This window comes from Kitasatospora sp. NPDC041988, from assembly GCF_055588525.1.
In genome coordinates this window covers 67,421-124,234 of sequence record NZ_JBVJCO010000004.1, presented here as the reverse complement: position 1 = coordinate 124,234, position 56,814 = coordinate 67,421, and the positions used below count along the sequence as shown (strand labels likewise).

Annotated in this window: 58 protein-coding genes and 2 pseudogenes (1 of these 60 running past the window's edge); 35 read left to right on the top strand and 25 right to left on the bottom strand. The window is 68.7% G+C overall.

What is annotated here, in order from left to right; genetic code table 11:
- Positions 1–902, bottom strand: partial view of a hypothetical protein gene (locus ACZ6NC_RS06550; protein ID WP_465729584.1) — the 5' portion only. Its footprint begins 805 nt before the window's first position; 902 of the gene's 1,707 nt are visible here — the first part of the coding sequence; the start codon lies at positions 900–902; its stop codon lies off the left edge, out of view.
- Positions 903–1,547: 645 nt separating this feature from the next.
- Here ACZ6NC_RS06550 and ACZ6NC_RS06545 point away from each other — a divergent pair.
- The 22 genes and pseudogenes from ACZ6NC_RS06545 to ACZ6NC_RS06440 all read left to right on the top strand — a co-directional run bounded on the left by ACZ6NC_RS06545 (position 1,548) and on the right by ACZ6NC_RS06440 (position 20,434).
- A complete protein-coding gene (locus tag ACZ6NC_RS06545) occupies positions 1,548–2,825 on the top strand; it encodes a hypothetical protein (RefSeq protein ID WP_465729582.1) in 1,278 nt (425 codons plus the stop codon).
- A gap of 384 nt (positions 2,826–3,209) precedes the next feature.
- Entirely contained in the window at positions 3,210–4,202 is a 993-nt protein-coding gene (locus ACZ6NC_RS06540; RefSeq protein WP_465729580.1) for a hypothetical protein, read from the top strand.
- 27 nt (positions 4,203–4,229) lie between these two features.
- Positions 4,230–4,670 (top strand): hypothetical protein, encoded by a 441-nt coding sequence (locus tag ACZ6NC_RS06535; protein ID WP_465729578.1) that lies wholly within the window; start codon positions 4,230–4,232, stop codon positions 4,668–4,670.
- Positions 4,671–4,772: 102 nt separating this feature from the next.
- Complete coding sequence (locus tag ACZ6NC_RS06530; protein ID WP_465729576.1) at positions 4,773–6,560, top strand: type IV secretory system conjugative DNA transfer family protein; 1,788 nt, start codon at positions 4,773–4,775, stop codon at positions 6,558–6,560.
- On the top strand, positions 6,557–7,480 hold the full coding sequence (locus ACZ6NC_RS06525; protein WP_465729574.1) for an adenine nucleotide alpha hydrolase family protein: 924 nt from the start codon (positions 6,557–6,559) through the stop codon (positions 7,478–7,480). Before ACZ6NC_RS06530 ends, ACZ6NC_RS06525 begins: the two co-directional genes overlap by 4 nt.
- Positions 7,481–7,516: 36 nt before the next feature.
- Positions 7,517–7,735, top strand: coding sequence for a hypothetical protein (locus tag ACZ6NC_RS06520; protein WP_465729572.1), 219 nt, complete (start codon positions 7,517–7,519; stop codon positions 7,733–7,735).
- Positions 7,732–8,883: a DnaB-like helicase N-terminal domain-containing protein gene (locus ACZ6NC_RS06515; protein ID WP_465729570.1), complete on the top strand. Its 1,152-nt coding sequence runs from the start codon at positions 7,732–7,734 to the stop codon at positions 8,881–8,883. Before ACZ6NC_RS06520 ends, ACZ6NC_RS06515 begins: the two co-directional genes overlap by 4 nt.
- A 62-nt stretch (positions 8,884–8,945) precedes the next feature.
- Positions 8,946–9,488, top strand: a complete 543-nt coding sequence (locus ACZ6NC_RS06510; RefSeq protein ID WP_465729568.1) for a hypothetical protein — start codon at positions 8,946–8,948, stop codon at positions 9,486–9,488.
- 1 nt (position 9,489) lies between these two features.
- Positions 9,490–9,672, top strand: a pseudogene (locus tag ACZ6NC_RS06505) (hypothetical protein); the annotation flags it as partial.
- Positions 9,673–9,787: 115 nt separating this feature from the next.
- Positions 9,788–10,741, top strand: a complete 954-nt coding sequence (locus ACZ6NC_RS06500; RefSeq protein ID WP_465729820.1) for a DNA cytosine methyltransferase — start codon at positions 9,788–9,790, stop codon at positions 10,739–10,741.
- 87 nt (positions 10,742–10,828) lie between these two features.
- Positions 10,829–12,034 (top strand): MFS transporter, encoded by a 1,206-nt coding sequence (locus ACZ6NC_RS06495; RefSeq protein ID WP_465729566.1) that lies wholly within the window; start codon positions 10,829–10,831, stop codon positions 12,032–12,034.
- A 30-nt stretch (positions 12,035–12,064) separates the two neighbouring features.
- Positions 12,065–12,763, top strand: coding sequence for an HAD family hydrolase (locus ACZ6NC_RS06490; RefSeq protein WP_465729564.1), 699 nt, complete (start codon positions 12,065–12,067; stop codon positions 12,761–12,763).
- Between the two features lie 133 nt (positions 12,764–12,896).
- On the top strand, positions 12,897–13,484 hold the full coding sequence (locus ACZ6NC_RS06485; RefSeq protein ID WP_465729562.1) for a DUF4913 domain-containing protein: 588 nt from the start codon (positions 12,897–12,899) through the stop codon (positions 13,482–13,484).
- Complete coding sequence (locus ACZ6NC_RS06480) at positions 13,481–14,233, top strand: glycosyl hydrolase (protein ID WP_465729560.1); 753 nt, start codon at positions 13,481–13,483, stop codon at positions 14,231–14,233. The genes ACZ6NC_RS06485 and ACZ6NC_RS06480 overlap by 4 nt, the downstream gene beginning before the upstream one ends.
- Complete coding sequence (locus ACZ6NC_RS06475) at positions 14,230–14,697, top strand: hypothetical protein (protein WP_465729558.1); 468 nt, start codon at positions 14,230–14,232, stop codon at positions 14,695–14,697. Before ACZ6NC_RS06480 ends, ACZ6NC_RS06475 begins: the two co-directional genes overlap by 4 nt.
- Entirely contained in the window at positions 14,694–15,344 is a 651-nt protein-coding gene (locus tag ACZ6NC_RS06470; protein ID WP_465729556.1) for a hypothetical protein, read from the top strand. Before ACZ6NC_RS06475 ends, ACZ6NC_RS06470 begins: the two co-directional genes overlap by 4 nt.
- Positions 15,341–16,162, top strand: coding sequence for a hypothetical protein (locus ACZ6NC_RS06465; RefSeq protein ID WP_465729554.1), 822 nt, complete (start codon positions 15,341–15,343; stop codon positions 16,160–16,162). The genes ACZ6NC_RS06470 and ACZ6NC_RS06465 overlap by 4 nt, the downstream gene beginning before the upstream one ends.
- 21 nt (positions 16,163–16,183) lie before the next feature.
- Positions 16,184–16,741, top strand: a complete 558-nt coding sequence (locus tag ACZ6NC_RS06460; RefSeq protein WP_465729552.1) for a hypothetical protein — start codon at positions 16,184–16,186, stop codon at positions 16,739–16,741.
- A gap of 37 nt (positions 16,742–16,778) precedes the next feature.
- Positions 16,779–18,479, top strand: a complete 1,701-nt coding sequence (locus ACZ6NC_RS06455) for a DUF317 domain-containing protein (RefSeq protein ID WP_465729550.1) — start codon at positions 16,779–16,781, stop codon at positions 18,477–18,479.
- A 23-nt stretch (positions 18,480–18,502) separates the two neighbouring features.
- A complete protein-coding gene (locus ACZ6NC_RS06450) occupies positions 18,503–19,363 on the top strand; it encodes an SPDY domain-containing protein (RefSeq protein WP_465729548.1) in 861 nt (286 codons plus the stop codon).
- 24 nt (positions 19,364–19,387) lie between these two features.
- Positions 19,388–19,915, top strand: coding sequence for a hypothetical protein (locus tag ACZ6NC_RS06445; protein WP_465625723.1), 528 nt, complete (start codon positions 19,388–19,390; stop codon positions 19,913–19,915).
- A 24-nt stretch (positions 19,916–19,939) separates the two neighbouring features.
- On the top strand, positions 19,940–20,434 hold the full coding sequence (locus ACZ6NC_RS06440; protein WP_465625725.1) for a hypothetical protein: 495 nt from the start codon (positions 19,940–19,942) through the stop codon (positions 20,432–20,434).
- A 4-nt stretch (positions 20,435–20,438) separates the two neighbouring features.
- Here the strand turns inward: ACZ6NC_RS06440 and ACZ6NC_RS06435 are convergent, their stop codons facing one another.
- Positions 20,439–20,705: a hypothetical protein gene (locus tag ACZ6NC_RS06435; protein WP_465625727.1), complete on the bottom strand. Its 267-nt coding sequence runs from the start codon at positions 20,703–20,705 to the stop codon at positions 20,439–20,441.
- A 219-nt stretch (positions 20,706–20,924) separates the two neighbouring features.
- On the opposite strand from ACZ6NC_RS06435, the gene ACZ6NC_RS06430 reads away from it, so the two are divergent.
- The 7 genes and pseudogenes from ACZ6NC_RS06430 to ACZ6NC_RS06400 all read left to right on the top strand — a co-directional run.
- The gene (locus ACZ6NC_RS06430; RefSeq protein ID WP_465625729.1) at positions 20,925–21,248 is read left to right on the top strand and encodes an SPDY domain-containing protein; all 324 of its coding nucleotides are present in this window, start codon (positions 20,925–20,927) and stop codon (positions 21,246–21,248) included.
- A 55-nt stretch (positions 21,249–21,303) separates the two neighbouring features.
- The gene (locus tag ACZ6NC_RS06425; protein ID WP_465729546.1) at positions 21,304–21,780 is read left to right on the top strand and encodes a hypothetical protein; all 477 of its coding nucleotides are present in this window, start codon (positions 21,304–21,306) and stop codon (positions 21,778–21,780) included.
- A gap of 61 nt (positions 21,781–21,841) precedes the next feature.
- On the top strand, positions 21,842–22,114 hold the full coding sequence (locus tag ACZ6NC_RS06420; RefSeq protein WP_465625733.1) for a hypothetical protein: 273 nt from the start codon (positions 21,842–21,844) through the stop codon (positions 22,112–22,114).
- Between the two features lie 45 nt (positions 22,115–22,159).
- Positions 22,160–22,372 (top strand): hypothetical protein, encoded by a 213-nt coding sequence (locus ACZ6NC_RS06415; RefSeq protein WP_465625735.1) that lies wholly within the window; start codon positions 22,160–22,162, stop codon positions 22,370–22,372.
- A gap of 99 nt (positions 22,373–22,471) precedes the next feature.
- Positions 22,472–22,801 (top strand): esterase, encoded by a 330-nt coding sequence (locus tag ACZ6NC_RS06410; protein WP_465625737.1) that lies wholly within the window; start codon positions 22,472–22,474, stop codon positions 22,799–22,801.
- A gap of 80 nt (positions 22,802–22,881) precedes the next feature.
- Positions 22,882–23,151, top strand: a complete 270-nt coding sequence (locus ACZ6NC_RS06405) for a MarR family transcriptional regulator (RefSeq protein WP_465625739.1) — start codon at positions 22,882–22,884, stop codon at positions 23,149–23,151.
- Positions 23,152–23,547: 396 nt separating this feature from the next.
- A pseudogene (locus ACZ6NC_RS06400) lies at positions 23,548–24,213 on the top strand (transposase); the annotation flags it as partial.
- 227 nt (positions 24,214–24,440) lie between these two features.
- Here the strand turns inward: ACZ6NC_RS06400 and ACZ6NC_RS06395 are convergent.
- From ACZ6NC_RS06395 to ACZ6NC_RS06370, 6 genes are all read right to left on the bottom strand, one after another.
- Positions 24,441–25,682, bottom strand: coding sequence for an IS4 family transposase (locus ACZ6NC_RS06395; RefSeq protein ID WP_465729544.1), 1,242 nt, complete (start codon positions 25,680–25,682; stop codon positions 24,441–24,443).
- 200 nt (positions 25,683–25,882) lie between these two features.
- Entirely contained in the window at positions 25,883–26,620 is a 738-nt protein-coding gene (locus ACZ6NC_RS06390) for a hypothetical protein (protein ID WP_465729542.1), read from the bottom strand.
- On the bottom strand, positions 26,617–27,498 hold the full coding sequence (locus ACZ6NC_RS06385) for an ATP-grasp domain-containing protein (protein ID WP_465729540.1): 882 nt from the start codon (positions 27,496–27,498) through the stop codon (positions 26,617–26,619). Before ACZ6NC_RS06385 ends, ACZ6NC_RS06390 begins: the two co-directional genes overlap by 4 nt.
- A complete protein-coding gene (locus tag ACZ6NC_RS06380) occupies positions 27,495–28,328 on the bottom strand; it encodes a hypothetical protein (protein ID WP_465729538.1) in 834 nt (277 codons plus the stop codon). The genes ACZ6NC_RS06385 and ACZ6NC_RS06380 overlap by 4 nt, the downstream gene beginning before the upstream one ends.
- Positions 28,329–28,338: 10 nt before the next feature.
- Positions 28,339–29,004 carry a hypothetical protein gene (locus ACZ6NC_RS06375; RefSeq protein WP_465729536.1) on the bottom strand — a complete coding sequence of 222 codons (666 nt, stop codon included), beginning with the start codon at positions 29,002–29,004 and terminating at the stop codon, positions 28,339–28,341.
- A complete protein-coding gene (locus ACZ6NC_RS06370) occupies positions 28,991–29,317 on the bottom strand; it encodes a pentapeptide repeat-containing protein (RefSeq protein WP_465729534.1) in 327 nt (108 codons plus the stop codon). Before ACZ6NC_RS06370 ends, ACZ6NC_RS06375 begins: the two co-directional genes overlap by 14 nt.
- Before the next feature lie 111 nt (positions 29,318–29,428).
- On the opposite strand from ACZ6NC_RS06370, the gene ACZ6NC_RS06365 reads away from it, so the two are divergent.
- From ACZ6NC_RS06365 to ACZ6NC_RS06345, 5 genes are all read left to right on the top strand, one after another.
- Positions 29,429–30,235 (top strand): Stf0 family sulfotransferase, encoded by an 807-nt coding sequence (locus tag ACZ6NC_RS06365; RefSeq protein WP_465729532.1) that lies wholly within the window; start codon positions 29,429–29,431, stop codon positions 30,233–30,235.
- Between the two features lie 127 nt (positions 30,236–30,362).
- The gene (locus ACZ6NC_RS06360; RefSeq protein WP_465729530.1) at positions 30,363–31,769 is read left to right on the top strand and encodes an IS1380 family transposase; all 1,407 of its coding nucleotides are present in this window, start codon (positions 30,363–30,365) and stop codon (positions 31,767–31,769) included.
- A 347-nt stretch (positions 31,770–32,116) separates the two neighbouring features.
- On the top strand, positions 32,117–32,500 hold the full coding sequence (locus ACZ6NC_RS06355; protein ID WP_465625741.1) for a hypothetical protein: 384 nt from the start codon (positions 32,117–32,119) through the stop codon (positions 32,498–32,500).
- Entirely contained in the window at positions 32,497–34,047 is a 1,551-nt protein-coding gene (locus ACZ6NC_RS06350) for an ATP-binding protein (RefSeq protein WP_465625743.1), read from the top strand. Before ACZ6NC_RS06355 ends, ACZ6NC_RS06350 begins: the two co-directional genes overlap by 4 nt.
- On the top strand, positions 34,044–36,017 hold the full coding sequence (locus ACZ6NC_RS06345; RefSeq protein ID WP_465625745.1) for a Druantia anti-phage system protein DruA: 1,974 nt from the start codon (positions 34,044–34,046) through the stop codon (positions 36,015–36,017). Before ACZ6NC_RS06350 ends, ACZ6NC_RS06345 begins: the two co-directional genes overlap by 4 nt.
- A gap of 144 nt (positions 36,018–36,161) precedes the next feature.
- Here ACZ6NC_RS06345 and ACZ6NC_RS06340 read toward each other — a convergent pair whose 3' ends face one another.
- The 17 genes from ACZ6NC_RS06340 to ACZ6NC_RS06260 all read right to left on the bottom strand — a co-directional run bounded on the left by ACZ6NC_RS06340 (position 36,162) and on the right by ACZ6NC_RS06260 (position 55,818).
- Positions 36,162–37,334 carry a hypothetical protein gene (locus ACZ6NC_RS06340; protein WP_465625746.1) on the bottom strand — a complete coding sequence of 391 codons (1,173 nt, stop codon included), beginning with the start codon at positions 37,332–37,334 and terminating at the stop codon, positions 36,162–36,164.
- Positions 37,331–37,897 carry a DUF4365 domain-containing protein gene (locus tag ACZ6NC_RS06335; RefSeq protein ID WP_465625748.1) on the bottom strand — a complete coding sequence of 189 codons (567 nt, stop codon included), beginning with the start codon at positions 37,895–37,897 and terminating at the stop codon, positions 37,331–37,333. The genes ACZ6NC_RS06340 and ACZ6NC_RS06335 overlap by 4 nt, the downstream gene beginning before the upstream one ends.
- 131 nt (positions 37,898–38,028) lie before the next feature.
- Positions 38,029–43,593, bottom strand: coding sequence for a DEAD/DEAH box helicase (locus ACZ6NC_RS06330; protein WP_465729528.1), 5,565 nt, complete (start codon positions 43,591–43,593; stop codon positions 38,029–38,031).
- Complete coding sequence (locus ACZ6NC_RS06325; RefSeq protein ID WP_465729526.1) at positions 43,590–44,621, bottom strand: hypothetical protein; 1,032 nt, start codon at positions 44,619–44,621, stop codon at positions 43,590–43,592. Before ACZ6NC_RS06325 ends, ACZ6NC_RS06330 begins: the two co-directional genes overlap by 4 nt.
- Before the next feature lie 56 nt (positions 44,622–44,677).
- On the bottom strand, positions 44,678–47,434 hold the full coding sequence (locus tag ACZ6NC_RS06320; protein ID WP_465729524.1) for a hypothetical protein: 2,757 nt from the start codon (positions 47,432–47,434) through the stop codon (positions 44,678–44,680).
- 345 nt (positions 47,435–47,779) lie between these two features.
- Entirely contained in the window at positions 47,780–48,289 is a 510-nt protein-coding gene (locus ACZ6NC_RS06315; protein WP_465729522.1) for a hypothetical protein, read from the bottom strand.
- Between the two features lie 7 nt (positions 48,290–48,296).
- The gene (locus ACZ6NC_RS06310) at positions 48,297–48,443 is read right to left on the bottom strand and encodes a hypothetical protein (protein WP_465729520.1); all 147 of its coding nucleotides are present in this window, start codon (positions 48,441–48,443) and stop codon (positions 48,297–48,299) included.
- Positions 48,444–48,554: 111 nt separating this feature from the next.
- Positions 48,555–48,677: a hypothetical protein gene (locus ACZ6NC_RS06305; RefSeq protein WP_465623568.1), complete on the bottom strand. Its 123-nt coding sequence runs from the start codon at positions 48,675–48,677 to the stop codon at positions 48,555–48,557.
- An 82-nt stretch (positions 48,678–48,759) separates the two neighbouring features.
- Positions 48,760–49,152, bottom strand: coding sequence for a hypothetical protein (locus ACZ6NC_RS06300; RefSeq protein ID WP_465729518.1), 393 nt, complete (start codon positions 49,150–49,152; stop codon positions 48,760–48,762).
- Positions 49,153–49,265: 113 nt separating this feature from the next.
- Positions 49,266–51,026: a relaxase/mobilization nuclease domain-containing protein gene (locus ACZ6NC_RS06295; RefSeq protein WP_465623571.1), complete on the bottom strand. Its 1,761-nt coding sequence runs from the start codon at positions 51,024–51,026 to the stop codon at positions 49,266–49,268.
- The gene (locus ACZ6NC_RS06290) at positions 51,026–51,691 is read right to left on the bottom strand and encodes a MobC family plasmid mobilization relaxosome protein (RefSeq protein WP_465623573.1); all 666 of its coding nucleotides are present in this window, start codon (positions 51,689–51,691) and stop codon (positions 51,026–51,028) included. Before ACZ6NC_RS06290 ends, ACZ6NC_RS06295 begins: the two co-directional genes overlap by 1 nt.
- Positions 51,688–51,912, bottom strand: coding sequence for a hypothetical protein (locus ACZ6NC_RS06285; protein ID WP_363449392.1), 225 nt, complete (start codon positions 51,910–51,912; stop codon positions 51,688–51,690). Before ACZ6NC_RS06285 ends, ACZ6NC_RS06290 begins: the two co-directional genes overlap by 4 nt.
- Positions 51,913–52,016: 104 nt before the next feature.
- Positions 52,017–53,102 (bottom strand): DUF2637 domain-containing protein, encoded by a 1,086-nt coding sequence (locus ACZ6NC_RS06280; protein WP_465623574.1) that lies wholly within the window; start codon positions 53,100–53,102, stop codon positions 52,017–52,019.
- Positions 53,099–53,665: a WhiB family transcriptional regulator gene (locus ACZ6NC_RS06275; protein WP_465623576.1), complete on the bottom strand. Its 567-nt coding sequence runs from the start codon at positions 53,663–53,665 to the stop codon at positions 53,099–53,101. The genes ACZ6NC_RS06280 and ACZ6NC_RS06275 overlap by 4 nt, the downstream gene beginning before the upstream one ends.
- A gap of 104 nt (positions 53,666–53,769) precedes the next feature.
- Positions 53,770–54,468, bottom strand: coding sequence for an ATP-binding protein (locus ACZ6NC_RS06270; protein ID WP_465623577.1), 699 nt, complete (start codon positions 54,466–54,468; stop codon positions 53,770–53,772).
- On the bottom strand, positions 54,468–55,487 hold the full coding sequence (locus ACZ6NC_RS06265) for a hypothetical protein (protein ID WP_465729516.1): 1,020 nt from the start codon (positions 55,485–55,487) through the stop codon (positions 54,468–54,470). Before ACZ6NC_RS06265 ends, ACZ6NC_RS06270 begins: the two co-directional genes overlap by 1 nt.
- A gap of 1 nt (position 55,488) precedes the next feature.
- A complete protein-coding gene (locus tag ACZ6NC_RS06260; protein ID WP_465623580.1) occupies positions 55,489–55,818 on the bottom strand; it encodes a transcriptional regulator in 330 nt (109 codons plus the stop codon).
- Positions 55,819–56,244: 426 nt separating this feature from the next.
- Here ACZ6NC_RS06260 and ACZ6NC_RS06255 point away from each other — a divergent pair, with 426 nt between their 5' ends.
- Positions 56,245–56,697, top strand: coding sequence for a Secondary metabolite protein (locus ACZ6NC_RS06255; protein ID WP_465623582.1), 453 nt, complete (start codon positions 56,245–56,247; stop codon positions 56,695–56,697).
- Positions 56,698–56,814: the final 117 nt, after the last annotated feature.

The window sequence follows — 56,814 nt, the reverse complement described above, 5'->3', positions numbered from 1 at the left end:
AGCCAGCCGTGGCGGGTGTAGTGGACGAGGTGCAACGACAGGGCCTGGAGCAGGGCAATGACGGCGGGCAGGGCGGGGTGCCACCATGCCTGTCCTTGGGTGCGCGCCAGCACGGTGCGCAGATCGCGCAGGGAAAGGAACGCCGGCTGGTAGCGCCCCCACACGTTCACCTGTTGACCGTCGGCCAGCGCTCCCTGCCAGGCCGTCAGGCCCTGCCAACCGACGGGGAAAACAGTGATGATCGCCGCAGGGTCTCCGGGGCGCACGTTGTGGGAGAACAGGCGGGTCCCCGGGGCCAGCAGCCCGCTTTCGCGCTCGGCGACCCGGCGGTCGTACAAGTCGATCGCAGCCGATACGGCCTCGTCGGGGACCGTGGCAGGGATAGCGTCCGCGCGGGCGCGGGCAGCCAGGCCCTTACCGACACGGCGCATCGCCGCATCGGTGTCGCTCAGCGCGATCGTCATAGCGCACAGCCGCAGCACCCGGCGGACGATGCCGTCGGTCACCGGGAACCGGAGCTGCCCGTCCTTCATCGGTAGGCCCAGGCACGGAGTGCGGCTGGTGGCAGCGGCCAGTTCCATCAGCGCGCGGTCGCTGGGGCCCGTGGTCGCGAGCTTCCCCTCGAACAGGTCGGGCAGGCGCCGCAGGTACCACAGCCATTGCAGGGCTGGGTAGGACTGGGTGACCTGACTGATCTGGTCCTGGATATCGGCGCGTAGCACCGCCAGGTACTCCCCCGCCTGCGCCGGATCCATCAGGGCAGCAGGAGCGCGATGGCGCGCCACCGCCGTTGCTTGCGTCGGCCAGATCCACCGGGCCGACATCTGAGGCCACTCCCTCGCGGCGAGAAGGGCGAAGTCCATGGCGAGGGAATCGTAGACGGCGCTGGGACGAGTGCTCATGGACACAGCATCCTGCCAGCCCGATGCCGGCCCCGCCTCTGAGCCACGGGGCGCCGTTACCAGGTGACGACCGATCAGCTGCACGCCGACCGAGCCGTGTTCACCGCAGGATGGTGTTCCGCGAGCATGTAAGCCAGGCAACCGCTAGCCCGATCGGTCGCAGTGATCCAGGAGGGATCGGCGCCTACCTTCCCTTGTTCGCGAGCTTCACTCGAAACGAGCCGCACCCAACCCGGCTTCGACCCCTACCTGCTCACCGCGTGGTCGCCCCAGGTCACCGCGCAGGACAGCATCGCCCTCCCAGACCTGGCCGCACTGCTCGACGATCCTGCGGCCTGGCGCAAACCGCGTTCCGGGCACACCCCGTCGAGGCGGCTCAGGTGGCACTGCTCTGTCCGCGACACCACGGCCAGCGGCTCGCCCAGTTCGCCTGCGAGGACTTCGCCCGCGACCACCGCCTCACCCGCCGCGCCTGACTCCGCCTCGGGCTGCATCCGCTGCGGCGGTTGCCCTCCGTCGCGGCGAGCGGCCTCCGCTTTTACCAGGCGATTCCGGCCGTACCAAACCGGCGAATCCTCGGATTCTTTCCCCAGTCGCCCGAACCCACGAGCGGCCGGACCGCCGTTCCCACTCGAGGTAGCTCCCGTGATCGCCCACCTGCGTCGTGCCAGCAACACCGCCGGCCTGCTCACCGAGCTGTACGGGCCGGGTGAGCGCGGCACCCAGAGCAACGCCCGGCTGGTCGGCGGGGACTGCCATGGCGCCCCGATCCAGCTGCTCGACCGCTCGGGCTCCCTGCCCTACCTCGCCCAGGCGCTCGACGAGCCGCTGCAGCGCCTGGGCACCCGGGCACCGGAGCAGCCTGTGTGGATCTGCTCGGTCGGCTCCGACCCCCGACACCGCGACCTGACCGACGCCCAGTGGGCCGAGGTGGCCCGGCGCGTGGCAGCCGCCAGCGGCATCGCCCCGGCCGGCGATCCGGACGCCTGCCGGTGGGTCGCCGTGCGCAACGAGGACCGCCAGGTCCATGTCGTGGCCACTCTCGTCCGCGAAGACGGCCGCCTCCACAACTCCTACAGCGACGCGTTCCGCGTCCAGACCGAGTGCCAGCGCATCGCCGCCGAGCTCGGCCACCTCCCCGGCGTTCACATCCCCGCGCCCCGTTCCCCGGAGATCTCCGTGCCCGCCCCGTTCATCACCATCAACATCGAGCCCAGCGGCAGCGTCGCGGCCAAAGGCGCCACGGACGACCTGTCCGCCACGCTCCTCAAGCACGCCGGCTTCGCCGAGATCAGCGACTGGTACGGCCGACGCCACCGCCTGCCCACCACCACCGCGCAGAGCGACCGTTGTGCCATCGCCACCCACGCCGCCGAGATGCTGCGCGTCGCCCGGTACAACGTCCAGCTGGACCCCGACCTCGACGCCAGCAGGCTCACCCCGACTGACCCGCACGGCCTGCGCGTCGTCGGCGGCCAGATCCTGCGGCTCACTGACCAGATCAGGGGCGCCGCCAACGCCAGGACTGCGGCGAACGCCCTCGACCAGCTTCTCGACCCCACTGACGGCGTCCTGATCCGGCTCCAGGAAGCCATGGAGGCCGCCGCCGAGCAGGTCAGCGACCTCGACGACGATGCGTACGAGCTGGCCGACCGCTTCACCGCCGCCGCCGAGCAGCTGACCAGCATCGGCCAGGAACTGGAAGGTGCCGCAGCCGAGTTCCGCACTCTCGATGAGTCGGCCCTGCTGGAGGGCGGCGATTACCAGTCCAAGGTGGCCACCTACTACGCGACCGCCGTCACCAGCACGGCCCGCGCGGCCTCCCCCGCCGCGTCCGCGCGTGCCGTTGGCCCCTCCCTTCCCAGCGCCACCCCGACGACCGCCCACTCCGCCACCACCCCTGCGGTCCGGCGGCCCCGGTGACCGCGATGAACGAGGAGACCACTGTGCCGACCGACACGGACTTCATTGCCATGTCGTACGAAGACCAGGCCGACTGGCTCGCCGCGCACTTCACCGCGCGCGGCCTGCCGGCCAGGGCCGTCGCCATGGGCGGACCCTGCTACTCCGCGCAGATCGCCATCGTGCTCGACGGCGACCGCCGCAACCTCAACCTCCAGTGGGAGGAGACCCTGCGGTGGCAGCTCGAGGATCCCGAGGCTGTCGAATACCTCGACGAGGGCACGCTGGATGACCTGACACCGAATCAGTCAGCCAGCCGAGTGTGGTTGTGGCTGTCCGCCACCGGCGCGAAGGTCGCCCCGACCCCCGGGCCCGCCCTCCCCTACCGCTGCCGACCTCGAAGCGATGTCCGAGCAGGCGCGCGCCGACTGGCTCGCCAGCCGCCTGGCGGCCGACGGCATCCCCTGCGAAGCCGTCGGGATGGGCGGCTCCGCCGTCTCGGTGGAGGTGCCCGTCGCCTTCGACGATGTGCCCTACCGTCTCCACCTCGCTTGGGAGGACGGCATCCTGTGGCAGGTCGAGCCGAAGGACGGCGGCGAGGTCCTGGAACACGGGCTGTGGTGGGACCTCGCGCCCGAGGAAAGCACGGACCACGTTCGTGACTGGCTGGTCTCCCGCGGCGGTCGGCTTGCCCTGCCCGGCCTCGATTCCGCGAGCCCCGGGTTTAACCCGTCCACCAGCCCCGCGGCCGGTGCCGTCGTAGCTCACGGCACCGAACTCCCCAACAGCAGCAAGCCTTCCCCGCTGCCGCAAGCGGCGTCGGCCCTGGCCCCGGCCACCGCCCTGCGGCGGCTCGCCGACCGGCTCGCCGAGGATGCCACCCCGGCCGAGGTGGAACAGATCCTGAATGAGGTGCTCGACCCCGAGCACGGGATCCTCAGCGCGCTCACCGAGGTGACCGCCGCCGCGACTGACTGGGTGCGGGCCCGGGTCACGTTCGACGACCCTCACCACAACCCGGCCTTCGCACAGTGGATGCGGCTCAACGGCTGCACGTCCATGCTCGCCGAGATCCACCACGACCTGCGCCACGCACCGCAGGAAGCTGCCGCGCTCCCCCTCGCCCCGGCCGCCTCCAACCACCCCGAGTTCCTCCAGCGCCGACGCGGGACCACCAGCATCACCACCCGCGAGCTCACCGAACCGTCGGTGCTCTCCGCCCCCAGCGCGATGGACAGCTACGACCAGTACAAGGAGGACCAGGCCGCCGCCCGCCAGCGTGCTGCCCGCGCCACCTCACCCACCGCCGGCCCCCCGGCCGCGCACGGCACCAGGCTCAACTCCTCTACACCTGCACCGCCGCCCGGCCCCGCCGGCCGTACGCCGCGCACCCGATAACCCGACCCCACCTCAAGGAGCTTCCCGATGGGCAACCTCGCCGACGACCGCGGCACCGACGTCGAGATCTACCGCGGTACAGACGGCCAGATCCGCGCCGACTCCCGCACCGACGCCCCAGGGCTCATCGACCGCACCCTGCGCCAGTTCGGCTTCACCGCCCCGCCCGACGCCGGCAACCCCGGCTCCTACAGCCTCCAGCCGAAGCGGCCCGGCGCCGACCAACTGCTCGCCGCATCCGGTGCGGCCGGTCTGCTGAACGACTCCCTGTACCAGGTCGCCATCGAACATCAGCTGGTCGTCGGCTACATCGGCAGCGACACCATCGTCCGTTCCGACGAGCAGCGGGTCGCCGCCGCACAGCAGAGCTCCCCGGCCGCTGCACAAGCCAACACCACGGGCCAGGTGCCCGCCACCGATGTCGCTGCCGCACCTGCCGCCAAGGTGCCCCACCAGCGCAAGCGCTGAAACGTTCCCTCCCCCTCGACCAGCAAAGGAGCCCTGCCGTGATCCACAGCAGAGCCGAGCGCGCCCCGCCCCTCCGCCCGCTCGCCAACCCCTGGAACTCCCATGCCCGCTCCGCGTACCAGCGCGCCGTCGACCACCACCGGCACCGACGCGCTCCTCTACCTCCTCTTCGGCCTCGTCGGCGCCGCCCTCGCCTTCGGCTCCCTCGCCTGGGCGACCGGCAACCTCACCAACACGCTCCTCGGCAGCGGACCCTGGCGTCCGTTCAAGCCGGTCGACGCCCTCCTGCACCCGCAGATCCTGTGGCCGCACCTCGCGCCGACCACCCTGCAGGTCGGGGCGCGGATCGTCCCGGGCCTGCTCACCGCCCTGCTCGCCGGCATCGCGCTCGGCGTGGTGCTGCGGCGGCGCGGCGGCGCGAAGAACGGGCTCGCCGGCAAGGCCGATCTCGCTCCGCTGCTGGACAAGGAGATCACCGCCAAGGCGAATAGCCTGCGGCCGAGCCTGTCCGACATGAAGCCCAAGCGGATCGCGCCGGCCGACCGGGGCATCCTCGTCGGCACGCTCTCGCCGAGCCGCGCGGAAGTCCGCGGCTCCTGGGAGGACGTGTTCGTCGCCATCATGGCCCCACGGAGCGGCAAGACCTCCGGCCTCGCAATCCCGGCCATCCTCGCCGCCCCCGGACCCGTGCTGCTGACCAGTAACAAGGCGGCCAACGACGCGTTCACCGCCACAGTCGGCCCGCGCGCGAAGGTCGGCACGATCTGGACGCTCGACCCGCAGCAGATCGCCCACCACCCGCGCGAGATGTGGTGGGACATCCTGGCCGACGCCCGCGACCTCGCCGGCGCCAAGCGCCTGGCCGGGCACTTCGTCGCCGCCAGCGTGGACGAGTCCAACGGCAGCGACTTCTGGAGCACCGCCGCGAGCAACACCCTCGGCGCGCTGTTCCTGGCCGCCGCCTCGTTCCGGCGCCCGATCACCGATGTCCTCGCCTGGCTGGCCTCCCCGGCGGACCGCACCCCGGTCGACCTGCTGACCGACGCCGGCCACCACGCGGTCGCCGCCCAGCTCCAGGGCACCGTGTCCGGCGCGACGGAGACCCGTGACGGCATCTACGAGACCGCCCGGCAGTACGCGAGCTGCCTGCTGGATCCCGAGATCGCCGCCTGGGTCGCCCCCACCCCGGGCCTGCCCGAGTTCAAGCCCGCCGACTTCGCGACCTCCCGCGACACCCTGTACCTGCTCAGCAAGGACGGCGGCGGCAACGCCGGGGCGATCATCGCGGCTGCGGCCGACGCGGTGATGCGCGCGGCCGTCATCGTCGCCGAGCGCTCCGGCGGACGGCTCGATCCGCCCGCCCTGTGCGTCCTCGACGAGGCCGCCAACGTCTGCCGGATCAGCGACCTCCCCGACCTCTACTCGCACCTCGGAAGTCGCGGCGTCATCCCGATGACGATCCTGCAGTCCTATCGGCAGGGACAGAAGTGCTGGGGCGAGGCCGGCATGGACTCGCTGTGGAGCGCCGCTACCGTCAAGATCATCGGCAGTGGCATCGACGATGCGGACTTCGCGGACAAGCTGTCCCGGCAGATCGGCGACCATGACGTGCAGACCGTCTCGGTGTCCAACTCCGATTCTGGCAAGTCCACTTCGGTGTCGATGCGCACCGAGCGGATCCTGCCGCCGGACCAGATCCGCGCCCTACCCAAGGGGAAGGCGCTGCTGTTCGCCACCGGGATGAAGGTGGCGATGCTCGACCTTCGGCCCTGGTACAAGGAGCCCTCCGCGAAGGAGATCGGCCCTACCTCGGTCCTGGCGACACGGGCGATCACCGCTCGGGCCCTCGCCAAGGATGCCGGCCGCGACGAGTTCGGGCTCGCGTCGTGAGCGCGCCGAAGCTCCGCTCGCTGTCGCTCGGTGCGGGGGTCCAGTCGACATGTCTTCTGCTGCTGGCCGCCGAGGGGCACCTGCCCGGCCTGGATGTGGCGATCTTCGCCGACACGGGCGGGGAGCCCCGCGCCGTCTACGAACACCTGGTCCGGATCGAGCAGGAGATCGCCAAGCCCGCCGGCATCCCGATCCTGCGGGTGTCCTCCGGCAACATCCGCGACGACGCCCTCGACCCCACCAAGCGGTTCGCCTCGATGCCGCTGCACATCCTCAACCCCCAAGGCACCGAGGGGCTTTCACGTAGGCAGTGCACGGGCCAGTACAAGATCCGCCCGATCAAGGAGCAGGTCCGCGAGCTGCTCGGCTGCCCGCACCCGCAGCGGATTCCGATCGGGGTGTTCGTCGAGCAGTGGATCGGCATCTCGGTGGATGAGGTGCACCGGGCCAAGGACGCCGACGTCGCCTACATGAAGAACCGGTTCCCCCTCCTTGAATTGGGTTTCTCTCGCTCGGACTGTCAGCGGCTGCTGCGCTCGCGCGGCTTCGGCGAGACCCCGAAGAGTGCGTGCCTGGGATGCCCGTACCACGGCAACTCCCAGTGGCGGCAGCTGCGCGACGGCTCGCCCGAGGAATGGCGGGACGTCGTGGAGTTCGACCACGCCATCCGCAAGGGCAACGCGCGGGCCACCGCGCAGGGCACCCCGCTGCTTGGACAGGCGTACCTGCACCGCTCCCGCCGCCCGCTCGACCAGGCGCCGATCGACCGGGTCACCGCCCACGAGTGGTCCCACCGCCAGGGCGACATCTTCGACGCCATCGCGGACGCCGAGCTGGAAGCCGGCGACCCGGACGGCTGCTCGCCCTGGGCCTGCCGCTCCGGCTCCCCCGTCGCCGACAGCTTCGACCTCAGCGCCTGAAACCCCCTTCCCCTCAACAGCTTTCCGGAGTACCCGATGTCCCCGAAGAACCCCATCTCCCGCGTCGCCCGCTCGGAGCGTCTCACCGGGTCACCCGTCGTGCGGCGCCGTGGCCAGTGGTGGCTGGTCACCGGCAGCGGAGCGATCCTGTCCACCGACCCGGTCTTCACCGGCGAACTGGACCGCTTCGCCGCCGCGATGGCCGCCGCCGACCAGACCATCGCCGAGTTGCGCGCCGCCCGGAACGGGCAGTGAAGCCGCTGCTGCGGGCCGAGCAGGCGGTACTGGGCGCCGTCCTGCTCGACCCAGCCCAACTCACCTCGCTGGCCTGGCTCGAACCCGGCCACTTCTACCGGCCCGCCCACCGGGCGCTGTTCGCCGCGATGCGCGAGCTGCAGCGCGCCGGCCAGCCCGATCTGGACGCCAAGGGCGTCGTCCCGCTGGAGTGGGTGACCGGCACCGTGGCCGAGGCCAGCCGCAATGTCCGCGGCCTGAGCCCGAGTTACGCGCACACGCTGATCCAGGCATGCCCTCGCCCCGGGCACGCGGCGATGTACGGACGGATGGTGCTGGAGGGCGCGATCCACCGCACGGTGACCGAGCACGCCGTTCGCCTGCACCAGGCCGCCCGCGCGGACGCCCTCCAGGGCGAGGTCGGCGGCGCGCTCCACCAGGCCGACGTCCTGACCGGCGTGCTCGCCGACCTCGCCCGCCGCTGGGGCACCCAACCGCGCCCCGCAGCCAGGCCAGGGACGCAGCCCCATGTCCCGGTGCCGCCGGTCGGCGAGCGGGTGCGCCAGGACGAGCAACTGCTGCTGGACGTGCTGACCAACCAGCCCCGCGCGATCGACGAGGTCATCGGCTGGCTGCGGCCCGGCGACTTCGCCGACCACGTCCACGGCCAGCTCTACCGCTGCCTCGAGGCGCTCCACCACCGCGGTGAGCCGATCGACGAGGTCACCGTGCTCTGGGAGGCCCAACGACGCGGCCTGCTCGCCGACGGCCCCCTCACCCCCGACGCCGTGCGCAACCTGTGCACAGGCGTAGGCGCCGGGTCCGCCGAGTACCTCGGCGAGCAGATCCTGCGCTCTTCCCTCACGCGCACGGCCGCCACCACCGCCACCGCGATCCGCTCGGCCGCCGAGGACGAGGCCCTGGCCCCCGGCCAGCTCATCGGCCACGCCCTGCACGTCCTCGGCCGACTCGACGAGGTCCGCGCCCGGTGGCGCACCGCCATCGACCCGCCGACCTCGACCACCGCACCGTCCCTACCACCTCCGGCGTCCCGGGTCGCTGCGGCTCAGGCCCGCAGCCAACCGCGGCACCCATCCCGACCAAACCCCGCCGCGCAAGCCGCCAACGCCCGTCCCATCGGCCGCGCCCCCGCCCGCAGCCACTCCTGACCGTCGGCACAAAGCAGCGGCGCCGCCTCCCTCCACCCCCTACCCACCACCTTGGAGTCCCCGTGGAAACCTTCATCGCCGGGCAGCGAGAGCAGCTGCACGAGCTGGCCGACCAGCTCACCGACTTCGCGCGCAGGCTCTCCAGTCTCAGCCCGCGCAAGGGCCTACCCAAGCTGACGGCGCTGTCCGATACTCTCGCCGGACTCACGGCTCTGCAGCAGCGAACGCTCGGCTGTGCCGGAGAGATCGACCAGACAGCCGACCTGTCCGCCGAGGCGACCCTCGCCTACCAGCGAGCCGCCCTGTCCGACGCCTACGTTGCTCCCATGATCGGCATGGCGGTCGTGTTCGGCTCCGTTGTCCTACTCAGCGTCGCCCAAACGACTGCCCCGCGCTCGAAGAACTCCGGGCCCAACGAAAGTGCGCTCGCTTACATCAACCTCCTCGAAGCGCAGAACCTGCTGATCGGCGCAGCCGGCGGCCTGCGAGAACTGGCCAGGCACCTTACATGCAAGGAATCCACCGCTCTTGACGAGCTTGACGCCGCCCTGGACACGTTCTCGCGCCTGCGTGAATGGGCGATCCCCGTCACGCAGGAGCGGTGACATGGAGACGAGCACCTCGCCCGTTCCCCTGATCGGCAGCTTGTGTTCGGGATACGGCGGTCTCGACCTAGGCGTTCAGGCTGCACTCGGTGGCCGGGTGGCCTGGCACGCGGAGGTGAACCCCGACGCCTCTCGCATCCTGGCCCGGCACTGGCCCGCAGTCCCGAACCTGGGCGACATCGCCGCCATCAACTGGGCCGATGTGCCGAGGGTTTGTGTCCTGACGGCGGGCTTCCCCTGTCAAAGACGTCTCGGTCGCCGGCCGCCGGGCCGGACTCAACGAGCACACCCGTTCCGGGCTGTGGCTGCACGTGGCGCGTGCGGTCGAGGCCCTCCGTCCGCACCTCCTGGTGGTCGAGAATGTCCGAGGTCTCCTCACCTCCCCCGCCGGTTCCCCTGGCGACGTGGAACCCTGCCCGTGGTGTCTGGGAGACGACCCAACCCAGTCTCCTCTGCGAGCACTTGGTGCCGTTCTGGGCAGCCTGGCCGACCTCCGGTACGACGCTCGGTGGCTCGTGCTTCGCGCCTCCGACGTCGGAGCGCCACACCGACGGGAGCGGGCATTCCTCGCCGCCTGGCCCGCCGAACACCCTGCTCAAGACGCCGACCAGCAACATCGGCAAGAACGGCGGCTCCCAGCACCCCTCGAAGAGGAAGCGCGGCGGCCACGGCCCGAACCTCGCGGACGAGGTGGAGTGGCTGCTGCCGACCCCGAAGGCCAGCGACGGGATCAAGGGCTCGCCGAACCAGAGGCACGGCAACGGCGACATGACCCTGCCCTCGGCGGCGGCCTCGCTCCTGGCCAGCGACACGTCGGGGCGCCGGCCGGGCAAGGACAAGCGCCCGCCGTCAGCGGTGGCCCTGCCGCTGTGGGCGGAGGACCGCGCGCAGGAGGTGGTGGCGACGAGCGGTGGGGACCGTACGCCTCCGCCGTCGCCCGGTGGGAGATGCTCACCCGCCCGGCGCCGGCGCCCACCGATGAGGGCGGGCGGTTGCGCGCGGACTTCGTCGAGTGGATGCAAGGGCTGGCGCCGGGCTGGGTGACCGCCACGCCGGGACTCGGGCGCCCGGCCCAGCTCACCGCCCTCGGCAACGGAGTCGTACCCCAACAGGCAAAGCTAGCACTGGAGTTGCTGGCTCCGCCGTTTCTCCGCTGCCCGCGCTGCGCGGGTTCACAGGGGGCTTCTACCGGGCTTTTCCGGCCGTACCAAATCGCGGATTCTCCGGATTCTTCTCTCCGGCAGCCGCAGTGACCAAGGGGGCTGCATGCCAGCGCACGTCCCGGTCCGCCGGGCGCCTGCCCGCGCGCCACCGGCTCCACCCGCACCGAGAGGTCCTCCTTGAGCACGTCCTCCACCGTCACCGCCCCTGCCCGGGACAGCGGCTACCGCGCTGTCCTGGGCAGGCGCCACGTCGCCCGCCTGCTGGGCGGCACCCTGATCGGCCGCCTGCCCACCGGCATGGCGCCGATCGCGATCCTGCTGCTCGTGCGCGCCGAGGGCGGCTCGCTCGCCCTGGCCGGGCTGCTGTCCGCACTGTTCGGCCTCGCTGCCGCTGTGGGCCAGCCGCTGCTGGGCCGGATGGTGGATCGGCACGGGCAGACCCGGGTCCTCGTCGGGGCTACCAGTGCCTCGACGACCGCGTTCCTCCTGCTGCCGTGTGCCAGCCCGACCCACCACCCGGTGCTGGCCGCTCTCGCCGTGGTCGTCGCCGGGCTGAGCACGCCGCCCCTCGAGGCCGGCCTTCGGGCACTGTGGCCGGAGCTGCTGCCCGATCCCGCTCAGCAGCGCGCCGCGCTCTCCCTGGACTCCGCCACACAGGGCCTGGTGTTCGTAGCCGGCCCCCTGCTGGCCGCCGCCTTCTCAGCCGGAGCGGGTCCGCACGCCGCCGTCGCGGCAACCGCGGCGCTCGGCCTGCTCGGGGCCGGAATGGTCGTCTCGGCCGAGCCGTCCCGCACCTGGTCTCCGAACCCCCGAGAGCAGCACTGGCTCGGCCCGCTGCGGGTGCCCGGACTCCGCATCCTGTTCGCCGCGCTCGCCGGCATCGGTGTCGCGCTGGGGGCGGTCAACGTGCTGGCGCTGAGCGCGGCCGAACGCCACCACGCCGGATGGCTGGCCGGCCTTCTGCCCGCTGCCCTGTCTGTCGGCAGCACGCTCGGCGGACTCCTCTACGGACGCCGGACCTGGCCCGGCTCGCCAGTGGCCCATCTGGTCACCGCCACCGCCGGGTTCACCGCCGGATGGCTGCCGCTGCTGCCCGACCCGGTGCCGAGCGTCGCCGTCGTCTGCGCCGTCCTGCCGGGCCTGTTCCTCGCGCCCCTGCTGACCGCCTCCTTCCTGACCGTCGATGCGCTCACCCCACGCGGCGAGACCACCGAGGCGTTCGCCTGGCTCATCGCCGTCATCGGCACCGGTCAGGCCGCCGGCACCGCCCTGGCCTCCCTCGCCGCCACCACGGGCGCCCTCGCCTGCGCCGCCGTCCCGCTCGCCGGAGCCGCAGCGGCCCTCGCCCTGCTGCACCGCGCCCGCCATCAGCTCACCTTCTGATCCGCCACACCTACCGAAAGCAGCACCACCGTGAACACCTTCGCCACCGCAACCTCCCGCTCCCGCATGCACGTTGTCTGGGACTGGAACGGAACGATCAAGGACGACCTCGACGACCACGTGTCCGCGCTGAACGCCACGCTGCCCGCGCTCGGCGGCGAACCGGTCGACCGGGAGACCTACCGAGCCAAGCACACCGTGCCGATCCCGAACTTCTATGCCCGCCTGCTCGGGCGCACCATCACCGATGCCGAGTGGACATCCAGCGACGCGGCGTTCCTCGCCCACCTGAAAGCCCAGCCGGTGCGGCTGCGCGAGGGCGCCGAGCAGCTGCTGACCGCGTTGCGCGAGGCCGGCCACACCCAGTCGCTGCTCTCGCTGTGCCCGCACGAGACCCTGCTGCGCGAGGTCGAACAGGCCGGAATCGGCCGCTACTTCACCCGGATCGACGGCCGCACCGGCCCCTCCGGCGGCACCAAGGCCGCGGCGCTGGCCGCCCACCTCGACGCCCTCGGCCTGGCCGCCGAGCCCGAGCACGTGCTGCTGGTCGGCGACGCGATCGACGACGCGGACGCCGCCCACGCCAACGGTGCCATCGCAGTGCTCCACACCGGCGGCCTGCACCACCCCACCAAGCTCGCCGCTGCCGGCCACCCCCTCGCCGACAGCCTCGATGAGGCCGTCGCCCTGGGCCTGAGCCTGGCCGCCGACCTCACCCCGGCGCGATGAGACCCGACAGCCACAGGGGCCAACTCCCGTGCTGCTGGTCGCTTCTAGCGCACATTCCCGGCCGCGCCAAATCGCCGAATCCCCAGATCCTCTTCCCCATGCCGTCCTCCCACAGAACCAGGAGCACCCAGCCATGTCCGACCTCTCCCAGAGCACCCCCGAAGAACCCTTCCGCGTGCCCGACGACAACCTCGACGACCTCGCCACCACCCTCGCCAAGACCATGGCCGAGGTCCGCCAGCACGGCGTCCTCCTCGACCGACTCAGCTCCGAGGGCGACGCCACCTCCGGGCCCCAGCGTGCCGCCCTCCCCGACGGAGGGGCCAAGGAGGATGCCGGTCCGACCTCCGTGTTCATCCTCGCCCTGGGCGGCGCGGAGTACGACGCCGAGATAGCCGCGCTGCGCGACTGGGTGAACCACCTCTTCCTGCCCGTCTACGGCCGGGAGATCAGCACCACCCGCCCCTGGTGTGCCCAGTGGGAGCAGCACCCCGAGGCGGTCGCCCGGCTGCACGGCCTGTGGCTGGCGTGGCAGCAGCTGACCGATGTCGAGGCCGGTCTGTCCGGGCCGAGTACCTGGCACCGCGACCACCTCGACCAGGCCCTGGTCCATCTGCGCGCGCCGGACGGGCCGTTCGCGGCCTGCACCACCTCGGCGAACCGGCCCAACCACCGGCTGCTGGCCACCCCGGCGCCCGAGTTGCTGGAGCTGGCCGCGTGAACACGATCGACTTCCGACTCGATGACGACTTCCGAGCCGCCGACTACGCTTCCTGGCGAGCCGAAGGCAGCCTGTTCGCGCCGGACCTCAGTGTCATCGCCGAGCACCACACCACCCCGAACGGTTCGCACAGCTTCTACCTGGCCCATGACGCCTCCGCGACCTGGGGGATCCCGGGCGAGCCGCAACTTGTCGCCGTCAAAATCGCCCGCAACCTCGCCGACCGGACGTTCACCTTCGAGGCGGCCCGCCACGCCCAGGCAGCGTTCGCCCAGAACTGGTTGGTTGAGCGCGGCTGTCCGCCGGACAGCTTCGTTCAGAGCGACGACTTCCTCCAGCCCGCCGACCAGCTGACCGCCCAAGCCGAGCAGCAGGTACGGGAATCCGGCGGGCGCTACCAGATCCTCGACACGCACACCTGGGACTCCGAGCCCTGCGAGTCGTGGACCCTGGTCCGCGACTCGGGCGCCACCGAGCAGCCCGTGCGGGTCTTCCTCGAAGAGGCCGACCTCGGTGCCGGCACCTACACCGTTCGCGAGGGCGCGTTCGCCGACGTGCAGTCGGCCCGTGCCTGGCTGGACGAGCGACCCGGCCCACTGCCCGAACCCCCGGCCGCAGCAGAACGTCGTGCCCGCGCGGCCCGCTCCCGCTCCACCGGCGCCCCGCTGAGCCCGAAGACCGGGCCGCAGAACAGCACTGCCAAGCCCACGCCCAGCAACCAGCAGCCGACCCGCGGGAGGCTGCTGTGACCAGCGCAAAGTTCGCGTTCGCCGCGCACCCCGACGCCATCGCCGACCTTCGCGAACTGCCCGACGGCATCCGCGACCAGGCCCTGCTGCACCTCCAGGATCTCGTCCACGGCGAGCGCGTCGCCACGCGTCTGGACGGCCGTCTCGAAGGTTTCCACAAGGTCATTCTCGGTGTCGGCGGCACCTGGGCCACCCACCGGCTGGTGGTGCAGTTCCGCGACGCGCCGGTCAACTCTAAGCACCGCCGCGAGGTGTTCCTCGTCGCCGCCGGGCCTCGCGCGGACTACGCCGTCTACCGCACCGCCCAGCAGCGGACGAACCGCGCACCTCGTGCTGCCGCCGACCTGCGCGCCCAGGCTGCCCTGGCCCGCTCGCCTCTCGGCCAGGACAGCACGCCTCCGATCCCGGCCGCCGCACCGCCCATCCCCGCAACCGCCCCGACCACCCGAAGGGTCCTGTCGTGATCCCCGAGCACGCCCCCACCTCGCGCGCCGAACTCGCCGCCCTGCTCACCGAGAGCGCGCGGAGCATCTCCGCGATCCTCGACGCCGAGTACCCCACGCCCACGTCCCGCTCCTACCTGCATCCGGTCCTGGGCGCGCTGTCCGCAGGTCCCGGGGTGATCACCGAGCTGAACGAGCGCTTCGAGGCCCTGGTCTCCCGGCCGCTGCCGGCCACGCCCGCTGGCCTGTTCACCGTCGCGTCCGTCGCCGCAGCGCTCGGCTGGCTGACCGAGTCCCTCGCCGAACTGACCACCGCCGTCGACCAGATCTGCACGAAGGCCGGCCTCTGCGAGGCACCGCCCGCCGACCCGCCCATCCACGGCACGGAAGAACTCGGCTTCCCCTTCAGCGCGGCGGAGTTGGACGGCATCCGCACGGCCGCCCAGGCCGCCGGGCTCAGCGCCGGGCAGTACGTCGAACTGCTGTCGCTGGCCCTGCTCGCCGACTCGCGTATCGCGGACGCCTGCGCCGAGATCTGCGACGGCCTGCTGGACGACGCGCGGTACGTGGAGGGCGAGGCGAGCGACCACCCGTGGACCACCGCCGGCTCCGACGGCCTGCCCACCCTGGTGCGCACCCTCCTGGCCCGGATGGAGGCGGGGGAGTGAACCCGCACGACGCCACCAAGCAGCCCGGCGCGCACCTGGTCTACGAGGTCCTCGGTGTCGAAGATCCCGAGTCCTTGGTCTCCCTTCACCCGTCCCGCAGCCCGCTGAGCATGCTTGCGACCTTGGTCGCTGACTCGAGCCGGGACGCCGACCGGCTGCACTCCGCCCTGCTGGAGCGGGCCGAGAGGGCGATCAAGACTCTCGAACGGCTCACCCGCGGCCCCGGCGGCGACCTGCGGGACTCGAGCGGCGTGCTGCGGTCCACCGGCGGAGAGATCGAAGTCCTCGCCGCCAGGCGTGGGCAAGCATTCGAGCACCTCACGTGCGCTGTCCACTCCTACGAGCGGTGCCGGCCCGCCCCCGTCAACGCACCGACGGCCACGCGCGAGCAGGCATTGGTCAGTCAGCAGGACGGCGCGAGGAAGTCCAGCACTGCTCGGGCGCCCTCGCAGAAGCAGCAGTTGAAGGTCCTGCTCGCTGCCGGACAGGGCAGCCTACGTCTGCATCAGAGCGCGCTGCACCCGGCCGATCGGTACTTCTCCGACGGCACCGGCGACTACGTGTTCATCTCGCCCGTGACGGTCGACTGGATGCAGGCCGAGGGTCTCCTCAGCCTCGACACCAGCACCACCGTGTACGAGGGGCAGTTGCTGCTCCTGACACCTCGCGGCGCCGATGCGCTGCACGCCAACGCCGACGGCACAACTCTGGCCGCTGCCGCGCTCAGCCGCAGCCGTCACGCACCGGCCACCGTGACCGCACCGGCTGCCGGCCCTGCCACCGGCCCCACCTCTCCCAAGCCCGCCCGCTCCCGCTGAATCCCCAGAAGAGGTACCACCGTGTCCACCGAGATTTACACCCGCAAGCTCGTCGAGCACCGGTACGGCCGCACCGTGGCTGAACTCCAGCTGAGTGCCGCTCGCCGAGCGCCGAGCGACCCTGTCCTTCCGATCGTCCTGCGGCGCCTGACCGCACTTGCCGTCACCGAGGAGCAGGAACGCGACGCCCGACGCCGCCTGGAGGCCGAGGGGCAGTGCCCGGAAGGCGATGGCGAACTCCTGCTGCTCTACGCCACCGAGTTCCTCGACCTCGACCGGCAGAAGCAGGCGGAGGCCGAGGTCATCTGGGAGCTCCTCGACGTCCGGCTTCTGCTGGATCAGCCCGCCGCCCGCCGCTCCGCAGCGACGCCGCCGAGCCACGCGGTGCTCGACGTCGAGCCCCTGATGCCCGCCGCCCGCGAGATCGCCGCCGGCCTGCGGTATCTCACCCGCGACCGCCTGCGCGAGGGCCTTCGCACCCGGGGCATCCAGGTCAGCAACCGGCGACTCGGCGCGGTTCTGCGGCGGCTGCGCGAGGAGCGAGCCACACCGAACCACGCCGTACGCCGCTGCCAGTGATCGCCAGAACCAACCACCCGTCCAATGGAGTTCAGCCATGCCCACCCCCACCGCACCCGACCGCACGGCCAGCACGCTCAACGAGGCGCGCGCCGAAGAGGCCCTTCGGGCCATCGCACCAAGGTGGACCACCTGGGTGGTGCAGACCCTCGCCCAGCACGGCCCGATGCGCGTCGGCGAGATCACCACCAGTCTGCCCTTCATCCACGACACGCTCCTGTCCAAGCGCCTGGCCGAGATGGAATCCCGCGGACTCCTCACCCGCGCGAACGCGATGCGAGCGCCCTACCAGCTCAGCGAAGCCGGCCGGGCCCTCGCCCCCGTCCAACGTTCCCTCGCCGACTGGTCCCAGACCCACCTTCCCCGTCTCGGCCAGGTCGCCGGGGCCGAACGCGTGGAAGACCCGCTGCGGCGCCTGGCCCCCCGCGAGACCGCGGCCGTACTCCAGGCGCTCGATGCCCACGGCTCCCTGCGGCTCACCCACGCAGCCGAGGCATCGGGCTTGGATGCCGGGTCGATCCAGTTTCGCCTGAATCGGCTTCAGCGAGACGAGCTGGTCACGCGCACCGGGCCGCGCCACGGCGACCCGTACACGCTCACCGAGGCCGGCCTGGCCGCGCTCCCGATCCTCGAAACCGTCGAGCGCTGGGGCCAATCGCTGAGCACGCCGCCTCCCCCAGCCGCAGCCGTGGCAGCCCGCGTCCGCCCCGGCCCCGAGACCGCGATGGGAACCGCCCGCACCGGCGCCGCAGCCGAAGGTGCCGGCGGCCGTCACCGCGCTCTCGTCCCCGGGCCGTCAGCGATGACCAACGGCAGACTCGCCCCCGCCGCGCGCCCGCCCCGGCGCCTGCGCCATCGCCCGCAGGCGCGCGGCCCACCTCCCTCGTCTAGGAGCACCCACGCCATGACCGCCAACCGATCCGACCCGAAGATGCTGGTCCGCCCCGTCTACCTCGCCGGCCACGGCAACCCCGAGCTGATCACCGGCCCTCTCGAATCCGCCCATGGCTGGGGCAAGGCCGTCACCAACACCGGTACCCACTACGTCAGTCCGTGCCAGAGCGTGCACATCGCGCACGTGCCCGGCAGCCGGTACGGCGGCTGGAAAGTCCTCGCCCACCGCGAACCCCTCGGCCCCCCAATCTGGGCCGCATCCTTCACCCGAGACACCCCTGCCGAGATCACCTCCGCTTTCACCACCACCCTCGTCGACGGCCTGCGCAGCAACCACCGCGACTACCTCGACGGCGGGCCCAAGTTCCAACCGCCGAGCCCCACCGGCGCTCTCGCCAACCGCGACTGGATCACCGACAACGAGGCACAGCAGTACCTGTACCAGCGCTCTCCGCAGGGCCACGCCTACTTCCGGATGCGCAAGTTCCACCTCGACGAGGCGGCCGAACTGCTGGAGCAGGGCCCGGCGCAGTGGACGATGTCCGCTTGCGTGGAGAGCGAGGCCGGCGAGCGCTGGCACGCCGACTTCACCGGCTACACCCCGCTCTACCTGGTACGCGAGGCCGTGGTGGCGTTCAGCAGCACCACCTCGGTCACCCGGGCACTCTCGGCGGTCCCCGAGCGCAACCTCTCCTATGTTCGGATGCGGCCCGCGCCTCCGCCGGTCGCGCCACGCCGGACGGCCGCTCTCTCCCGTACCGCCCAGCCCCGCCAGCCCGGCCCTGCTCCGACCGCAGCGCCGACGGCCGCCGGCTCTGCCAAGGCCGCAACCCGCCACCTGTGACCCGCACCCCGATTGGAGGAGCCGTGCCGTACGACCCGAACGACGAGCGGTGGCGCGACTACCACGTCAGCCCGCGCTACCTGGCCGGATCGACATACACCGGCGACCCGGCCATTCGCCCCCTGCTCGACGCCGACTGGAACATGAACCACGACGACCTGGGCCACGTCTACGTCAACTCACCCGACCACAAGCTCCGCCTGGGCTATCTGCCCGAAGGCGAGGACGACGCACTGTGGCAGATCACCGCTCACGCCCATGCCTTCGCCGCACCCCGGTGGCTGGTCACCTACCAGGACAGCACTCCCACTGAGATCGTCGCCGGGTTCACCACCGCGCTCGCGGCGGCATACGCCGAAGGCCCCGACTCCTACCTCGCCGCTCGCGGCCGTGACTTGGCGGAGCTCAACGTCGGCACCCCTCTCGTAGCGGCAGGCTGGAGCCACCGCTTCACCGCGGCCGACGTCATCTTCGAATCTCCCGACGGCCTGGCCGAGGTCCACCTGCGCCGCAACCACCTCGACAACGCTGCCGAGATGGCTGGCAACCGAGAACGCTGGCTCACCCTGGCCGGACCGCCTGACCGCCAGTGGTACGCCACCGCCTCCTCCCACACCCCGCCGGCACTGGTGACGGCGATGAACTGGGCGCTCACCGACCCGGCCCCCGTCGTCCGCTACAGCGACGATCTGCGCCTCCTGCCACCGCAGGCCACGGCAACACTGGTCAAACCGCCCGCGCCGACGCCGCTCGATGTCCGCCGCGCCCACGCCGCCCGCGCCCGCTCCCCCCTCGCACGCCCCGCCGCCGCGCGGCACGCCGCCGCGCCGACCCAGCGCCAGCACTCGCTGCCCAAGGTCCCGGCCCAGCTCCGCAGCCGCTGATCCCGTCCTGTTCGGAGGAGAACCGTGAACGCGCTCGACCCTGTCCAGAGCCAGCAGGCTGTCACTCCGCCCACCCTGGACTCGTCCTGGAACACCGACACAGAAGTCATGGCCCGGCTCAGCAATGCGACTCTCGCGCTGCTGGATGTCCTCGTCCACCGTTTCGACGATGAGCTGGTGTTCTCCGAAGCCCTCTGCGGCGGTGGCGAGTTCATGTGCGAGCTAGAGGGGCTCGACGAGTCCTTCGGACCGCTTGTCGAGGCCGAGGCCGCCCGTCTGGTCGCGGAAGCGGCCGGGCTACCGCCTGCCGGCCTGTTCTCCCCGTCCATGCCGGCCTACCTTGCCGCCGTCGACGCCCTCCCGCTGCAGCGCCAGGCGGACCTCGTACTCAAAGCCGCAGACCGCTACGCGGGGGCCTTGTCGCCGCCGGACCCGCGCATCGTCGCCTTCCACGCGCGTTCCACAGTCCTCCCCCACTGCCGTACCGATGCCGCTTCCGCTTCCGCCGTCCCTGCTGCCGCTCCTCGGTCCTCTACCGCACCCCGGCGCTGACCCTTCTCTGCCTAAGGACCCACCATGCCCGACTCCGGCACCCCGCCCCTGGAACAGGCCGACGCGCTGATCGCCGCAGCCTGGGGCCGCCCCATCGAGGAGTTGGAAGCCCTCGCCCCCCGCCGCCCAGTGGACGACCCGCTCCTGCGCTCGGCGATGCACATCCGCTCGTCCCTGGTCGTGTGGAGCAACTCCATCGCGGTCCACCAGGACCGCCTGCACGCGCTCACCCGGCCAGGGCACACCCCGGCCTTCTACGACCTGGAGCGGATCACCGACTGCGCGACCGGTCTTCGGGTCGCACACGCCGAGAGCCGTACCGCGCTGCAGGCCATCAGCCATGTGATCGAGGCCCGCAAGGCCGCCACAGCCGCAGAGCCGGCGCCGGCGGTACGCCTTGCGCAGGCCGCTGTCGCCCGGTCGGCGCACGCCCCGCGCCCCCTTGGCCAACCGCCCGGCGAGCTGGCGCCGTCGGCCGCTGGCGGGCCTGCTGCGGCCGTGGCCGGGCCCAGGCGATAGCGGGTCAGTCTTCGCGCTGCTCGCGGTCGGCGCCTCGCCACGAGGAGCCGACCGCACGGGCCAACTCGTCCAGCGTCAGCTCAGTCCGGCCACCGTCTGCGGCGCGCTCCCGAAGGACCGCGTCCGGCGCTGACCGCTCCCCGCGCGTGCGCACGGCCCACTGGCCGTCGTCGACCATCGCGATGTCACCCACCGTCCAGGGCCGTCCGGCCGACCGGATCTTGCGCTCCAGCGTCGCCCCGTCCCGGTGTCTGCTGCGGTGCTCGGTCATGGTGCTCCCCCTTCGTCCCGCTGCGGCCTTTCACCGCAACCCACTTACGACACCGGAGGGGGCGGCTTCATTCCCGCGTGAGTCTGCGGCGCCATGCCTCCGGCAGTTCGCCCACGGCAGACGCCCCACTACCGGGAATCGACTACGCACTTCGGCATGCCGCATGCCAACGTACGGGTGTCGGGAAAAACCGCAGGTCAACGAAGGGATCGTCCAACCGTGACCGCCTCTGCCACCCTCCTCCACCCCACCTCGCAGGACCACGACCGCCTCGCTGGCGACCACTGCGCCGAGCACGTCCTGCTCCTGCTCGACGCCCTGGGCTGGACCGTGGTCAGCACTCCCGAAGCCAACTTCCACGCCACCAGCCCGGACACACGCCTCTACCTCGCCTGGCTCCCCGAGGACCCCGGCGCCTGGGCGCGCGGGATCGTGTGGCGGCTCAAGGTCACACCGCGCGAAGGCCAGCCCTGGACCCAGGAGTTCAGCATCGACGCCCCCTCCGAGGCCGTCGCCGCATTCCTGGCCGCGCTCACGAGCTGACACCGCACCACCCACTAACCCCAAACAGCCCTGACTGACCGAAGGAGCTACCACCATGTCCCGCAGCATCGAATCCGCGCTCGCCGACGACCTGCCCGAGGGCGAGTCCCCGATCGCCGGGCGCCTCCTCTACCAGAGCCTCCAGGCACGGGATCTGCCCTTCCAGCCGATACACACTGGTGGCGGCTACTTCGCCCTGTGGCTCGAACTGCCCGACGGCGAAATCCTCATCACCGACGACGACGCCCAGATCGCCCGCCCCGCCGAGTTCCACAGCGCCTGGGTCGCCTGCTTCTACCGAAGCAGCGAGGACGACATCGACGACGAGCCGCTGGAGATCTACCTCAGCACCGGCGGCCTCACCCACGCCGAGGACACCGATGCCTGCGTCTCGGCCGTCGCGGCCTGGCTCGCCTCCCATCGGCCCGCCTGCACAGCCCAGATTAGTGCTGGTGTCGAACTCGTCGACGCCGCCCTCGCCCACTCGGCGAAGGGCACGGACTCCAACCCGGCGTTCGGCCTGGCCACCTGATCTGCCCACCACTTCACAAGCCGTCCGCCACGAGGCTGCTACCACCGCGAAGGGAAACCCCATGACCCACAAGGCCCCCCTGGTCAACCACCACGCCGACCACAGCATCTGCCCGAAGGACCACAAGCACACCGTCACCGGCAAGCCCACCCACCCCGACTGCCCCGGCCGGGCCTACACCAAGGCCACCTGCTCCTGCGGCAAGTGGGAGTTCGAATGCTCCGGCAAGGGCTACGTCAACGAGGAACGCAAGCGACACCTCGCCACCCACCCGAAGCCGACGCCCGGCGGCCCCAAGGTCCTGCGCGACCTGCTCCGCCTCGACGCCGAGTAACTCCCGCTCCGACCCCGCCCCGACCCCGCCTACCAGGAGGCTCCCGTGCCCCAGTACTTGACCGTCGGCCACCTTCTCCGCCAGCTCCAGAACATCGACCCCGCCCTGCCGATCCGCCTCGCGATCAACCCCGACTGGCCCTTCACGCACTACCTCGGCGCCGACATCGTCGTGAAGGACGGCGTCGCCTTCATCGCCGACGACGGCCAGGAGGGCTACCTCCCGACCGCCGTCCGCGACGCCCTCACCTGGGGCTGACCCACCCCACCAACGCTCGCGAACCAAAGCCCGGAGGCCACCATCGCCGACCACCTTGCCGCCAACGACACCGCCCTGACCGACCTGGCCCTGCGGCCGATGCCGCCCGGCATCCGCGGCGCGCTCGTCCAGCGCGTCACCATCCGCCCCGACGGCCCGCTGGACGTCCGCTGGCTGCCCGCCGACTCCGCACCGCTCGACCTCGGCCAGATCCTGCTCATCTGGGAGCCCGCCTCCCACAGCGGAATGGACGTCACCGCCCGCCTCGGCCTGGCCACCACCGAGGTCCTCCTGGCCACCTGGCCCGCCGCTCCCGACGACTGGCCGCGCCTGGTGCGCCCCACCCTCGCCGAAGTCACCAGCCTCTGCGCCGCCCTCAAGGTGGCCACCGCCGCGATCAAGTACGCCAACCGCCTCGCGCGCTCCTGATCACCAAGACCACCAGGCCGCCCCGTGCCCGCTGGCAGGGGCGGCTTCGCCATGCGCCCAGGCCCAGGAGGTGCCCAGGATTGCGTACGCTCATCAGCAGGAACGACGAGGAGACGACCATGGCCGACGACCAGCAGCTCTGGGGGTACGAGGAGGTCGCCACCTACCTCGGCAGCAGCATCGGCGCCGTCCGCAGCCGCAGGTCCCGGGGCAGCATGCCCGCACCCGACGACACCAGCGTGCCGGACCGGCCCCGGTGGCACCCCTCAACGATCCGCGCCTTCAAGCCCCTCGGGCGAGGCTTCCGCAGCGACCTCCACACGAGCGTCCAGCATCCCTCGTCAAGCTGAGCCCGCTCGCTGACGGCGCGTAGGCTCGTACCGTGACCGAGCCGTGCCCAGCCCGCCGTTCCCCTCACCCGACTCGGCTGTCCTACGGGTGATCGTGGGCAACGCGCTCGCCTCCGTGGAGAGCGGGCAGGCCAGCGTCCAGCAGGCAATCCTGCACGCTGCGGTACACGGCGGGGAGGAGGGCCACATCCAAGGAGAAGACGAGTGCCCGGGTTGCGATTACCGGGGCCGACTGCCCAAGAACACCCGCCACGGATGACCAGCCCGAAGCAATGGGCCCACGACGTCCAGTCTCTGGCCTACTACGCCAGCCGCGACCTCGAAGCCCGCGGCACTAGCCTGCGCGTTTCACTTGCGGTGGCGTCCGCATCGTGATCGAAAACGCGAAAGTGCCTTCTGAGCTGGGATGATGAGGCTTGTCTAAGGTCTCCGTCATCCCAGCAGGAAGGCACTTTCTACGTGCACACTACCGGGTCACGTCCCTGGCTCGTCGTCTCCACCGATGGGCGAGGGGTGGTCAGCCACGCCGGATCCCGACTGCTGGCCGATCTCGCCGACGCCACCGGCCTCACCCGTACCTTCAGTGATGCCCTATGCCGGCTGCGCCCGCGGGGCACCGGTCACGATCCGGGGCGGATCGCCGTCGATCTGGCGGTGATGCTCGCCGACGGCGGCGAGGCGATCGCCGACCTCGCCCTGCTTCGCAACCAGCCCGAGGTCTTCGGGGCGGTCGCCTCCAGCCCGACCGCCTGGCGGTTGCTGGCCGGCATCGATGCGGCCGCGCTCGGCGCCCTGCGCGCGGCCCGCGCCGCCGCCCGGGAGATCGCCTGGCTGCAGACCGGCGAGACCCGCGACGGCGTCCCCGCCTCCCACACGGGCGGACGTGAACTGCCCGGTCTGGTCCTGGATATCGACGCCACCCTCGTCACCTGCCACTCCGAGAAGGAGAACGCCGCACCGACCTACAAGCACGGCTTCGGCTACCACCCGCTGCTGTGCTTCCTCGACAACACCGGCGAGGCCCTGGCCGGTGTGCTGCGACCAGGAAACACCTCGGCCAATCTCTCTGGCCCGCCACTGCCGTTCGGGCGCTTCCTGCAGCACGGCCAGGACGCGTGTCATGCGGTTGCCGGCCTTGCTGGCACCGACGAACTCGCGGGCTGTGGTTGTCGCCAGGGCGGGGCGAGGGGGCGGTGCCCCGAGGAGGTTGATCGTCACGGAGGTCATAGTCCGGCTCGTGTCGGGGCGGCCGTCCGCTTTTCGTTCCGCGTAACGGGAGATGGGCGACTTCACCTTGCGGGTGATGACGCGGGGGCGGCGGGCTGGTGACAGTGCCGATAGAAGCCGGTGTCCGATCGTGCCGATGCCCTCCTCGAGGACTTCTTCCGTGCACACGAGCAGGTCGCGGGCTGTGTGGAAGGCGATCGTGAAGCAGCAGCGGTCGGGATTGGTGCCGGGCCGGGACTCCGCCGCCTCGACCATGACCCGTCGCAGCAGTTGGTAGAGGACCAGCAGGCCCACATCTCCTGCTCGACGCCGAAGCGGTCGCCGGAGCGCAGGATGCGTCCGTTGAGGATGGTGTGACGCAGGGCGTAGTAGGCGCTCTCGTGTTCCCAGCGCTCGTGGTAGAGGCGGACGAGGCGATCGGCGGGGTAGCGCCGGGCGTCCAGCAGGGTGGTCACCAGCCGGTAGGAGCTTTCGAAGCTGCTGCCGTCCGAGCAGGTGACGCCCACGGTGGCCTCGACGATGCGTACCGGAACACCGCCGATGACCGAGAGATAGGAGGAGTCCGCCAGAGGCTGCAGGACGGGCGGGCGGCGGCGGGCGTTGATACGGCCCACGACCTGTGCGCCGGTAGCGTGCACGGCGGCGAGGAAGTCGTTGCCGTCGAAGCCCCGGTCCCACAGCACCAGCATCCCGGGAGCCAGATGCTGCAACAGCCGGGTGGCGTAGGAGGTTTCGCCTTCCCGGGTAGGTCCGAAGACCGCCCCGATCACCGCGCGGGTCCCGGTCTCGACCAGCGTCATCAGCTCGATCTGGGGATAGCCGCCGTGCGGGCAGCGCCCCAGCCAGGCCCGGTTGCGTTCGGTGTCGGGCAGCTTGATCGAGCCGCAGCCGTCGAAGGAGACCGTGCGGTAGGGGCCGAAGCACACCCCGGGAGTGCGGGGCTGAGCCAGTGCTCCGGCCACCACCTCGAACAAGGCCTTCATCGGCGCGCAGCCCACTCGGCGGCGCAGATCGCGCAGGCCCTTCGCGCTGGGCGCCGGCAGGACGCCGCCGAGCCCGGAGGTCATCTTGTCCCACACCAGCCGGTACCCGACCTCCGGGAACAGGCACATCGCCACCAGGAAGTACACCCCGACCCGCGAGGGCAGTTCCCGCAGCCGCCGCTGGACCGCGCGGGTCTCTTCCAGGACCGCGTCCACCAACTCGAAGGGCAGGAAAGGAGTCAGGCCGCCCAGATGCCCCGGGGCGAACCGGCCGGCCGCCACAGTGACCGTTCGGGTGATAGCCGTCAGCGCTGACGGCACGGCAGAATGCAACGGCAACGGAGCTCCTCGGGTGCAAGCTGTCTTGGTCGACTGCCTGTACCAACGAGCTCCGTTGCACTTTGTCCTCGGACTTTTCAACGCGCTTGCGCGACCCGCGAAACCGCTAACTACCCGGCCTTGGGGGAACTTCACCACCCCACCCACTCACACACCTCAAGCATCGACGAGGCCGGGATGATTCACCAGTACAGGATCCACTCACCACCGGAGCGGATCGCGTGGCCCTGCAAGGTGATCCGCTCATCCCCCGCAATGATCGGTCCCGGTGATGAAAGCTTGTGCATGAGCAGCCCACGGTGCAGGACCATACTTCCGAGGGCGTAAGGATGGTAGGCCCAGGTGCGTCGTTTCGCGTAGGACTCGATGCTTGTCGCCGCGCCGCGGGCGAGGGCGGACCGGTACCGTTCGAGTTCGACGTCGTAAACAATCAACCCCGTTCCGTTCGACGGCATCCGCAGCGGGACGGTCACACTCAGCGGCGGCACTCCCGCGTCTGGCGGCGCGGATAGTCTGAGGCTGCTGTACTGCAGGTCGAAGTGAGCCGAGGCCCGGCCCGCGAGCGAGATGGCATTGCCGCGGAAGACGTGCAGTCCTGGTAGCGCGAGTTCGTCGTTCCGGTAGCCGACGGGTTCTCCCAGCGTCTTGGCCAGCACCTCCTGGAGGCTCAGGTAGAGCCCCTCGAATGCCTTCCACAGACCGGCGTTCGAGGCAGCCAGCGGCCGGTAGTAGTCCTGCTCCGGGTCGGCGTTCTGGCCGCAGACGTCCAAATACGCCGAGCGGCCGTACGTCACGAACTCGCCGGGCTTGTCCGGTCGGCGGTCGACCATGAGATCCGGGTTCTCCTCGGCGGCGCGCACCACCTCGGCGCAGGCGTCCGCCTCCAGGAACGAGAACTGCTCGAGCTGTCCGGCGCTCATCGCTTCCCTCCCTCAGTCAGGAATGCGAGCAGTGCCCGGGTAATCTCGCCGTCCACCCGCACGTCGTAGTGGCTGTACCCGGGCATCGGATTCACTTCGAACACCCATGCCGAATCGTCGCCAAGGCGCAGATCCCAGCCCGCGAAAGCGAGACCGGCGGCCGCGGTCCCTGCCACGAGGGCCTTTTCGAGCTCCGTGTCCAGATCGATCCGCCGGTAGGACGCACGCCGGTCGGTGCGGTAGTCCGCGGAGTCTGAGCTGATGGCCTGGGCGATCGCCTGGTCACCGACGATGTGCACCCGTACGTCCGTGCCCGCGACCCAGCGCTGCAGATGGATCGGGCCGCTGCGCTCGTCGTACTCGTCGAGATCCGCGGGAACCATCACCCGGCAGTCGGCCCGCTGACCGCTCAGCGGTTTGGCGACACAGGGTCCTTGTTCGACGAAGTCTCGCAGCAGCCGCGCGGACGATGTGGTCAGGCTCGGTGGTACCGCAAAGCCCTGCCGGGCGAGCAGCTCCTCGTGCAGCGGCTTACACGAGTTGTCGCCCGGATGGCCGGGACGGTTCACAACCCGTCCGGGAGCGAGCTCGAGCCATGCGCTCCACGCCTCGGTGACGGCGTGCCACTCTGCGGCCCGAGTCGGCAGTTGGGTGCCGAGGTCGATCAGTCGGCAGTACACGGAGGCTTCGGGCACGAGGGTGAGGTCGACGCCCTCCGCCGACACCCAGGACGAGCGGTCCGGTGGCAGGCCCAGCCGCCACCGCCCCTCTGTCTGGTGGCCGAGGTCGACGAGGGTCACGTGGGCGCCCAGCTCGGCAGCCGTCCTCTCGAAGTGGCTCAGCGTGGGATCGGCGCCAAGGCCGACGGCAATGATCACGGGCAGAGCTCCCCGAGCAGGGCCTCGCGGACAGTTGTCCAGAGGGGTCCGAGTTCGCCGAGTGAAGGCCAGGGATTGACCCGCCCCAGCTCAAGGCCTACCGCGCCGCTGCGCCTCCAGGTGAGCGTGGCGAAGCTCAACCCGAGTGCCTCGGCGACCTGGAGCGACGACCGCCGAATGCGGTCGTCGGCCGCGGGATCTTCCCCGGCGGGCTTGTTGTCCGAAGCGCCGGTCCGGGCCGGGACGAATACGCGTGTGCCGACAACGCAGGCGACGGATGCCGTGCTGTCGGAGGGAATCCGGTCGGCCCGGTAGGGGCCCCGGTCGGACACCACTCCGGCGGCTGGCAGGGTTACCCAGCTTCGCCGGTCCTGGAACCACCAGTCGCCACCGCCGCTGGGCACGCCGGCGGACGAGGCATGGCCGGTGAAGACTTCCGGCTCCCGCCCCTGGAGACCGGCACGGTGGCGCAGCACGGCGGTCGAGCCCGAGGTCCGTCCACCGAGGCCGTACCGGCTGGGCCGGTTGACCACGCGTGCGGTGGTCAGCGCGGCGGCCGCCCAGACCAGCCCTCGGATCTCCGCGTGGTGGAATAGGAGTTGCTCGCGCGACCCGGGCGGCGGTGGTGCCGGTGGCCGGAGAAACAGCGGGCAGGACGGTGTGACGGTGGCCCCGTCATCACACCGTTGGATCGTCAGCCGTCCGGCGGCGGCACGATGATCCAGCCGTTCGACGGTCAGGGCCTGGTCGCGCGCGTAGCTTTCTAGGCAGTCCGCCAGCGCGTCAGTGGGCTCCGCCACGACGAGCAGTTCTGGGGTGGTACAGGTCACGGTGGTCACCTCAGGACATCGAGCCACGAGTGACCGCTCGCTGGACGCGTTCCGGATGTGCCCGTGCGATGGCCTCGAACGCGGCGACGGGCAGCTCTGCCGCATCGCCGAGGCGGGTGAACGAGCCGTCGAAATCGACTCCGCTGACCTTGTCGCCTTCGACGCCGGATTCGATGACGAGCTCCTTCTCCTCCTTGCCCTCCTTGAACTCCTTCTCCTTATTGTCCTTCGGTTCCTTATCGTCCTTGGTCTCCTTATCCTCCTTGTCTTTTTCCTCCTTGTTGAACTCCTTATCCTCCTTGTCTTTATCCTCCTTGTCTTTTTCCTCCTTGCTCTCCTTCTCCTCCTTCTCCTCCTTGGTCTCCTTGCCCTCCTTACCTTCCTTGCCTTCCTTGAACTCCTTGTCCCCGTCGTCCTTTACGGGCTTGAGGATTTCGATGGCCTTGCCGTGATGCGCGAGGTCCTGGGGCGGCTGGATGTCGGACCACCCTGTGATCGGCACGCCGTCGAACGCGCCGTCCTTGCCGTCGATCTTGACCCTTTCGGGGTCAAGGCCTGCGCTGATCCTCGCGAACACCGTAGAAGTCACCCCGCGTGCATACGCGGCGGCGAGCCCTCCGAGCACGTTGCGGCGCTGCCCCGAGAGAAAGGGCTTGATGTCGTCACTGTCCGGCATGGACCGCCCCTTCCGGAGCAACGAAGGCGCGAAGCAGCGCGCCGACCCGGATGCCGTTCACGATGAGGCCGTCGAGATCGCAGTTGCGGAGCTCGACTCCCCGGAACGAGCAGCCATCGAAGAGCGATCCGTCGAGCTCTGACGACTCGAAAGTGATCCCCTGCAGATTGCAGCTGTGGAAGAGCGAGTTGAAGAAGTTAGACTCCGTTACGAGTGAATGAGGGGCCTCGGCCCCGGCCAATGTCGAACTGGTGAGATCGGGCCGAAGTGCAAGCACGTTGGGCCGGAGTGCAGCCGGAACGTTCTCCGTCATCCACCCCACCTCCTGTCCACTCGATGAAATTGCTTCGTCCCGCATGCTTTCGCATCTGAACTACATCAGGCACGGGTCGGCGCGACCGGGGACCGGACTTCACTCGATAGAGTGAAACCGTCCTCACCCACCGTCGTGATCACGGTGAAAGGGCATTCCGCATGGAACCCTCGCGGAGGAGGTTCAACAGTGGGATACGTGGTGGCGACAAGCCCGCGGAGCGGCAGTTGGCTGCTCTGCGAACTGCTGGGGAGCACTGGAATCGCGGGCCGCCCCGCAGAGTACGGAGCTCGGGCGGACACGGGGACCTGGCAGGGCCATTACGGGTGCTCGAGTCATGCCGAGTACTTCTTCCGGTTCCCCGCTCTCATGACGACGGCGAACGGCGTGTTCGGCGCAAAGCTGATGTGGCCTCAGTGGTCGAGCCTCGGAGCGGACGCACGGCACTACCTCGGCCGCCCACCGGATGCGTTCGCGCTGCTCGATTCACTTGCGGGGCCCCTACGCATACTTCGCCTGCGCCGGCTCGACACGGTGCGGCAGGCCGTGTCACTGGTTCGCGCCCAGCAGACCGGCCAGTGGTCGCTGCAGCATGGCGAGATCCCTTGCCCCAATGCCGCTGCCTACGACGCCGAGGCCGTACGTGCAGCGCATTCGGTTCTCCAGTGGCAGAACGCCGAGTGGGACCGTGAGCTGCGCAGGCTGGCCGTACCTGTGCTGGGTCTGGAGTACGAATCCTTGGCCGCCGATCCCGAGGGCACACTCCGCACCGCAATGGAGTTTCTCGGCCTGCCGTCCCAGGGGCGATTCCGGCCGCCGACCCTGCGTCGCCAGGCCGATGCCCTGACCGAGGACTGGGTCACCCAGGCACGGGCCGATCTGACCCTGAATATTCAGCAGTTGGCTGATCTGACGTGAAGTTAGCCTGCGTGTTTCATCCGGGGTCGCGTCCGGATCATGATCGGAAAAGCGAAAGTGCCTTCTGAGCTGCAACGATGAGGCTTGTCTAAGGTCCCAGTCGTACCATCAGGAAGGCACTTTCTGCGTGCACAATACCCGGTCACGCCCCAAGCTCGTCGTCAGTGCCGACGGGCTCGGGGTGGTCAACCACGCCGGCTCGCGTCTGCTGGCGGATCTGGCCGACGCCACCTCGCTGACCAGCGCCTTCAGCGACGCCCTTCACCGGCTGCGACCGCGCGGGACCGGGCACGATCCCGGCCGCGTCGCAGTGGACCTGGCGGTGATGCTCGCCGACGGAGGCGAGGCGATCCGGGACCTGGCTGTGCTGCTCGACCAGCGCGACGTGTTCGGCCCGGTCGCCTCCACCCCGACCGCCTGGCGCGTCCTGGCGGGCATCGACACCAACAACCTGAACGCGCTGCGGGCAGCCCGGGCCGCTGCCCGCGAGGTCGCTTGGCTGCAGACCGCCGAGACCACGGACGGGATACCGCCAGCCCGCGCCGGAGGACGTCAACTGCCCGGCCTGGTCCTGGACATCGACGCCACCCTGATCACCTGCCACTCCGAGAAAGAAGAGGCCGCCGCCACCTACAAACGCGGCTTCGGATACCACCCGATGCTCTGCTTCCTGGACAACACCGGCGAGGCCCTCGCCGGCATCCTGCGACCCGGCAACGCCGGAGCGAACACCGCAGCCGACCACATCACGGTCGTCGACGCGGCCCTCGCGCAGATTCCCGATGCCCACCGCCACGGCACCCCGGTCCTCATCCGAACCGACAGCGCGGGCAGCGCGAAAGCCTTCCTCGCGCACCTACGCGCCCTGCGACAGCGCGGCATCCAGACCACCTTCTCCGTCGGACACGCCGTCACCGAACAGGTCCGCAAGGCCATCCGGGTCCTACCCGACCGGGTCTGGCACCCGGCCCTGGAACAGGACGGCACGCTTCGTGCCGGTGCCGAAGTCGCTGAGCTGTCCGGCCTGGTCGACCTCACCGGATACCCGGACGGCACCCGCATCATCGTCCGCCGCGAGCGTCCCCATCCAGGCGCCCAGTTGTCCCTGTTCGACCAGGACGAAGGCATGCGCCACCAGGTCTTCCTCACCGACACGCCCGTCGCCGGCGGCGGCTCGATCCAGTACCTGGAGGTCCGCCACCGGGCTCACGCCCGGGTCGAGGACCACATCCGCTGCGGCAAGACCACCGGCTTCGGCCGCTTCTCCTCCCGACGCTTCGCCATCAACCAGGTCTGGCTGGAGCTGTCCCTGACCGCGATCGACCTGCTGGCCTGGGCCCGGACCCTGCTGCTGGATGGCGAGTTGGCCACTGCCGAGCCCAAGAAGCTCCGCTACCGCCTCCTGCACGTTGCCGCCCGGATCACGCGCGGAGCCCGCCGCCTACGCCTGCGGATCGCCGCCACCTGGCCCTGGCGCCACGAACTGACCGCGGCGTTCAGTCGCCTGGTGGCACTACCCCGACCGGCCACCTGACAGACGAAGCCGCCCCTGACCACCCACGACCCGAGGACCCAGGAGCACCCGGCCATCGCGCCGGGCCCTCGGCATGCCCAACGTCCCACGGCAGCCCCGCGACCTCCGACACAGAGATCACCCCAGATCAACCGACGCGAACCGAAACACGGAGGCTAGGCTCTGCCCAGCGTCGGCGCCGACCCCGCCTGCCCCGCTGCTCCTCTCCCCTCCTGAGACTGACGGCGGCTGCTGGAAGCGGGCGCTTCACCGACCGCACCCTGCACACGCAAGCAGCGAGCCCGAATCTTCACCAATTGCCACAGGACGTCGTACACACCTGCCCCGACTTCAGCCATGATGCTCACATGGCTACCATCCAGTCCGCAGCGGAGATCAACCCCCTCTTGGCGCACCTCAAGGGGCGGACAATCACAGCGCTGCAGGTGCTCGGCATCAACTCGTTGAAGTCCGTTTCACCGCCGCCAGACGCACTCGCGGGTGAAGTTGTGACAGCCGCCGAGATCGTCGAGCGAACCATCAACGTCACCACTGCTGACCACCTCATCACGTTCGACCTTCAGCGGACTGGTCGTGTTGTTCTCCACCCGGCCGCGGAACCATTTCGGCTGGTGGCTGGGGCCGCCCGCCCCACCGTTCGGCTCCTCATGGACGACGGATCGGGCCTGGATCTCACCGAGCCCGCAAAGACGAAGCGGATCACGGCGACGATCTCAGCCCTGCCTGGATGACCTCCGCCGCATCGAAACGATCAACTTCCCAGACGGCATCGATGCAGCTACTCTCGACGCAGGACTTCGAGCACGTCATCGGGAGAGCCATGGCCCAGCAGACCCACCGCAAGGACGACCTCCTGGTCTCCTGCAACTTCATCCGTGCAGTCCGAGAGTCGGGCTACGTCAGCCTCTCGACGGCCCTCGCGGAACTCGTCGACAACTCCCTGCAGGCTGCGGCCACGGTGATTTCGATCACGCTTACGCGTCCTGCGGCCGGCGGATTCCCAGAGATCCGCGTCGAGGACAACGGGGTGGGCATGTCGCGCCCAGAACTCGAGGCGTGCCTACGGTTCGGCGGTTCATCGCGCTTCGACGAGCGGAGGTCGTTCGGCAGGTTCGGAATGGGCCTGCCTGCTGCGTCCCTTAGCCAGGCTCGGAGGGTCGAGGTGACCTCCTGGCAAGGCGGCAAAGCTGCCCACCAGGTCTGCTTGGATGTTGATGCAATCGTCGAAGGCGCTCCGGTCGACCTCCGTGCTCGCCGACGGGACGGTGACACCACGGGGTCGGGCTGCCTCGTAGTCTGGCAGAACTGTGACCGAATCGAGTACAAGCGCCTCGCTTGGCTCGAGCGCGCTCTGCGCCGCGACCTGGGCCGCATGTATCGAAGGTTCCTTAGCAACCGCAATGTCACCCTGAGTATCAACGGGAAGCAAGTCGAGCCGGTCGACCCCATGCTCCTCGCAACCACTATCGAGGGTCACAGCGCACGCCTGGCCTTCGAGCCGCTCCGCTACGAACTCGCCTCATCTTCAGGCGAGACGGCCTTCGTCACCGTTCGCTTCGCCATGCTCCCCGTTGATCACTGGCACCACCTCGACAACATGACCAAGCGACGTGTCGGCATCGTAGGCGGCGCTGGTGTCTCGATTCTCCGTGCCGGCCGCGAGATCGCAAGCGGCTGGCTTCTCATGGGTGGGAAGCGGAAGGAGAACTATGACGACTGGTGGCGCTGCGAGATCGAGTTCGACCCTGAGCTCGATGAACACTTCGGCATCACCATCAACAAGCAGGGCGTGCGGCCCTCCCCAAGGCTCGAGGAGGCACTCGGGCCGGAGCTCGAGTCGATCGCCCGGCTCTTGAACTCTCGCGCACGTCAGGCCTTCGAGGAGGTCAAGTTTCGAGCGGCCACGGAGACGTCGTGCCGGATTGCCGAGGCCGCCGATCTCGACCTGCCCGTGATCCGAAGGACGGGGAAGGGTACGGGCGCTCTGACCTACAGGATCGGATCACAGCAGCTTCCGGTCGGGACCATGTTCACCTCGGCCCTGAAGCGGCGCACGCTCGACGTTACACTGAACGTTGATCACCCGGCCTTTGCGGCGCTGTACCACCCGCTGCAGACACTGAGCGAAGAGGCGGCGGGGGAACTGCGCGTCGCCCTCGAGCTCTTCCTCTTGTCCCTGGCTCGCACCACCACGCTGCTGGGCCGCGATGGACAGAACTGCGACACTCTCCTGCAACTTTGGAGCAGGACCTACGGACGGATGCTCCAGAAGTCATGAAAGAGAAGGCCGCGCTCCTCCCCCTGGGTCTGCCGACGGACGCCTCTCGCCAGGAACGCCAAGGGTTCGCCCGCCTCTGCGCCCTGCTGGAGACCGCCGCGGCCGACGGCAAGGACCTGGGTGATCACGAGCGGTGGCTCCGCGCCGCCAAGATCACCAAGCTCTACGAGCAGCCCATGCTCGCCGCTGCCGCTCACTGCGTCATCGACCTCGTCGACCAGGGCTGGACCGTCAAAGCGGACAGGTCCAATGCCGTCTTTGCTCCCCCGTCGGCGCACGGCGACCGCGGGGCGGAGAAGGCTCGGATCCGGCGCCAGGAGCTCCTCCGTCGAGACGAGCAACTCTCGAGGAGTAGCGTTCGACGATTCGTCGAGGGTATGGAGCGCGCCCACGAGCACGGCGGCCGACTGATCTCCGTTTTCAACCTCATGCGAGATGGCCGTGAATTGGCGGACGCCCTTCAGGACGCAACCGCTGCCGCCGACGCCATCAAGCCCTACGTCCAGATCGTGGATTCCTCGACGTGCGAACGGACCGGATTCAAGCTCCATGACATCTGGCGCTACTTCCGGCACACGTGGTCCAACGCCTACGCCACCGTCCCTGGCCGCTCGATGCCAATCTTGATCAGGGACGCCGCCACCGAGTTTCATACCGTGATCGGTCTGGCAGCGATCTCCAGCCCGATTGTCCAGATTGCCGAGCGCGACCGCTGGATGGGCTGGGAAACCGATCAGTTCCTTGAGCACCTGCGTCTTAAGCCCACCGACGATGGTGCTGAATGGCTAGCGCAAAGGATCGAGGCCCAGCGCACTGAGATCTACCTCGACGACCTCCTGTGTGACGGCGTCCTCCAACCGACTGACCTGGTATCTTCCGCGCCCGAGTCCATTGCACGACTGCGGGATGACGCTGAGCGACATCGCCAGAGGCATCACCAGACCAGCACGATCCGTGAGGTCCGCAACATCGGACGCGATGCCTGGGTAGAGAGGGCCAAGTCTGACCTGTTTCGAAGCAAGCGCTCGGCAGCCCTCGCTGATGCGCTCGAAATCAGCACGCTCCTCGGAGCGTATCTGTCTCCGCCAACCGCCGAAGGGCTCACCAAGGCCTTCTCGGATCCCAAGGCCCGCACACAGATGCGTCGTGTCGTCCGCCGCGCACGAGGAGAGCGTGTCGGCACTGTGATCGCCGATCTCACGGTCTGTGGTGCCGTGGCGCCGTACAGTGCCCTCGCCGCTGGCAAGCTCGTAGGGGCGTTGGCCGTCTCCCCGCCTGTGCTCGCGGCCTACCGCGAGAAGTACACGCGTCCGAGTGAGATCGCATCCGCGATGGCCGGCCGTCCCATCATGCGCGAGGCGCGTCTTTCCTTCGTCGGAACCACCTCTCTCTACGGCACTGGGTCAAGCCAGTACAACCGGCTGTTCTGGCCGGCCGAGGTTATGGGGGGCGACAGCGCTACCCGGATGGGCTTCTACGAACTTGGCCGTTCACGCTCGTTCGGAACGTCCCACTTCTCCGAGGAGACCGTCGACGCCCTCACCCGGCTGCCGGCGCTGCGTGGCTCGCTCGTCCGCGTGAACAGCCTCTTCGGCGAAGGAGTCAGCCCTCGACTGCGCAAGGTCCGGCTGGGGCTCGCGGCACTCGGATGGCCCGCCAACGAACTCCTCCGGCACGGCCGGGAGCGCATCCTCTACGGTGTTCCACTGGTCAAGAACCTCCGTGACTACTCACTAGGTGTCGACGGAGAACCGCAGTACCTGCTGGATCCAGAACTGCCCGAGGCTGATGCCAAGGTCGCCGACTGGTGGCTCGAGCGCTGGTGCCGGCCGCGGGCAAGGCGCAACGAAGTCCTGGAGTCCATGCGTGCTCACCGGCTGGTCCGCCCAGTTGAGCACGGTGCCCGCGTGCCGCTGCCTCGCAGAGAGGTGGAACTGCCCGTCGGCGAGGGGATGCTCCCGCTCGCCTAGCACGGGCCCAGGCGGCCAACGCAGATAGCCCACGTCGCTGGCTGCCACCCCCGGAGATTCAAGGGTGTGGCAGCCAGCGGCAAGGAGCGCCGGCGCGGTCGGTGCGTCTATCGGGAACAGTTGGGACAAGGCACACGCGAGTTCCTAGGCTTCTCCGAGATCCGGAGCCGAAGATCCTGAAATGTGACGCAGGAAACTCGAGTCGACCACGATATTTCCTATCAGGCGCCACGCACGGCGCTCGTAAATCAAGTCCCCCGTCACTGTAAACGGGATTTTGCGCTCGTACGACATGATGGCCCAGCCGTGATCTTCTCCCCTTAGAGGAACCTGAACACGCAGGGACTTCCCGTCCACCTCCGCCTCAACAGTGACGATCGCCGCCTCGTCACCGCTAGGCATGGAGTCGTCCCGCGCCAGTGACTTAACAAGTCCGACGAGCGTTTCTCGCCGGGCAGGGTCATCCCTCTGAATAAGCCTCTCTCGGATATGCGGAAACTCGCCAATAAGGTCCCGACCGAACACAATTGTCGCCAGTCCGACATCCGGCTTTCGTTCCGCAGCCGCCCACTCAAATGACAAGTCCAGCGAATTGAGATATTGCGGCGCCGACAAGTCTTCGAGCGACTCGACCAAGTCCACACTAAGGCCCGATTCGCTTGCAGCGGCAAGGGAGTGATGCCTCCCAGTTTGTGCCAATAGTCTCGTGGCTTCTAGACCTCTCGCCAGGGTCTCCATAACTCGACGTGGGAACGTGATCGTCGATTCCTCGGCGTCCCCCAGACGCGCCACAACCGTAAACACAAAACTGCCCTGCTTGGTGTGACCGAGCCGAACAGCCCGATCTAGAAACTCCCCCACCGCCGGCGGTCGGCGCCCTTTGTGCGGGTGATTCGGGTCTGCGGCTGACGTGGCCGAAGCCTTCATCATCTTGTGAATCCCCCGAAGTGTCCTTTCGGCCTGCTTGAAGGGGATCGTGCCATCGGTCATGCGCTGGTCAAGGCGAACAAAGAAAAGATCTGCACGCGTGGCTAGGACATGCTCAAGAAGTTGTCCGGCATCCCAATCATGGATGTGACCCAGCGATTCCAGCGCATCAATGAAGCGTGGCGTGAAGTCGGCAAAGTCTGTGGCCAAGGGGATCATGACACGCGGCGCCATCAGAAGTGGACCAGCTGATCGGTAACGCCAGACTTCACGGACTTTCGTCTGACGCTGCTCCAGTTCCCAGTCCTGCGAAGCGAGAAACTGGGATACTGCTGCCGGAGTAAGCGCGGAGGCCACCTCCCGGTACGTGTCAAATGTCGCCCGACTCACCTCTGCCCCTCCTCTGCATCGCCGATGGACTTCATGATGCCCCGAAGCTGCTCACCCGTGAACAGATTCCGACGGGGCAGATGAACCGTGTGGTAGTCCTTGATTGGGCCGTCGTGTCTGAGGTTTTCAGCCGACTCCCAGAACATTCGGCTGCGCGTGAACAGCCCCCATTCCTCTACGCTAAGCCACGGCTCGGGATCACGCGGTATCAGGAGGACGCCGAGGTACGCCGGAATGTATCGCTTACCTCGGGTCAGCTTGCGGAATGGCTTTGCCTTCATCCGCCAAGTCATACTGTCGTCTTTAAGTAGACTTTCTTGGTAGGTGCACTTCAGCTGAAGCTCGAATTGAGGGCCATAGAAACCACGGTACTCTTGCGACGAGACGATAGTGATGTCGACGCCCTCGTAGTCAGTCTCGTGAGGCTTGATGGAGCATCCGGCTGCATAGGCGATCATCCGCGTGAACGAAACGCTGAAGTGTTCCTGCAGCGCAGTGATGGGAACTTGACCTTCCGCAAGGTCATCTTCACCCATGGCATCTTCACTGCCACCTACTGACATATCCCCCTCCTGGCTTCTCCCGACGGCGGTCTATGACCGTCACCCTGATGACCATTTCCGTGCTGACATTGCTCAGCCGCAGGCGGCCCGCCGCCGGATTGAGCCGCGCGGCGGGCCGATCTCTACTTTGCTCAGGTCAGCGCCTGAAGCACCTGGCCACTGGCGAATGGGAGGTTTCGTGAGATCACCATGTCGTCGATCAGATGCACCGACTCTCCCGACTCCTTCGCGCGACGCAGTTCGTCAGTGGGTGCGACGTCAGGACTCAGAGGGTCATGCACAGCGAAGATCCAACGCTGGTCACCACGCTGCGCCAGAATCGGCGCGGTAACCGTTCCGACGCCAGGGACATCGACCTTGCCATCGCGCTCGAAGCGCACGTCAATACCTCGACTGTCAAGGTCTCCGTGCAGGGCGTTGGCCGAACGCTCCAGCCGCTCCTCGCTCAGCGTCGGTTCCGTTCCATGGATCAGGTACCTCAACAGACTGGCGCCGACGTGACGGTCAAGGAGGCTGTGCTCGAAGCGATTACGGAAACTACGCAGGCACCTGTAGCAGGACTCGTCGCAGTTCTCTGGACAGTCCTCGAGGAGCCTCAGAGTCTGCTCGAGGATCTCCACACCGCAGTCGTTGACCCTTCGTGTGAAGCCAGCTCCGCCAGCAAGCGTGTCATAGACGTAGATCTCGGCCTCCCGGCCTTCCTTGCCTAGGGCAGTCAGCGCCGGCCGGTACTCCGCCTGGAGTTCCGTAGCTTCGATGCCGAGCGCCCGGGTTGCCGTGATCGTGAGCGCCTCGGCGACCGAACGCAACGCGATATGCGTCGAAAGATTCGCTGGTCCCAGCGTGATCGGCGAGTCCACCCTCAAGCGCACCAGGAGCACATCCGAGACGAAGTCGGTGCCCAGAACCATGCCCCGGGACGAGCGCGTGCCGGGACATTCCGGCGCCTTCTCATCGGGGAAAGGCTTCCTATGGGTAGCGAGCAGCCTTCCCGTGGCCATAGCGGTTGGTTCGATGAGCCCACACAAGGTGCAGTACGTGTATCCCTTGTTACGGGGTCCAGTGTTGGTGACAAGCAGAGTCTCTCTGCGGTACGTCTGTGCCAGGCGGTCGGTGACGCGCTTCCAAGCGGCCTCCTCCGTCGGCCCCGACGCCATGAGCTTGGCGCGCGTCGCATAGCTGCGCGCAGGGGCGTCGTCGGGACTGGTTCCGGGATCCTGGTCGGCTGGATGTGCGAACCCGGGCGGTCGCATCCAGGTCTTGGCCTTGCCGAACTCGCCCTCGGCACCGCAGGCCGGACAGTCTTGCTCCTTTCCGCGCTCTACCTGGTCGAGGGGGAAGTGCTTGGCGTAGTGGCAGACCTGGCACTCGAAGTAGAGCAGCCGTTCCTGCCATGCTTGACGAAGATCCTTCCGGACCGGCGAGTAGATGGCTCCGGAGGTCCATTCCTTGTTATCGATCCACACCACTTTGCCTGGCGCGTACTGGCTGAGCGCCACCGTGAGCCCCTGGCTGGGCGCATATTGGAACTCCGTGTTGAACCGCGTAGACCGGTTCACATCGAAGACGTGGAACGCGACCACATCCGTCGGGAACGCATAGCGCGGCAGGACACCCTTGTACAGCAGGCGGTCGAGGAGGTTCTTCTGGCTTCGTCGGGCGCTCAGTTCCTCTGCGCCATCTTCGGCCGGAGGGTCAGCCTCCACTTCAGCGGTCACCAGTGAAGGTTCGCCGGCATTCGCCTCTCTGGGCCCTCCGTCACGGTCAAGCTCAAGAGCCTTGTCGATCTCGAAAAGCGTCCTCGTCACGATGCCATGAAGGACTGCCCTGCGGGCATCCGGGTTCAGCTCCTCGGGAAGCCATGCTGCGACCTCGTCACGCAGCGCATCCTCCATGCCCGTCAGCCAGTCTTCAAGGTCTGTACGGTTGAGCGGGGAAGTTGTCCCCGTGAAGTCAGTGACCCTGCCCAGGACTTCGAACAACTGGACCTGGTCCTCGGGCTGGATTGCCGGGAGCCGGTCCTGGTGGTAGCGCTGCAGCAGGTAAGCGATGACATGCCGGCGCACGATTTCTTCGTTGTCCATCGTGAGCACCGGATCATCGACCTCACCACGGATCATCAGATCTGGCTGACGGAAGTAGTGGTCGTCGTGTGTGTCAGCGCTACCGAAGGCGAGCACAGTGGCAACCGCGTTGCCCCGTCGGCCGGCCCGGCCTGCTCGCTGCTGGTAGTTGGCACGAGAGGGTGGCATGTTGCGAAGGGCCACCCCGGACAGGTTGCCGATGTCGATGCCGACTTCCATGGTGGTCGTGCAGGACAGTACGTCAATAGCTGCACGCGGCTGTCCTCCCGCCTGGGATAGGCCGAGATCAACGTCTTGGAAGAGCAACTCGTGCTCCTCGGCCTTGGAAAATACGGCGTCCGACTGTGCGGCGTTGAGCTGCGCCGTGTGCTCGGCAGCGATGATGCTTACAGGCAGCTCAGGTGGATTGCTGAGAGCCCGGACCGCGCTGGCACGGTAGTAGCCCTTCCGGGCCTGGAAGACCGGATCGGTATCAGGGTCGAGGGTGCGGACTCGGTCGGCTCCACAACTGCTGCATTTGCAGCTGCCGGGAAGGGGACGCTGCGTGAAACGGCAGCGCTCGCAGTACCCCCACTGCCCACCCAGTTCCAAGGCCAGATTCGAGGCAGACATCCGATACACGCCGCTACCACGCGACTCACAGAAGATTCTGAGTAGCGTCTTCAGCCACTCATCCTTGAAGCGCTGTCTTGCGGCCTTTGATCCGAGCAATCGGTCGATGGACTGGAACCGTCCCGCGTGGGGTTGGACACCACCCTTCTGCTTCCACCAGTCCCCCTCGGTCATCGACGGGAACCAGATGCCAGGCGTATTCCATGCCGTCAGCCACAAACGAACCAGGGCCAGTTTGGCCTCGCCACCCTCCGCAACACCACCGATGTCCGGCAGCGTCGCGAGCAACTCTTCCGTGAGGCTCGCCTGCTCACGGATTGAGGCCAATCCGAGCGATGACAGCCCCCAGTACTTGTCCGTGAGTGTTGCGTACATTGCGCGCAGCAGCGACTGCGGCGGCGGCGCGGTAGTGGTGAGCGCACCCATCTCATTGTGGTTGCCTGTCAGTACACCCTTGTCGATGGCCCTCGCGACCGTGCTCATCACATGGAATGACTCCGTCGGTCGCAGTTCGGGCCGCAGTCGCACTGACAGCACATGGGCTCCGACCATGACGGCCACGTAAAGTCTGTCCAGGCTGAGAGTCCGCCCCAGAAACTCGTGGGCAGCAAGCTCTCGCCAGCCGCGCAGGACGACGGGCCGCATGACGTCACGCAGGGAATAGGTCTGCAGGTTAGGCGCAAGTCGCGCAGCTACTTGCCGAGAATCAGAGAAGGCGAGCACCTTGCGACCACGCAGCGGGGCGAAGTCGCTGTACGGCTGCGCACCAGGGGGCTGAACCTCAACCTGACGGGTCACCAATGCCTGAAAGGGCTGGTCGCCCTTCGTCTGGTGATCCTGTACCGATGATCGGCCAAAACCAGCGAGCCGCCCGCAGACGCCGCAGGGCTTGAACTCGCCATTCGCCTCGGCCTCTTCCCCATCGTCATCACTGCCGATGGACTCTCCCCCGCGGAGCCGAGGAATAAAGACGCTACGCGTGCGATCACCGAGCTTCCCTGGCGGGTTGAGGCGCCCTGTGATGAGGTCGAGGTCCGCGGGCTCCACGTTGGCCCCGTCACCCGACGGAGCTTCCAACAGCAGATCGAGTGCTTGGAGCTCGGGGATGGAGCCAGTCGCAGAATGGAATGCCCCACCCGGCTCATGCCAGAGGTAGGACGGGTCAAGTACATCGTCCGTGTAGGCTCGCGCATAAGCAGAGCCACAGTGCCGACACGTGTACAACTCGAAGACACGGGCGCCGCATCCGCAGGTGGCCTGCGGCTGAGCGTAGAGCTTGCCCACCGGCCCAGGTTCCGGGTAAACCTCCCGATCAACATCTGAACAACCGGGGTCAAGACATGCCCAGAGCCCTGCCAGCCCTCGGAAGAACGCGTGCACCCGGCATGGCAGCAGCCCGGCGTCATCCGTTGACCGGCGGGCGGCACTTCCGAGCGCTACCAGCGTTGATGCCGCTCTGTCGGCAAGCTCCTTCTCCGCAGCGGGAAAGATGCTGGTACCCAGCTCATCGACCGGATGGGCCCTTTGCATCGTCTTGTTGACGAGCAGATTCATCGGGGCGAAGTCGGAAAGCGCCTCGTGGAGCAGTCGACCCACACTGGCTCCGGGCCCCTCCTCGGTGACCCCCCGGTAGTCCAGCAACCCGCGGACCGCGCCAATGCGGCCGGCATCTGACTCCGCCTCGTAGAACGCATGCATTGGTACAGCAGCGAGGACCTCTGCGTCCTGGACGTTCCCGAGGGTGGCGGGTTCTCGCAGGTCGAGCCGCCCTTCCACCGTCTTGAAGTCGTCTGGAGACTTGCCACTCAACTGCGCGGCAAATTGGCGCGCGTACTGCGCGCTGGCAAAGCTCGCACTCGTGCAGATCACCTGCAGCCGATCGGGCGTGATCCCAAGCCTTGCGCGGAGACGACGCAGAAGGAGCGCCACCTCTGCGCCGCCCGCCCCGCGGTAAAGGTGGGCCTCGTCTACGACGAGGAGGAACCTCTCATCCGGGTTGTTCTCCAACCAAGCTCGGGTTGCATCGAAGACTGGCCGCTCGAGCGGACGCATGAGCATGTACTCAAGCATCGAGTAGTTCGTGATGAGCACGTCTGGCGGCGTGTCCAGCACTTCATGGCGCGTGAGAAGCTCAGGGTCCTCGGGCCGTCTGACCGCGCGAATGAACTCACCGTCTCTGTTCTTCCAGCGGGATCCGTGTTCTCCATACCAGGCTTTCAGGTCCGGTTTGGCCGGCCACTTGCCACGCGACTGCAGCTTCTCGATGAGGGCTGACGCCTGGCTATGTCCCTGGGCCGACGGGTCGCACGCCCGGTCGATCAGGTCGATGTAGAAATCCTCAATCGAGCGAAGCCGCGTCTGGTCCTTCTCGACCTGTCGCACACCGGGATATAGCGTGCGACTGGTGTAGCGGGCGAAGCGTGCCGGCCGTCCAGCCCATGCCGTGAACTGCGTCGTAACCCGCGGATCGCCGAGCAGCAAGCGAAGGCGCCCCAGTTGGTCATTCACCAGCGCGTTCATCGGGTACAGAATCAGAACTCTCACCGAGGGCTCGGCGAACGACTCAGGCTTGTGTGCAGCCTCCGTCGCGAGCTTCGCCAGCATCGGCTCGAGGAAGGTCTCCGTCTTTCCTGAGCCCGTGCCAGTCGTGACCGCAAGACTCAGACCGTCACGAGCCGTCCACTCCAGGGCTTCCGCCTGATGGGTGTATGGCGGGTCGTAGAGGAGTGGCTGGTGAGGACCGACGCGTGCACTCAGGGCACCAAGGAGCGTCTTGGCCGCCGCATCGAGTTCGAGATCGCCAAAGCCTCGGCCCGTCTGGTAGCGGGGGGTGCTCTCGATGAACGGCGCGCGGAAGAGCACGCCTTCCCGCTTCAGCAGTTCGCGACGCTGCTCGATCACAGTGGGATGTCCCACGTGGTACGTGGCTTCGATGTAGTCCCGAAGAGCCGCCTGAATGCTGGCGACCGTCTCTGCGATCGTGGGCGCTTCCGTGGTCACGCCACTCCTCCCTCATCGTTGACGTGCATCCACAGCATGTCAGTGAACAACTCCGTTAGTTCACCGATCGCCCAGAGCGGCAGGCGATAAGTGAGCAGCGCGTCCCTGGACCGTGGGACAGGAACGGCCACGAGTTCCAGGCCACGCTGCGCCCACCCAGGCACGGGGCCGAAGAGATCGAGGGTGCAACTCCCCGGTGCTCCGGCGGCAGGCCGAATGCGCAGAACCTGCGGCACGCCCCGTGCGGCGTCGATCGCTGCCTGCAGCCGCCACGCCTCGTCACACGCTGAGCCAGCAGGATCGTCAGTCGGCAGGTCGATCAGGGCTACGGGCCGACCGCTCTCCACGCGAACGAAAGACCACAAGTCAGCGCCATATGCCTGCGGTCGACGAGCGACGTAGTCTCCGCAGTCACCGTCGGCGGGAAACCGCCACCGGGCCCGATAGTGAAGGATCGACGACTCAGGATCGAGGAGCTTCAGATCGCTCACGAGACCTGACTGTGCTGCCCTGTCCAGGCGTTGACGCATCCCGCCGACGAAGCTGGTGGCACTAGCCATGCTCGGCTGCCTGCGCCAGTCGTGCATGGTGATCTCATGGAGTCCGGCGGCACGCAACCGATCCGGACCCGTTGTGGCATCCAGTTCGATGGACCGGACATGGCCCTCGTGGCGCACGTCCCCGCCGACGGACTCGTCCAGGAGCGGGAGGCCCTCGGGCCGCACACCTAGCAGGAGGTAGCGCCCGGGTGCCTGCGTCACATACGAGGGCGGAGCAAGATAGAGCTTCCTGCGCCCAAGATCCATTCGGTTCGGGAGTTCGACCAGGTCGCCGATTGCCACCAGCAGATCCAGCTGGGTGGCTAGCTGTCCACGAGTGGCCGAGAACGAGACATCGAGCGGACCCAGAACCTCCATCACAGCGTCGGCGAGTTCACGCGGTGTCGCCGGACACAGGAACGAAGCCGCTCGGCGAAGTGACGAGCAGATTGCCTCGGGTGCGCTCAGATCGATCACCGTCTCGTCCAAGCCAAGCGTGTGGACGGCACGCCTCGCGACCTCATTGCGACTGAGCGCAGTAACACTCATCGGCGCCCCCCGGAAGCCGACTGGTCCGATGCTCCCCGGAGGGCTTCAGTCCCCAAGACCGCAAACCTTCCCGCCCGGATGAGCGCGGGGGAAATCAGCACGCACTTCAGGAGTCGATTCCTTTCGGTCTCTGCCCAGCCCGCAACCAGCCCCGGCTCGCTAGCGAGCGCCAGAACGAAGTCAGCTGCGGCACGCGGATCACCCATGCCGCTGGACGTCACCATGACCTCAATGGCGTCAGCAAATCCATCACTCAGCGCAACTGGTGAATCCGTCCACTGCCAAAGATGACGAGCGATCTGCTTGGCTGCGCTGCGTTGCTTGAAGCCCTCACCTACGAGCTTCTCCATTTCATCGAGCAACTCGATCTGCCGGTGCGCACCTGCTGTCTTGCGCTTGCGCTCAAGATTCGCCCACCGATGCCCGGCAACGAGAGACACAAGCGCCGTGGTGATCGCCTCGAGGACTTGCTCCTGTTGGTGATGAGCGAACAGGTCAGCTGGGAGATAGGCGTCGAACCACAGACGGTGGCCTTCGATGAGCCGCTGGACCTCATGGAGTGCGTCACCCGAAGGTCGCACGGCTGGGTGGGTGTGGCGCAGCCGGTTCGGCTCGGGCGGCAGGATGACCGCTGCTTCCAGTTTGCCGGAGATCGCTTGGAGGAGTCCGCCTGTAGCCGGCACAGGGATGGGCACACGAGGATCCTGCTCCTGGGCGACCAGCGGGTCCTCCACCGCGAACATGTGCACCTGAGTGTCGTCGCTACCTGTTCGGTCTATCAGCCGCGCATCGTGTCGTCCGCTGTGGCGCTTGACGAGTACCCAGCGGAGCGGGTCGAAGCCACGTTCGCAAACCAGGGAGGCGAACCCAACTCCGTTACGAGATACCGACACCTCACATGACTCGGCCTCTTCGAACGCGCTGAGCATCTTCCTCCTGCGCAAGACCTGTTCCGTCAGCCTCTCCCACGCTTCATCGCTAAAGGGCACAGAGATTCCGCAAAGCTGCCGTTCTAGATCCCTACCGTCACCGTCACGAAGAGTGATCGACAGTTCGGCCCTTGTCTCCAGTGGACCGTCAATCGAGAGACTAGCCCTGCCATCCCACAGTTCAGTCATCTTTGGGCGCGCTGGTGTGGTGAAAAGCCGGATCGCAGTACCTTCCGTCGCCGTTTCGCGGCTGGTGTGCAGGTCACGGATCGTGATCGTCAGGGAGCCACTAAAGAGGGGACGATCCGTCTCTGGAGTGAGCAGGGCAACGTTTACATCGTGCTCACCCACTGCGAGGTTCTCCAGAGCAAAGAACAGCTCGGGTTGGCCCGCTGGGAACTCCAGCACGAAGGGAAGGCCTCGGTCCACGGTCACGGCGCACTTGTCCGCGGCGTACGCAGACTGGACGGCCAACATGGCCGGCTCCCCGGCGAGCCACTCGATGGCGCCGTCCCCATCCCAGGATCCTGGCACCAGTCCAACCGGTCGAATCGAGACGTCGGACGCCACTGCCAGCCCGAGAGGTCCAAGTTGCTCGACGTCCGCCGCACCAATGATCTCTGGCACCGTGAACTCGAAGGCGTGCACGCCTTCTACCGGGATCATGGTCGGCACGATCCAGGGCAACGACGGCGGTCTGTTGCCCGCCCGTCCAACCAGGCAGTACTCGCTTCCGGGTCGGACAAAATTGCCCTTAACCTCTATGGCTTCCCCGACAGACCGCTTCCTGAATAGCCACCACGGCCCGGTGTTGAGGGAGCAGTGCTCGGCGATCAGTTGGTTGACGGCCTCGGACCCGCGCTCCAGTTCGATGACTCGGGCGCCGGGTCGAGGCCATGCGGACAGCAGCACCTTGTCGGGCCACAGCAGTCGACCTCGGGCCAGCGGCCGAGGGTGACCCTCGACCCTTGCGCGCAGGCTCCGGAGCTCGTGTTCAACGTCTGCATTGATTGCCTGCAGTGGCGTGAGATCAGGCAGTTCCACATACGGCTGCCAGCCACCATGTTGGCTGCGCAGAAGCAGCCTGGGGCGGACCACACCTGGGATGAGACTCCTGCGCTGTACATGCGTGGCGCCCGTACCCGTCGGAAGGAAACCTCTCGAGCGGATCTGGTTAGCGGAGTGTCTGGCGCGCAAGAGCCAGCTGCGGGAGGCCTGTTCATTGCTCAAGTCAGCGACCAGACGAGTGAGCGTCGACCGCACCAGGTACGGGGACTCCTCCTCGTCGCCGGAGAGCAGCGCAACGGCGACCTGGCCGAGGAGGCTCTGGTTGGCGCAGAAGATGCGGAAGCGCTCGCTGTATCCCACCGTGCGCGTGGCCAGACATCCACCGAGCGCGTCAGGGTCAGCCAACAGCTCCGCGTTCAGCACTCCGCGCGACTCGAACAGAAGCTGGGCCATCTGCCGCTGGAGGTCTGCCGGCATCACAGCATGTGTGATCGGCCACGCAATGATGGTGAAGTTCGAAGCGAAGCCGCCTCTCGGCTCCGCTCCCCCGTAGTCGTCCGCAAATCGCCTGAACCACTGCCTGATGCGTTTCCGGTTGTGCGGAACGTTCCAGTGGGGTCCGCCCTCCCAACCCGGCGCCTTCTGCCCCCAAAGGGGCCAGAACTCGCCCCCGTCGTAGTCGTAGCCGATCTCAGCAGCGAACACGACGAAGGGCAACCACCAGGCGCGATACCGCGCGTCGAGTCCATCAGCGACAGCCCCACGCACTGCGGCCACGAGCAGTTCGAGTTCCTCATCGGCGAGGTCGTGCTCCAACGCGAATACGGGAGCCGGCGGCTGCAGTGCCTGGCGACGCTCGTGAAGTGTCCGAAAGTGGTGATCGAGTTGCAGGTGTAGGTGTTTGAGCACCTCCACTGACCCGCCACACGCTATCCCCTCCACGCTCGGCACCACCTCCTCTCCTGTCAAGTTTAGTGAGGCGTCGTCAGGCAAGGGGCAGTGACGCTCGGGGGATAGATCGCCACTTAGCGTAGACCGCACCGCTGTAGTCCATGAGCACAACTAGCGGAACTGGCATGATGCCGCCCCGCTCGCCTGACGGGACATCACCATGTGCTGCGTCGTGTCACCTAAGGTGATACAGGAGCCCTGGGGCCCGCTTCAAACTGAGAGTGCGGTACGCGAGGGTAATGCCCGTTTCGGGCTTGGAGTTGGGCGAGGATCCTGGTTGCCGGGGTGGGTCTGTGCTCCAGCGCGAGGCTGAGCGAACAGGCCAGATTCGGACTTGGTGAGGATGCCCCGGGTGACCAGACGTTTCAGCTTGGCGCGGATGCCTTCGGTGTTCTTCGGAAGGACCGGCAGGTCGAGAGCCTGGCACACGTCGCGGGCCCGCATCGGCCGAGCGGCGTCGGCGAGGATGGTGAGGATCTGCTGGTAGACCGGGTGGTCCGGCGCGTCGCGGCGGGACGCCCTCCCCTGCGGGCGCTGGTGCGGGGATGTCGAGGAGGGTCTTGCGGGTGATGCGCAGGTTCCGCTCTCCGCGTCGAGTTCGCCCACAACCGTGGTGAGTTCCTCGATGCGAGAGCGGAGTTGTCCGGCCGGCTCACCGAGTTCGCGCTCGCGCGCCTCGACGTACTTCAGGACGGCTTTGATCTGCGGGTTGTCACTCACGATGCACTCAGGCGGGGCATGCTGCACCGGTGAGTCGGCGGACCATGACGGAGGTCATCGCCCAGAACACCTGGAAGCGGGAGCTGGCAAGCCGGTGCTCGTAGTCGCGAACCAGGCGCCGGTAGAAGGTCAAGATCTCGTTCGTCTGCTCCACCACCCACCGCATAGCCTGCGGAACGAAGCCCACGTCGGCCGGGTTGCGTTCGACGATCTCGACATCAATGCCGTACTGCTTGCCTTGCTCGACGACTCTCTTCTTTAACCCCTAGTCGACCAGGGCCTTGCGCACCGTGTCGGCCTGGTCGGCCACACCGTCCAGCAGGGCGATGCCTGCGGCGTTCTCATGCGCGCAGGCGGCCAGCACGACGACCACGATGACCAGCCCCACATGAGGAGCGCCATCAGTCGGCGAGTGGCGCTCCTCGTCGTTTGCTAACCGTGGGCACTCTGCCGACTGACGGGGCGTGTGATCAGTTGAGGTACATCCCGCCGAACGAGCCGTCGAAGCCCGTGTCCGTGATGGCGGTGTCGAGCGTGGGGTAGTTGGTCCACTGGCCGTTGACCATCGCGTCGAAGTCGGCCCGGGTGATCTCGGGCTCAAGCCACTCGTTCGCGCAGCGGCAGCGAACGTAGACGTTGCGGCCCTGGTTGATCAGCAGCCAGTCACGGCGGGCCTTGCATGCCGAGCAGATGACCGGGATGCCGCCGAGGGCGAGTTCGTCTGCGTGGCTGAGGCAGCGGGTGGCTCCCGGACCGCTCGGGGGCTCGGTCTCGTTCTCCAGTTGGAGCAGCGGGTCGCTGGCCGGTGCGGTCGTCAGGGGCGTCGATGCCGGCTTCGTGCGGTGGTCGGTGGTTCTGGTCACGAGCGTGTTCTCCCCGTCGAGTGCCTTCGTTTCATCCGTAACAGCAGGTGGAACTGGTTGTCCAGGGCTTTGCCCGGTCCGGCAGGCCGGTGGTCGGCCTGCCGGACCGGGGTTCAGCGGCGCGGCGCGCGACTGCGCGGGTCGGCAGCGGCGGGCGTGGTGGGGCTGCTGATGGCCCGGTTGGTTGCCGGCCTGGCGCGGCCGGTACCGGCACTGGGGCTGCGGGGCGCCTCCGGGTGGGCCGGGAGTTTGGCCAGGCGGCGCAGTCGCCACACGAGAACGTCGTTGATGTCCTGAGCAGTTCCCAACTCCCTCTGTGCAATGGCCTCCTGCAGCAGAGCATCCGGGTCGTAGCCCGCCTGCTCAGCCTGGGCGAGGGTTGCGGCCAGCGCGTCCCATCGCTCTTCCCGGGCAGGCCGACCCACGGACTTTGGCAGAGCGGCTCGGATGGTGGCGTCAAGACGGCGGCGCTGGGGCTCGGGCAGTGCTCGCCCCTGCTCGTGCATGACCGTCATCGGCGTGGTGGCGGCCTGGCGGTACGCAGTGCGCAGATGTTCGGCGGCCTGGCGGGAGGCGGCGGCCTGCTGGGCGTGTCCGCGGGCGGAGTGCCAGCGGGCTGCTGCCAGGGCCACCAGGACCAGGGTGGACAGCAGCATCGCCGTGGTGCCGCCGTCCTCGCCTCGGCCGAGCGCGCCGCCGGCGTGGATGATGCCCCGGGCGGCTGAGCGCAGGGCGCGGTTGTCGGCGCGCTCGGCGCTGACGTGGCTTCGGGTGGCGCGCTCGTAGGCTCGGGCGGCGGCTCGTAGTTCGTCGCGGGTGGCGGCCGGTGAGGTCTGTGCGACGGCGTCGAGGAGTTCGCCGGCGCCGACGAGCTGGGCGGCTGCGTCGTCGCCACCGTTGTCGAGGTCGAGGGCGGCGCGCTCGGCGAGCTGGCTCGCGTGGCGGCGGGCCTTGGCGGGCGGTGACCAGCGGGTCTTCGTGGCGGTGGTGTTGGCGTCGGTTGCCGAGACGGCCTGGTCGAGTGGTCCGGTGGCCAGGCGCTGGCGGATCTTGGGGAGGGAGAGGTCGGGGGCCAGCGTTGAGCCGGAGAACCAGATGGGCTGGTCGTCGCGGTTGCGGTCGCCAGGCAGCGCGACGGAGTAGCCGAGGGTGTCGCCGGAGGGGGCAAGGCGGGGCTTGACGCGAAGGCCGGCCGAGCGCAGGCGGGCGAAGAACTCGGCTTCGGTGGCGGCTCCGGCAACGGCTTGGCGGACTGCCTCGCGCAGCGTCTCGCGCGGGGTCTCGGTGTGTCCGGTGCGCTCGGCCTTGAAGCGCTCGGCGCTGGTGGGGTTCTTGGCGGCGGTCCCGTCGCCGGGCTTGAGCTGACGCAGGCCCATCTCCTTCTCGATCAGGCGGCATTCGGCCTGGGCCTTCTTCTTGTCGTAGTTCATCCGGGGGCGGCGCAGGTCTCCTCGGACCATGGTGGCCAGGATGTGAATGTGGTCGTCCGCGTGGCGCACTGCGACCCAGCGGCAGCCGTCGGGGTCGCCTTCGGGCACGAGGCCCGTGGCCTGGACCAGGCGGCGGGCGACGGTGTCCCACTCGTCGTCGGTGAGGAGCCGGTCGCCGGGGTCGGTGCGCACCGAGCAGTGCCAGACGTGTTCGGCCGGGGCGTCGGTACCGGCCTGCTTGACCCGCAGGTCCAGGGCGGCGGCGAGCCGGGACAAGGCCACCTTGGGGTCGGGGTCCGGGCTGGTGTCTCGGCCGGGGTCGGGGGCGAAGCCGTCCCAACTGCCGACGAGGTGTGGGTCGGTGTGTTCGTCGCGCTTGCCTGGGCCGAAGAGATAGACGAGCAGGCCGTGGGTGCGCGAGCCACGTCGGATCTTCGGGACCATCAGAGTCGCTTCTTCACCAGGGTGTCGGCTGTGTCGTCGATGCGGGCCAGGAGTCGGGTCAGAGTCGTGAGGGCCTGGTCGAGTTCGCCGGGGCGGGGCTGCCCTCCGGCGTTGTAGACGTAGGCGATCTGGTTGATGTTGTTGCCGACCCGGGAGAGGGCGGTGCGCAGGGCAGCGAGCTCGTCGATGGCTGCGTCGAGCTGTTCGTTGGTCTGCACGGTGGTGGAACCGCGGGCGGCGGCGAGGCCGGCGGCAGCGAGGAAGCGGGCGACGGTGACGGCACGCAGCTTGGCGGCGGCGGCGATCTCGGCTTTCTCGGCGTCGGAGAGGCGCGTGGTCGTCTTTCGGGTGCGCTCGCTGGGGTTGCGGCTGCGGCGGCGGGGTTTGCGGTCGGGGAATGCGGGTGTGCTCGGGCTCGGCTGCTCGGGCGTCGTATGGTGGTCTGTTTCTCCCCCTGCGACCGGCGCCCCCTGGTGCTGGGAGTCCGGCTGGTCTCCGTGCGCCCTCGCTCGGGGACCAGCCGGACTTCCCGCGCACTCCTGGGCGTGGGTAAGTGCGTACGACGGGCCGTAGGACCGTCGTACGCGACAACTTGCTCCGCCAGGAGCCTGATTGGGGTCACGCTCCCCGCCGTGGGTGGTGCCCTCCGGAGTCCGGGCGGTCATCGGCCCGTCTCCGCGCTCTGCTGCTGGATGTCGCGCAGGATGTCCTCGATGAAGTCCATGGCCAGGACGGGGTGGTGGAGGGTCCAGGGGCGGCTGTGTCGGCGGCGTTGCACGGTCCAGGTGCCGTCGGGACCTGCCTCGGCCTGGTGGAGGTGGCCGTTCTCGTGCAGGACCGCGATCCAGGTGTCCACCTCGACGGTCGTGGCGGGAGTCGTGCGCATCGTGGTGTTCTCCGGTTCGGTGGAGGAGGTCGTGGGTGGGTGCCCCGGGGCGGGTGACCGGCTGGATTGACCGGTCCGGTCACCCGCCCGCAGGTGCTGCCCGGTCAGTTCCGGGTGGCGGTGACCGGCGGTGTGCTCTGCTCGCGCAGCTGGGCCATCAGGGCGGTCAGCGTGTCGGAGGAGAGCGGGATCTGCTGACCTCGGATCGCCTGGGCGACCACCTTGCGGGTCAGCTTGTCCTCGGCGCTGACCGCCATTCGGGCGATCTCCAGCAGCCGCTCGGTGTCGGGGTCACCGCGCCGGTCACCGGTTGTGCGGTTGTCCCGGTCACCGACCGGCGGCGCGGTCACCGGCCGGTCAGTGACCGGTGGGATGCTGGCCACCGATGCGGTCACCGGCTCGGGGTTGACCAACCGGGTGCTGTCCGCCGGGGCGCTGACAGGCTGTCCGCCCAGGTCAGCGGCTTGGGTCAGCGGGTCAGCGTGGCCGGTGTCGGCAGGGTGCTGGCCAGCAGTGACCTCCCGCCGGCCTTCCTCGGTCCCTGCCCAGTTGTCCGGTCGGTGCTTGTCCGCGGACACCTTGGGCGCCTCGGTCAGCGCGGTGACCGGCTGCCCGGCGGTGCCCTGACCGGGCTGCGGCTGGTGCTGTCCGGGGCGGTCGGTCGGGGTGACCGGGATGCGCTCGACCTGAGTGACCTGACCGGCCTGGCCGGAGTGACCGGGCTGTCCGAGGTCACCTCGGCCACTTCCGCTGACCGGCCCCCGGGCGATCAGGATGTAGAGGTGGACTGCTCCGGCCAGGGCGAGCGGGGCGAGGGTGGACAGGATGGCGACCACGGTGTCGCCGAGCCGCAGGCCGGTGACCGAGGTGCTCAGCTCGTTCAGTCGCACCGCGTGCAGCTCGTTGGCCCAGATGCTGGCGACGGTGGCGGTGCCGAATAGCAGCCAGACGTACATGCGGGCTCGCAGCGGTGCGTCGCGCAGGACCAGCAGGGCCCGGACGCCGTAGGCGATGAAGCCGTCGATGACCAGCGGGAAGAGGTAGGTCAGGAGTCCGCGGACGTGGATGGCGACGGCCATCTGCTGGAGGGCGTCGTAGGACAGGGCGCATCCCGCGCCGCCGAGGGCGATGATGACCGCGCGGTCCCAGGCGGTGACGTGGGCCGTGGTCGGCGCTGCTGCGGTGGTCACGCTGCCGTCCCGAAGTCGTCGCGGCCGAGGTGCTCGCCGGTCTGCCTGGGTGGCTGGGTGGTCTTCGTGGTCTGTTCCAGGTCTCGGTTTCGGATGGCGCGGCGGGTCTCGCGGTACAGCTTCTGGGCGTGCTCCTCGGTAATCTTCAGAAGCTGGGCGAGGCGCTCGACGCTGACGCCGTGGCGGTATCCGGCGATGACCACCGCGCGGCGCTCGGTCTTGGTCAGGTGGATGTCGCGTCCGGCCAGGGTGGCATTGACCCGGGAGTAGTCGAGGCGGGCGGCGATCTTCTCGTGGAGTGGCTCGCGCTCCTCCTCCGTGGTCCCGCCCCGGATGCCGTGCGTGTCGTTGGCCTCCAGCGCTGCGTCGAGGCAAGCGCGACGGACCGGGCACTGGCCGCACAGCGCCTTGGCTGTGGCGATCTTGTCGGTCTCGTCGGGCTCAGGGAAAAAGATCTCGGGGTCGACCGGGTTGTACTCGGTCGGCTGGCAGACGGCCTGGTCCTGCCAGGTGTGGTCGCCGAGCGAGCGGTGGCGGGCAGGGCTGATCGTCGTGGTGCTCATGCGGGGTTGCTCCGATCGCTCTCCGCGCGCAGTGGGCGTCGGCGGAGAGGTGCGCTGGGTCGGGAGGTGCATCGGGCGGCGCTCGAGCGCGGCCCGGCGGCGGTTCACGCGGCGCGCTGTAGGCGTCTGCGGTCGACCGGCTCGAACTCGACCCGGGTGGTCATCTGCGCCAGCCGGGAGGTGACCCGGTCACCGAGGTATGCCTTGAGGTCCCTGATCCGGAGGTTCGTCGTGATCAGGGTCGGGAGCATGTGGTTGTACCGGCGGTTGATCAGCCGGTAGGTCTGCTCCTCGACGAACTCGCTCGTCTTCGCGGCGCCGAGGTCGTCGAGGACCAGCAGCGGCACCCGGCTGTAGGTCGCCAGCACCCGCTCGGCGTCGGTGTCGGAGCTGGGCCGCAGTTCGGCGTACAGGTCGGCTGCGGTGGTGGCGCGCCAGCGCACGCCGATGCCGGCCTGCACCAGTGCGGTGACCGCGCCGTACGCCTCGTGTGTCTTGCCCGCCCCGACCACCCCGGCCATCAGCAGGCTCGGGCCGGTGGCGACCTGTCGCCGAGCCCCGATGCTCGGGGCGACGGCCTGTTCGGCGACCTCGCTGACCCAGGCCAGGACCTGCGGGTGATCGGCCACCGCGCCTCGGTAGCGGGGCGGCATTCCGGCCGACAGGGCCTCCACGGCCGAGCAGCCTGCGGGCTCGTCGCTGAGAGCGGCGACGACGGCCGGGTCGATGCGGCGAGCGGCCAGGATCCGGGCCACCCGGTCGAGGGCTCCCTCGCCGAGGGTCTGCGGTTCGCGGGTGCGCATCACAGCTCCTCGGCGTAGGCGGCGACGGCGTCGACCGGGTTGGTCCACGCCTGGTGAGCGGGCACGTTAGGCCGGAATCCCGGCCGCGCCAAACCGGAGCCCCGTGAGTTCATGGAGTCGTTCACCAGGCTCGGCAGGCGGCTCGGGTGGCCCTGGATCTCGGCAAACCGCTGGAGCCCGGCGCGGATGTGCTCGACCGCGATGTCCTCGGCCAGGAGCTTCTTGGTGATCCGGCCGATGTGCCCGAGCACATCCTCCGGCGGGCGGCTGGTGCAGGCGGTGACGTACTCGGCGAGGAGGTCCTTGGCCGAGACGGTGGCGTCGGGCACTGTGCGCCCCGTAGGGAAAGAAGATCCAGGATCCAAGATCCTAGATCCAGGCGCCGAGCCCTCGTCGAGCCTTCGGGGAGCCTTCGGAGAGTCCTCGGAGAATGTCGCCTGACCTGCGGTTTTCCCGACACCGTGGCTCGGCGTCGCGACGAGGCCAGTCAGGGCGTGCTGCCGAGCCGTCGATGCCTGGCCCTGTCCGGCAGGACGCGTCAGAGCTGCCTCCGTCGGCAGATCGAGGGCTCCGGGATGGTCCGGCGAAGGCTCGGCGAAGCCTCGGGTAGCCGTCGCCGAAGCCTCGGCGGCCCTCGCGCACGTGCCCTTGCAGGGGCCGCAGCGGTCGGCGCCGTGGTGGTGCGGGCACGAGGGCAGCCGGGACAGACTCGGCTTGTCGATCTTCTGGTGCTCGGACCAGGTGACGACGTGGAGGTAACGCCGGCCGTCGCAGCCGGTGTACCGGCAGATCAGCCCGGCGTTCGCGAGCTGGTGGAGGTCGTCCTCAACGTGCACCGAGGTGTGCTCGGCGCGCAGCGGCCACAGGAGCCCGGCGATGATCGCCGCGTTGTCCCGGTGCCGACCGTGGTCGTCGGACTGGGTCAGCAGGCCGAAGAAGGTCCGCTCGGCGTCGACCGTCACTTCGGCGAGTGACTCGGAGACGAACGCCTCCGGCTTGATGGTCCGGATCCGCGCCATGTCAGCGGCCCCGACCGGTCACGGCGCGGGCACCGCCGTGGGTGAGTGTCGCGGTTGCGACGGAGAGGGTGTGGGCCAGGCTCCAGTCGGCCTTGGGCCAGACCCGCAGGATCCAGCGCGCGGCGATCTTGGCGGTGGTGCGGCTCAGTTCGATCGGCTCGCCCGCTGCGTCCCAGGCCCGGGAGTGGGCGTGAGGCCACCGCTGGGTGGGGTCGGTGAAGCTGACGCGGATGGTGGCGGCGCCGGGGATCATGTCGGTGAGCTGCGCGGCGAGGCGCTGCTGGCGGTCGGCGTCCGGGCATGCCGGGGTTCCGCTCACGGTCGTGAGCATGCGATACTCCGTTGCTTGTAGGAGCGCAGGTGGCGGTTCTCGCGCAAAAGCCCCGCCGCCCGCGTGGTTGTGATTCGGTGCCCTTCGGGGTGCCGGCCCCGGCGTCCAGGAGTTGGTAGCTCCCGGACGCCGGTCTCGTTTCCACCCCGGTTCGCTGGTCACGGTGGTCCGCGCATCCTCTGTCCCTCCCCTTTCCTGGCCCCGTCCTCAGCGGCGGGAGCAGCACCATACGAGGCACCCTCGCGATCAGTCCAGGGTGGTTTCCACCCGGCGCCACCAGCACGTATCAACTGCTGAGCGACAGCATGCGGGATCAACGTACACTCCAGTTGCGCCCTCGCGTCAACTGCTGTGTCGAGTGAAGGCCCCTGGATTCCGATCCGCACACTCCAGTGGTTAGACTCGGCGGGACGACAGGAGGTGGGCATGACCGAGAGAGCAGGGCGGACCTTCGCCGAGCGGCTGGACCACTTGTTCAACGAGGTCCATCCCGCCAACCGCGGCTCGTATACGTACGCCGAGGTGGCTCAGGCCCTCAAGGAAGCCGGCAACGGCGAGGGTGCGATCACGGCGAGCGGGATCCAACAGCTGCGCACCGGCGCGCGCGGCAATCCGAAAATGGAGACGATCAAGGCCCTTGCGGCCTTCTTCGGCGTGCCCGCCGGCTACTTCTTCGACGACGAGGTGGCCGAGCGCACGGCGGACGAGATCAAGCTCGTAGCGGCGATGCGGGACCAGCAGATCGCACAGGTGGCACTGCGGTCCGCCGGCCTGTCGCCTGCGAGCCTCAAGATGGTGCACACCGTCATCCAGCAAGCCCGAAATCTGGAGGGTCTCCCGTCCGGCGATGACTTCCTGGGCCTTGATTTGAACGAATAATCTGCGCGCGTTGCCAAGAAACAGCAGTGGGGGGGGGGGGGGGGGGGGGGGGGGGGGGGGGGGGGGGGTGGGGGGGGGGGGGGGGGGGGGGGGGTGCTTAGGAGGGGGGGGGAGGGG

What these genes read in the sequence shown, in the direction of transcription:
- ACZ6NC_RS06540 (WP_465729580.1), top strand. Translation starts at nt 3,210, where the DNA reads ATGTCCGAGCAGGCGCGCGCCGACTGGCTCGCCAGCCGCCTGGCGGCC.
- ACZ6NC_RS06535 (WP_465729578.1), top strand. Translation starts at nt 4,230, where the DNA reads ATGGGCAACCTCGCCGACGACCGCGGCACCGACGTCGAGATCTACCGC.
- ACZ6NC_RS06530 (WP_465729576.1), top strand. Translation starts at nt 4,773, where the DNA reads ATGCCCGCTCCGCGTACCAGCGCGCCGTCGACCACCACCGGCACCGAC.
- ACZ6NC_RS06520 (WP_465729572.1), top strand. Translation starts at nt 7,517, where the DNA reads ATGTCCCCGAAGAACCCCATCTCCCGCGTCGCCCGCTCGGAGCGTCTC.
- ACZ6NC_RS06485 (WP_465729562.1), top strand. Translation starts at nt 12,897, where the DNA reads ATGTCCGACCTCTCCCAGAGCACCCCCGAAGAACCCTTCCGCGTGCCC.
- ACZ6NC_RS06455 (WP_465729550.1), top strand. Translation starts at nt 16,779, where the DNA reads ATGCCCACCCCCACCGCACCCGACCGCACGGCCAGCACGCTCAACGAG.
- ACZ6NC_RS06440 (WP_465625725.1), top strand. Translation starts at nt 19,940, where the DNA reads ATGCCCGACTCCGGCACCCCGCCCCTGGAACAGGCCGACGCGCTGATC.
- ACZ6NC_RS06435 (WP_465625727.1), bottom strand. Translation starts at nt 20,705, where the DNA reads ATGACCGAGCACCGCAGCAGACACCGGGACGGGGCGACGCTGGAGCGC.
- ACZ6NC_RS06425 (WP_465729546.1), top strand. Translation starts at nt 21,304, where the DNA reads ATGTCCCGCAGCATCGAATCCGCGCTCGCCGACGACCTGCCCGAGGGC.
- ACZ6NC_RS06420 (WP_465625733.1), top strand. Translation starts at nt 21,842, where the DNA reads ATGACCCACAAGGCCCCCCTGGTCAACCACCACGCCGACCACAGCATC.
- ACZ6NC_RS06410 (WP_465625737.1), top strand. Translation starts at nt 22,472, where the DNA reads ATGCCGCCCGGCATCCGCGGCGCGCTCGTCCAGCGCGTCACCATCCGC.
- ACZ6NC_RS06390 (WP_465729542.1), bottom strand. Translation starts at nt 26,620, where the DNA reads ATGAGCGCCGGACAGCTCGAGCAGTTCTCGTTCCTGGAGGCGGACGCC.
- ACZ6NC_RS06375 (WP_465729536.1), bottom strand. Translation starts at nt 29,004, where the DNA reads ATGCCGGACAGTGACGACATCAAGCCCTTTCTCTCGGGGCAGCGCCGC.
- ACZ6NC_RS06370 (WP_465729534.1), bottom strand. Translation starts at nt 29,317, where the DNA reads ATGACGGAGAACGTTCCGGCTGCACTCCGGCCCAACGTGCTTGCACTT.
- ACZ6NC_RS06355 (WP_465625741.1), top strand. Translation starts at nt 32,117, where the DNA reads ATGGCTACCATCCAGTCCGCAGCGGAGATCAACCCCCTCTTGGCGCAC.
- ACZ6NC_RS06350 (WP_465625743.1), top strand. Translation starts at nt 32,497, where the DNA reads ATGACCTCCGCCGCATCGAAACGATCAACTTCCCAGACGGCATCGATG.
- ACZ6NC_RS06345 (WP_465625745.1), top strand. Translation starts at nt 34,044, where the DNA reads ATGAAAGAGAAGGCCGCGCTCCTCCCCCTGGGTCTGCCGACGGACGCC.
- ACZ6NC_RS06335 (WP_465625748.1), bottom strand. Translation starts at nt 37,897, where the DNA reads ATGTCAGTAGGTGGCAGTGAAGATGCCATGGGTGAAGATGACCTTGCG.
- ACZ6NC_RS06295 (WP_465623571.1), bottom strand. Translation starts at nt 51,026, where the DNA reads ATGGTCCCGAAGATCCGACGTGGCTCGCGCACCCACGGCCTGCTCGTC.
- ACZ6NC_RS06290 (WP_465623573.1), bottom strand. Translation starts at nt 51,691, where the DNA reads ATGACCGCCCGGACTCCGGAGGGCACCACCCACGGCGGGGAGCGTGAC.
- ACZ6NC_RS06285 (WP_363449392.1), bottom strand. Translation starts at nt 51,912, where the DNA reads ATGCGCACGACTCCCGCCACGACCGTCGAGGTGGACACCTGGATCGCG.
- ACZ6NC_RS06275 (WP_465623576.1), bottom strand. Translation starts at nt 53,665, where the DNA reads ATGAGCACCACGACGATCAGCCCTGCCCGCCACCGCTCGCTCGGCGAC.
- ACZ6NC_RS06270 (WP_465623577.1), bottom strand. Translation starts at nt 54,468, where the DNA reads ATGCGCACCCGCGAACCGCAGACCCTCGGCGAGGGAGCCCTCGACCGG.
- ACZ6NC_RS06265 (WP_465729516.1), bottom strand. Translation starts at nt 55,487, where the DNA reads ATGGCGCGGATCCGGACCATCAAGCCGGAGGCGTTCGTCTCCGAGTCA.
- ACZ6NC_RS06260 (WP_465623580.1), bottom strand. Translation starts at nt 55,818, where the DNA reads ATGCTCACGACCGTGAGCGGAACCCCGGCATGCCCGGACGCCGACCGC.
- ACZ6NC_RS06255 (WP_465623582.1), top strand. Translation starts at nt 56,245, where the DNA reads ATGACCGAGAGAGCAGGGCGGACCTTCGCCGAGCGGCTGGACCACTTG.